Here is a 41,530-nt window from a genome sequence, read left to right as displayed (position 1 = left end):
CACCTATGTGACGCATGTAAACATTATTACTAGACGACGGCACGGCACCTACTGCACCAGTACAAGGATAACTATTATTCACTCCCCAACCAGAACAAACCGCATTAGTTAAATCCCTTACCCGTGGCATACGATAACCCAAACCACTACACCAAGATATTTGATTAGACTGAGTATCCCATTTATTACCACGATGGACGAACCACTGCCTCAACACAAATCCATAACGAACCTCATTACCACTACCATCCCTACCGACCAACTCAAATCTCTGTGGCAAAGATGGCAACGGAGTAAGCCGACTAGGACTACTTGAATTTATCTGAGAACTACTTGCCCTAGGACCCCTTAATGTTACCCGTGTTACATAACTAGATTTATCAGTAATCCAAGCATCGGCTTGTACTGTATTTCCTCGTGGGTCTATGAATGTACCAGAACGCGGCCTTGTCCAACTCACCTCTGCCCTTATACTACCAACTGTGTTAACTGTCCAACTCAACTGACTTGCATCGATTCCACCAACATCCAAATCAAAATACAATCCATCAGCACCTGTAGTTGGAAAGTTTAAGTCGTAAGACGATGGATTTGTAGACTGAACCAAAAAGCCCTTTTTGGGGTCCCATATGCTAGCTGGGCCGGCGAACTTGGAATCGTCAAGGATACGACTACCCCAAGGGGAAGAAACATTATCACCAGTACCACCGAAGTACAAATTCGGCCTGACCGAACAAATAACCGGCTGTGACGACAAAGTGATATAATAATTCGCCGTCCCTCCGTAAAATCGACCACCTCTTGGCACACCATAACGAGTCTCTAAAGTCCCCCCTGTACTACTTAAAGTTAACTTATAAGGCGCTTTACATAGACTTAATGTATCACTACGACTAACGATAGTGCCTTTTTTATCCTTTATTGTTAAATCTATACGCCCTGATGCAGTAACACCATTAGCACCCTGTCCATCCCCATCATCATCTCCCCACTTCCCTTGGCTAACCAAATTATTTATATCTATTGCATACTCACCATTTACCAATGGGACCGATGCGGGAACCACCGTGTGTATATCATTAAATGTATAATTACCACTAGGTAACCTTATCGGATTAGTAGCACTTGATGTGTTAGCTGACTGAGTGATACGTCTTCCATCTGGCAACTCGATTGCCAAAAAAGTATCCGTATTAGTTGCCTTTGTCTGTCCACCATCAAATGTTAAATATGGCGCACTACCTTCAATTGCTCTTGATGTCTGGGCCGTTAATGCCACAGAACCCTGTGTATATGACAATAACAACAATGCCACGAAGAACAATGCCGATTTAGATAACAATGAAGGTTTAAACAATAACCTCGGTTTGAATAGTAACGACGGCCCTAATAACCACTTGGATATCGACGATAATTTTACCGAACATGTGGCCGATGACCTGACCAAAGCAGTTTCCGACGATGTTTCCAAGGATGTTGCCGAAGTACCCGCCGAAAACATCGCCAGTAAAGACCTCGATGACGGCGTCCATTTCGCTACGCGAAATGACCTCGCTGATGAAAATAAGAACTGTGTCTGTTTTAGACTACGGTGAAATTGAAAAAGATTTTGGGCATAGGTTTGGCAGGCCAGATGCCAGATGCCAAGTATGATAGCGCATTTCGATCATCCTGTCAAGTAATTTTTTGTTTTATTTGAATTTTTTATAACTGACTGCTCGACTAATGAGCACTCCCTTGCTTTGAAAGCGATTAAATTATAACCGCTTGAGTGATAATGCGCTACCTTTTTTGTTAAAAATTTGTAAAGTTTTGTTAAAGGATGAGTTAGCTTATGTTGGCGGGCTTTGGGAGGAGGGGGTTGGGTGGTGGTTTTTGGCTAAAAACCAATAAATAAAAACTTTAATAAAATCAATACCTTTCCTGACCGATTTTTGTTAAAAAATCGTCCTTTATTTGCACCATCTTCCCCTTAAGCCGAAGGACTAAACTAAGGTGTGGTACAAACAGCAAGTTCTGTATAAGATTGGCTATGGTCATGGGCATAGACGTAGATTCTGCCATCGTACGCACTGGCTCGGCTGACAGGGCCTGATATGTCGCCAGCCCAATAGTAGCTGACAACGAAGCCCGCATCAACGTAATTGTACATGAGTCCCCACTCCGTGAAAAAACCTGCACCAATGTGACGCTGGTAATAATTACCACCTGAAGATGGCGTAGTACCATCTATACCATGTATACATGAGAACCAACTATTATCAACACCACACTTCGCGTTAGTCAAATCATTAACCTTAGGAAGTCGATAACCCAAACGATTACACCAAGATATTTGATTAGATAAAGTCTCCATTTTATTCCTTCTATTGATAAACCACTGCCTCAACACAAATCCGTACTTCACCTCATTACCACGATTATCCCTACCCACCAACTCAAAGGTCTGTGGTAAAGAGGGTACGGTTAGTGATCTAGGATTACTTGATTGTATTCGAGAGCTATCCGCCTTAGGACCAATGATCGTCACCCGCGTTATATTCTTGGATTTATCAGTAATCCAACTATCGGCTTCTATGGGATTTCCACCTGGGGGGATGAATGTGCCTGAATGTGGTCTTGTCCAATTCACTGTAGCTGTTATCCCACCATGAGAAGCAGAAGACCATGTCAACTGACCTCCATCTACTCCCGCTATATCTAAATCAAAATACAAACCATCAGCAGCCGTAGTAGGAAAATTACGACTATAAGATGACAAACTGGTTGATTGAACTAAAAAACCCTTTTTCCGGTTCCAAATGTTAGCCGGGCCAGCATAATGAAGGTCATCGCCATAAGAATAAGAGCCAAATTTCAAATCCGGCCTTGCGTAACAAACTTTAGGTTGTTGTGAATTCAGGTTGATATAATACACCGCTGAACTACCTCTAAAAATCCTACTATTCGGCACGCCATACTGTGTAGCTAAGCTGCCTCCAGTACTACTTAATGTTACTTTATAAGGTGCATTACATATATCTAATGTATCGCTACGACTTACTGTATGGCCATTCTTGTCAGTGAAACTTACCGATATACTTCCCGTCGCCGTTATGCCATTTGCACCCTGTCCATCTCCGTCATCATCTCCCCAATAATTATATCTAGTGACCAAATCACTTAAACTCACTGAATTCACTGATGATGGGATTAACATATCTATATCTCCCAAAGTACTTCCTGCATAAGGTAATCTTATTGGATTTGCTGCACTTGATGTATTAGTTGATGGCCTGATAACCCGACCATCCTGCAACTTAATAAACAATAAACTATCTGTGGAAGTCGCTTTAATTCGCCCCCCATCAAACGTTAAATACGGTGCACTACCTTCAATAACCTTTGATGTATAAGTCGATAACGCATGTGTACTAAACGAACACGGCAATAACAACACCCCCGCAAAGGCCAATGAAAACTTTGATAAGGGGGATAAAAGCTTGAATCTCGATGATAACCCAGACGATGGCGCCAAGCTAGATGGTTTTGATAACTTCGATAATAAGAATGAGGATGAAGTCTGTTTTAGACTACGGTGATATTGAAAAAGACTTAGGGCATAGGTTTGGTTCCATCCATGATAGCGCATTTCGATTGCCTTGTTAGGTAGTTTTTGTTTTATTGGTGTTTTTTATAATAGCCCGTTCACTTAACGAACACTTCTTTGCTTTAAAACCACTTAGACTATAGTCGGTTGAAAAATAATGTACTAGTTTTTTTATTAAAAATTTGTAAGGTTTTTTAAAGAGTTAAGGTTGAGATTTTTTTGTGTGTTTTAGGGGGGAATAGTTTTGGTAGTTTTTTACTAAAAACCACCAAGAAAAAACTTTAATAAAATCAACTACTTTCCTGACTAATTTTTATAGATATCATTCCTTTCTTTGAAGGATTACTTCCCTAATCGTCTATATAATCTTTCTGGGCGTCCAATTTTTCCGTGATTAAGTTCGACAGTTAATAATTTAATTTGGACACAATATTCTAAATATCGCCTAGCGGTTGTTTTGCTGATATTGGCTTTTTCTACAATTTCGTCAACGGTGAGTGCTTTATCGGTTTGCATAAAGAGATCTTTTACTTTTTGTAATGTGATTTCTTCAATACCTTTTGAGCGGCGATTCATGTTGACAAAGTCTTTGGTCTGTAAATTAAAAAGTTCGTCAATTTTGCGTTGATTGACGTGTTTTTGTATGCTTTGTCGATATAAAAAGAGTTCAAAACGCTCAAGCGAGTGCTTTAGCCGTTGGTAAGATACGGGTTTAATTAAATAATCAAATGCACCATAACGAATCGCTTTGCTACAAGTATCCATGTCGCTTGCTGCAGTAATAAAAATAACATAACTGTTTAGATGGTTATTGATTATGTATTCAAATAATTCTATTCCCTGTCCATCTGGTAAATAGTTATCAAGTAAAATTAAGGTTGGTTTTAGCTTTTCAACCATTATTTTGGCTTCTTCTAGATTTGATGCGATACCAATGACGTTGACTTTTGTGTCTTTTTGAATAAACTCTGCATTTAATTCGGCTAATATTGGCTCATCTTCTACAATCAGTACTTTGATGATGTTTTCTTGGAATTCGTTCATACAATTACCTTTCGATTATTTGGGAATAAATACAGAAAAAATCGTTCCATATGGGGTATTATCTTCAAATGTAATATAACCATTGGCCTTTTTTATATAGGTTGAAACAAGGTGTAAACCAATGCCATGTTCTTTCCCTTCTTGAGATGTAACGCCGGGTTCAAAAATGGAATCACGAATATTTTCATCAATACCACAACCTTGGTCACTGATCTCAAGTACAATTTCATCTGTTGCATCACTAAGATATAAATAAATTGTTTTATCGCCATGATCATTTTTTAAACTGGCATTAAAGGCATTATCAAGCAAATTACCTAAAATTGACATAAATTCTGTTTCGGTGATAAGTGAAGGTAATGCACTTAATTGGCATGCAGGATCAAATAGTAGATTTAAACCTATTTCATGTGATTTTGCATATTTACCAATTAACAATCCACATACAGCTGGTACCTTAAAATGTGCGGTAATAAAATCTAAATTACTTTGATTATCTGCAGAATGTAGCGCGATAAAAGATTGCGCTTCTTCATACCGTTTCATATAAATTAAACCAGATAACGTTGCCAACCAGTTTAAATGCTCGTGCCTTAATGCTCTTAAATTATCAACATATTGTGTCACTTGTGTTAATTGCATACTTAATATATTAATATCATCAAAGTTACGAAATGTAATGACCCAACCTTGAGTTTTATCATCAATGACCACACGAACTTTGCTAGCAATGACAATAATGTTGTTGAAATAACAAATATGATCATGTATGTCTTCAGTTTGGTTGTCATTTTTATAAATAAAATCGCTTGATTTAACAAATGTCCTTAAATCATGTTCATGTAATTCATCATCACTTATCTGAATATCTAACATTGTACGAGCAGATTGGTTAATATTGATAATTTTATAATTAAGATCAATTGCAATGACCCCTTCAAAAATCGATTCCATGATCGACTTTTGGCTTTTCACCAATAATGCAATTGCTTTAGGCTCTAAATTAAACATCTGTTTTTTAATTGCTTTTGAAAAGCAATATGAAAAGATAAATAACGCTAAAAACAATAAAGAACAAAAAAAGATAAATGGTATAAATTGCTTTATATGCAATGCATAAATACCATCAATCATGTAACCGACCGAGACTATGCCGATAATTTTACCATGATCGATAATTGGTGCTTTCCCCCTTAATGCTAAGCCAAGAGAGCCTTCACTAATAGAGATGCTACTATTACCGCTAAGAACCTCTTGGTTATCACCACCAACCATTGGCGAGTGTAACGGGCTATTAGCCGTATGAAATAAACGGTTGGCATTCGCATCGCCAATAACAATATAACTTGCGTCGCTTTGTTCAAATATCTCTGTGATTAAATTAGCAATTTTATTTGTATCTTTTTCTTTGACATATTCAATTAAACTTGGTAAAACAGATAACTCTTTTGCTTGAATTTGCGCCTTTTCGCCCAAACTTCTATATAAGTTCGTTTCGGTGGTGTTCCAAATATAGCTTTGTAACAGCGCAAGAACGATCAATGAAAAAAACAAAAGCGATAAAAAAAGTTTTGTTGTAAACGATACCTGTAATTTTTTTCGCATTCTACATTACTATTCAAATTAAATTGAAATAAGTGTAACACAGCATTAAAAAACATATAGCCTTTAAAACCATAAAAACCACAGTTAATTTATGATTTATATCACAAAAATTTCATTAATTTTCTGTAAAGATACGCACCATTAATTTCGAATAAATCAAATCATTTTGGAGAAAAAAATAATGGTGAATTTTAACTCATCTGAAAAGGACTATAATGGCAAAAAATCAATCAGTAAGCCCTTTGAACAAAAGCTAACTGGTTGGCCATATAATTGGTGGCGACTGATGGATAACTATAAAATCGGTGTTATCCCGCTTCCATTATTCATTATTGCTGGTATTCTTATTTTTGCTGAAGTGCTAATAACAGGTAAATTACCTAGTGAAATCGTTGTAATGATAGTAGCTTGTGGTTTCTTTGGTTTCTTATGTGGTGAAATTGGTAAACGCTTACCAATCATAGGTAAAATGGGCGCAGCAGCAATTTGTGCAACATTTATCCCGTCAGCACTTGTTTATTATGGTATTTTGCCTACACCAATTGTTGAAGCAACAACAAAATTCTATAAAGATACACATATTCTTTATTTATACATTTGTTGTATCATCGTTGGTAGTATCATGAACATGGATAAAAAAACACTTATCCAAGGATTCTTAAAAATTTTCGGACCAATGGTGTGCGGTGAAATCGTTGGTATGTTAGTTGGTGTTGGCGTTGGTTATTTACTAGGTTTAACGCCGTTTGATACATTCTTTTTCTTAGTTCTACCTATTATGGCTGGCGGTGTTGGTGAAGGTGCTATTCCACTTTCAATCGGTTATGCGGCAATTTTACATATGAATCAAGGTGAAGCGTTAGGTCGTGTGTTACCAATCGTTATGTTAGGTGGTTTAACTGGTATTATTTGTGGTGGTATTCTTAACCGTATTGGTAAAGCTTATCCACACTTAACAGGTAACGGTCGTTTATTACCAGCATCAGCGGATGATGAGGCGACAGATCAAAAAGCTACTAAAACTGAATCTGTCATTGATGTAACAACATTTGCATCAGGTGTATTATTAGCTGCGATTCTTTATATGATTGGTATGATCGGTCATAAAGCAACCGGTATTCCAGCTCCTGTGGGTATGCTATTTGCAGCAGTTTTTGTTAAACTAATTTCAGGTGTTTCACCTAAAGTATTAAGTGGTTCGCAAGTTGTTTATAAATTTTTCCAAACTTCTGTTACCTATCCAATTTTATTCGCAGTTGGTGTGGCAATCACGCCTTGGGATAAAATTATTTCTGCCTTTACGTTAACAAATTTGACTGTTATCGTTTGTACAGTGGTAAGTTTAGTAACAACTGGTTTCTTTGTTGCTAAAAGATTAGGTATGTATCCAGTTGATGCGGCGGTTATCTCTTGTTGTCAAAGTGGTCAAGGCGGAACAGGTGACGTTGCTATCTTGACTGCAGCTGAACGTATGGAATTAATGCCATTTGCACAAATTGCAACGCGTATTGGTGGTGCAATCAATGTTTCAGTATCATTACTTATTCTCGGCAATTTCTTAGTATAGACTTTACACATTAAAGAACAACCTTAGTTTATACTAAGGTTGTTCATTTTTATTTTATATTTACAATTACACAAACAGCTTTTAAGGAGTTTTCATGAAGCTTGTCAGTTATCTTGTCTCTGGTAGAGCAAGTTTTGGTCTTCTTACTCACAACGGTATTGTTGATTTAAGAAAAAAATTAGACGATAAATACGTTGACTTAAAATCGCTACTTGCCGATGACGAAGGACTAGCTATTGCTAAAACCTATCTTGATGCCGCAAGTGACATTAACGAGCAAGACATTACTTACTTACCTGTAATCCCAAATCCAAACAAAATTTTATGTGTTGGTATGAATTATGCTGAAAAACGAGCAGAATTTAATGAAACCAGTTCAGCACCAACTCTATTTGTTCGCTTTCCTGATTCTCAAACAGGAAATAAGACTAATATTATAAAACCAGCTATCACTAATGAATTAGATTATGAAGGCGAGTTAGCCATTATCATTGGTAAAGCGGGTTTTCGTATTAGCCAAGAAGAAGCTTTATCATATGTGGCAGGATATAGTTGCTATATGGATGGCTCAATCCGCGATTGGCAGTATACTTGGTTTACCGCAGGTAAAAACTGGCCAAATACAGGTGCATTTGGTCCATGTTTAACTACCGCGGATGAAATTCCAGATCCTAAAGTTTTAACATTAGCAACTTATTTAAACGGTCAAGAAATGCAACATGATTCAATCAAAAATCTAGTGCATACTGTTCCCGAATTAATTGCTTATATTAGTACCTTTACCCATTTGTCACCGGGCGATGTGATTTTGACCGGTTCACCTGGTGGTGTAGGTAAAAAACGTAATCCTCCCGTATTTATGAAAGATGGTGATACAATAGAAGTTGAAATTTCTGGCATTGGCCGTTTAACTAATTATGTGGTAGCTGAAAAAAGGTAAATTTATGTACGATTCAGTTGATTATACCGTTGTCGATATTTCTAAATCAGATCAAAACTGTCAAGAAATTAAGCAATTATTATCACAATATGATCTTGATTTAGATTCACAAGTTACCATTTTCATGGTAGCTAAAATGAGCAACAAAATTATTGCTTGTGCAGGAATTGATCGTAACATTATAAAATGTGTTGCTGTTGATTCTGAATATCGAGGTAATCAACTTAATCTAACATTAATGGATCACACCATAAAATATGCCAACGAAAATGGCTATTTTCATCTTTTTTTATATACAAAACCTGAAAATATAGATTTTTTTAAAGGATGTGGTTTTTATCCTCTTGTTGAAATAACAGATCTTGTTGTTCTAATGGAAAATAATCCTGTTGGCATAAAACACTACTGTAAACAACTGCACACACAGCAAAAAGACGGAAAAAAGATTGGTAGTATTGTGATGAATGCCAATCCTTTTACTAAAGGTCATCAATATCTTGTGCAATACGCTGCCAGTCAATGTGACTGGTTGCATGTTTTTGTCGTCAATGAAAATGCATCACTATTTTCATTCGATACACGCTTAAAGTTAGTTAAAGATGGCACGAAGCAGATAAACAATGTTACAGTGCATGCAAGTTCACCTTATATTATATCAAGAGCAACATTCCCTACTTATTTTCTAAAAGATAAGGCAAAAATAGATCGCGCTTATATGGGTATCGATCTCCTTATATTCCGAAATTATATTGCGCCAACGCTTAATATAACCCACAGATTCGTTGGAACTGAGCCTTATGATGAAGTTACTAAGGCTTATAATGAAGCAATGCGTTATTGGCTAGAGGATAATACTGTCAGCCATTATTCGCCTATTACCGTTGTTGAGGTTGAACGAAAAACTGAAGGTGATACTATCATATCAGCTTCACTGGTAAGAAAGTTATTGGCTTCCAAGCAATATGAAGAGATAAAAAAGTTAGTTCCATCAACAACATGGGATTACCTTTCAGCTAATTTAGATAAATTTAAAATTTAATACATTTTAAAAGGTAAAAAAATGAAAATACAAAAAGAAGCCATGGCAGGGACTCTCGAATCAAGCGATTTGTTAGTCAAAGTCATGCCTAATACCGGGGTTGAAATTGTTATTAATAGCGATGTTAATAAACAATTCGGCGATCAAATTCGCGCTGTAGTTGAGCAAACATTACAAGATCTGAACGTAACAGATGGCTTAATTATTATTGATGATAAAGGCGCTCTTGATTGCGCTATCAAAGCAAGAATTCAATGTGCAGTATTACGTGGCGCAGAAGAAGAAAACTTAGATTGGAGTAAATTACTATGAAAAAATTACGTCGAAGTATGTTATTTCTTCCAGGCGCAAACGCGGCAATGTTATCAACATCTTTTGTTTATAAGCCTGATTCAATTATGTTTGACCTTGAAGATGCAGTTTCAATTAAAGAAAAAGACTCCGCACGCTTGTTGGTAGCACAAACATTGCTCCTTCCTGTTTATAAAGAGCACGGAATTGAAACAGTAGTACGAATTAACGCCCTGAATACTCCATTTGGTTTAAAAGACCTTGAAGCAGTGGTAAGAGCTGGTGTTGATGTAGTACGTTTACCGATGACTAACAGTGCTGAAGATATTCATGAGCTAGAAGCACACGTTGCAAGAATTGAAAAAGAGTGTGGCCGTGAAGTGGGTAGCACTAAATTAATGGCCGCAATTGAATCCGCTCAAGGCGTTGTTAATGCCGTTTCTATTGCTCAATCTTCCCCACGTTTAATTGGTATTGCACTAGCTGCATTTGACTATCTTGTTGATATGCAAACTGAACGTGGCGATGGTACCGAGTTATTTTATGCTCGCTGCGCTGTTTTACATGCTGCGCGTGTAGCTGGCATTGATGCCTTCGATGTGGTGTATTCAAATGTTAATGATGATGAAGGCTTCTTAAAAGAAGTCAGCCTAATCAAAAAACTTGGTTATAACGGTAAATCACTTATCAATCCACGACAAATTGAACTGTTACACAATGCTTATGCGCCAACAGCCGCTGAAGTTGAAAATGCCCAAAAAGTGGTTGAAGCAGCTGAAGAAGGTGAAAGAAAAGGCCTTGGCGTGATTTCTCTAAATGGCAAAATGATTGATGCACCGATTATTGCTCGTGCTAGAAAAGTAATTGAGTTAGCAAAATATTCCGGTGTACGTAAAGAAATTTGATAGGATTAAAATGATGACTTCTATAAATAAAAAAATTGATGATTTGCTTAAACAGCATCCAGATCTCAAAAATATCACGCCATTTATTGACGCTAACGCTACAACTCCTTATTTAAAAGATGAGTCTAAATATACGCGTAAATTGTGTGACTCTATCGAACAAGCAATCCATAAATGTGAATTACGTGATGGTATGACTATTTCTTTCCATCATGCATTTCGTGAAGGCGATAAAGTTATCAACAAAGTAGTTGAAACGATTAGCAAATTAGGAATTAAAAACCTAACATTGGCATCAAGTTCCCTATTAAGTTGTAACTCAGCACTTATTCCTCATATTGAATCTGGTGTGATCACTAAAATCTATACATCAGGTTTACGTGGTAAATTGGCTGATGCGATTTCACACGGTTTAATGGATAATCCTGTTCATATCCATTCTCATGGTGGACGTGTAAAACTTATCCAAAGCGGTGAAATTAATATTGATATCGCATTTTTAGCGGTTTCAACTGCCGATGAGCAAGGTAACGCGAATGGTGTATCAGGTAAATCACAATGTGGTGCACTTGGTTATGCTATGGTTGATGCGCAATTTGCGAAGAAAGTAGTATTACTTACTGAAGATATCGTTGGTTACCCTAACCATCCAGCAAGTATCCGTCAAGATCAAGTCGACTATATTGTGAAAGTTGATGAGGTTGGCGATCCAACTAAAATTAGTGTCGGTGCTGCTCGTATTACTAGTAACCCTCGTGAACTGATGATTGCACGTTATGCAGCAGATGTTATTGAGTATTCTGGTTATTTTAAAGATGGTTTTTCTATTCAAACCGGTTCTGGTGCGTCATCAACTGCAGCAACGCGTTTCCTTGAAAATCGTATGCGCGCAAAAAATATTACGGCATCATTTGCATTAGGTGGTATTACCGCAAGTATTGTTGATCTTCATGAAAAAGGTTTGGTTAAACGCTTATTAGATACTCAAAGCTTTGATGGCACCGCCGGACAATCTTTAGGTAAAAATAAAGATCATATTGAAGTGTCAACCAATGTTTATGCAAACCCTGCATCAAAAGGTGCAAGTGTTGATGAACTTGATATCGTTATTTTAAGTGCCTTAGAAATTGACCTTGATTACAATGTGAATGTATTAACGGGTTCTGATGGCGTTATGCGTGGTGCATCTGGTGGTCACTGTGATACTGCCGCTGGTGCAAATTTAACCATTATTGTTGCTCCATTAATCCGTAGCCGAATCCCTACAGTGATTAAGAAAGTCACAACGGTTGTTACACCAGGTGAAAGTGTCGATGTTCTTGTTACTGACCATGGTATAGCAGTTAACCCTGCTCGTCCTGAAATTGCAGAGCGACTTAAAGCAGCTAATTTGCCAGTCATGAGCATTGAAGAACTATATCAACGTGCTGTTTCATTAACTGGAGAACCAAAACCAATCGAATTTAACGATAAAATCGTTGGTGTTGTCCATTTCCGTGACGGCTCAATCATTGATGTGGTTCGTCAAGTTAAAGACTAATTAACCACAAGTAGCGTGATATTATCAGATATCATGCTACTTATATCTATTACTATGAACAATATATCAATAAAATTCGACGATGGTACACCAATCACACTTGAACAGATGTTATTGGCTAAAGAAAGACGAGTGCAAAACCAACAAAATGCAATAAATCTTTACCATTATCCGCTTATTTCGCTAAGTTTAGTTATCCCCGGTCCAATAAAAAATAGTAGTGGTGCAAATCAGTTATTTAAAGAAGCAATCACCGCTATACACAAAGCCTTATCAAAAAATGCAATTCCATTAGTACATGAATCTCATTTTCATAATATCACTGGCTATGAAGCAATTATTTCAGCAAAATGCTCTGCCAATGCACTAAAACAATGCTGTATTGATATAGAAGATAACCATCCATTAGGTCGACTATGGGATATTGATGTGATTGATCCAATTACACAACAAAGTATTTCACGCGCTAAATTTGATCATCAATCAAGACAATGTTTAATCTGCCAAGATATCGCAAAAATATGTAGTCGAAGTAAAAAACATACTATCGATGAGATTTTTTCTGCCATTGAAAATAAGATGAAAGACTATTTTGGCGTATCAGTACGTTAAGTTATATCCAAAATATAACAAGAAGTAAGATTAATGAAATAATCATATTTCATTAATCCAAACAGCCAAGTATAGATGGGTCTTAAGTCTAAATTAGACTTGTTCCAATGCTTGTTCCAAATCTGAAAGTAAATCGGTAATATCTTCTAACCCAACAGAAATACGCAATAATTGATCTGAAACTCCCGCTGTTTTTCGTGCTTCAGCACTAATGCCTGAATGCGTCATTGTTGCAGGGTGGCACACAAGGCTTTCAACTCCGCCGAGAGATTGGGCTAAAGTGAAAATATTGAGCGCTTTTAAAAAAGCGGGCATGACATTAGCATCGCCGGCTAATTCAAAACTGAGTAATGAACCAAAACCTTTTTGTTGTTTTTTAGCTATATCATGTCCAAGATTTGAAAATAAAGATGGATGATAAACATTGGCGATCTTGGGGTGATTGACTAAAAACTCAACGACTTTTTGCGCATTATCTTGTTGTAACTTTACTCGAGCGGAAAGTGTACGTAATCCTCGTAACAAGAGATAACTATCAAATGATGAAGTCATTGTACCAATATTATTGGCCCACCATAATACATCTGTAAAAAGATTTTGATCTTTAAATACCAAAATACCTGCCAGTAAATCAGAATGACCATTTAAAAACTTGGTACAAGAGTGAGTAACAATATCAGCACCAAGTGCTAAAGGTTGTTGTAAAATAGGCGTCATAAAGGTGTTATCGACTAAAACTAACGCCCCAACTTTATGAGCTTGCGCTGCAATTTTCTCAATATCCACAACTCGCAATAAAGGGTTGCTTGGTGTTTCAATTAGTACCAGTTTTGGACGTAAACTAAGTGCTTCTTTTAATGCCTCAGGATCTGACTGATCTACAAATTTAGCTTTAAAATAGCCTCGCTGACTTAAACTATTAAAAAGGCGATAGCTACCTCCATAGCAATCATGCGGTGCAACGACTAAATCATTAGGCGTTAATAATGCAACACTGATTAAATGAATCGCTGACATACCACAATTTGTTAAAATAGCATCAGCACCACCTTCTAATTTTGCAATCGTTTGCTCAACCAGACGACGGCTAGGGTTTGCTTTTCGACCGTAATCAAACTCCCTTGGCTTAGCAAACTCTTCATAGCGATAACAAGTAGATGGTGTGATAACAGGCACGACACTTCCATATTGTTCATCGGTATTTAATCCACCACGAACCGCAATAGTTCCCTGACTTAAATTTTTAGTTTGAATAGTCATGATAATGCCCTCAAACAATACTTTTAATATAAGATTAGTCTTGTAAGCATAACACATTAAAAAAAGACGTCAACATGTCTAGACGTCTAACTGTCTTGGTGTATAGATTGCAGTAATATGAAAAAAACGATAAAATTACCCATATTATTTGTGATGTATTTTTTGGTGAACAATGATGGAATGGAATGGCGAATACATAAGCCCTTATGCAGAGCATGGTAAAAAAAGTGAGCAAGTAAAAAAAATTACAGTGTCAATTCCACTTAAAGTATTGAAAATTTTAACTGATGAGCGTACTCGCAGACAAGTGAATAATTTACGCCATGCCACAAATAGTGAATTATTGTGTGAGGCTTTTCTTCATGCTTATACGGGCCAACCTTTACCTTGTGATGAAGATTTGCAAAAAGACCGTGAAGATGGCATCCCAATGAAAACACAAAAAATGATGCGCAATTTAGGTATCGATCCTGATTTCATTGATGAGTAAAATTGTTGTTTTATCAATATTCACATTTTAAAAAAACAAAAAGGCGCATTAAGCGCCTTTTTAGTTATTGCTTATCGCAATATTATTTTTTACCACCAACCATAGCAAAACGTTGTTTAAATTTATCTACACGTCCGCCAGTTGCAACATCACGTTGTTTACCTGTATAAAATGGATGACACTCACCACATACGTCAAGATGAATATCATGACCAATAGTTGAATGAGTTTTAATCACGTTACCACAAGAGCAAGTTGCATTAATTGCAGTATATTCTGGATGGATACCTTCTTTCATAATAAACCTCTAAAGTTTGTTCGTATCGCTATATAAATGGCTAAAAGCAAAATCTATACACCATACGAGTGTTAAAAAACATGATAAGGTTGCGAATTATATGCCTTAAAGGTTAAATAATCAAGCCACAAAAAGACAAATTAAACGGGTAATTGCCCTATTGTTACTTGTAGTTCAACCTTTTCACCATTCCGCAATACAATAATGGGGACAATCGTACCCGGTTTCAACTCGGCAATTTGATCCATTGTTTCAACAATGGATTTAACTGGCTGATGATTTACCATAATCAAGATATCATTAGCTTGTATACCGGCTTGTAATGACGGTCCTTCAGCATTGGTTACTAAAATACCTAATACAATTGGCATATCACTTGGATTTTGAGTTGGCGCAAATTCTAATCCATCAATACCAATATAACCACGAATAATTTTGCCATCCCGAATCAATTTATTCATAATTTTAACAGCTAAAGCTGTAGGAATCGCAAATCCTATGCCTTCAGGAACTTCGTTACCTAGATTTTTTGCAAAGGTAAGAGTGTTAATCCCCATTAGTTCACCTTTGGTATTAACTAATGCTCCCCCTGAATTACCATGATTTATTGATGCGTCAGTTTGAATAAAATTTTGTCTTCTGTATGGACTCAACCCATCACGACCCGTTGCACTGATAATACCTTGTGTAATAGTTTGCCCTATATTGTAAGGATTCCCTATAGCTAAAACAACATCCCCAATCTTTGGTTCACGCCGAGGATTAATAGATATAGTTGGGATGTTAGTTGCTTCAATTTTTAACACAGCAATATCAACTAGCTTATCAGAACCAACCGAAAGCGCCTCAAAAATTCGCCCATCTTGCAACGCAACAATGATTTGTTCAGCACCATCAACAACATGATAATTAGTGATAATATAACCCTGCTCACTCATAATCACGCCGGATCCTAACGGTGTTATAGCACTATCTTGTGACTGCTTAGAAACAGAATTAATTGAGCGGCTATATATATTAACCACTGCTGGGGCTGCGATTTTAACGGCATCAGAGTAACTCAGCGGATCATCATTGAAAATAGATCTTGGAAAACTAGATTGTGTTCCATTACGCAACGATGGAAAAATAGTTAATAATACAAGGGCTAACACTGTACCAATCAATATTGGCCACAAAAATTTTTTAAGCATTAGTGTGATTATTCTGATAGAAAATGATTAGATATGATTTTATCATATCTAATCAAAGGTGAATATGTATGTTTTTCGACGATAAGACTATCGGCAAAATCGAGGCTTAATAAGCAATTAGCGTAAAATTAGATAAATTCGGCTATCACCCCTTATAATATTTAAAGCAATCACTGAAGGTTTACTATCAATCATTTTACGCAAGTCAGCAATGTTATTGACTCTTTCTTTGTTAACACCTGTAATAAGATCACCTTCTTGTAAGCTTAAGCGAGATGCTGGCGAATTTTTAGCAATGCTTTCAATTAATACCCCTTTTTGTCCTTTTACTTCGCCATTACTCAAGTTTGCACCATCAAGAGCGGCATGAAGTGATTTGGCTTCAGTAGACGATTCATCACTATTTTTCAATTTCACGCTAACGGTCATTTGTTTGCCATCTCTAATTAAACCTAACTGTACAGTTCGCCCTGCTCCAGTTGTTGCTATTTTTGCTCGTAATTCAGCAAAACTATCAATGGCCTTACCATCCATCGAAACAATAATATCGCCAGATTTAATTCCTGCAGCTTGTGCAGCTGAATTTTCAATAACCTCGCTAACAAAGGCACCTTTTTGAACATCAACATCAAACGCTTTTGCTATATCTGATGTCAACTCATTACCTTTGATACCAAGAACACCACGTTTTACTTCACCAAATTCAATCAGCTGTGAAGTTAAACTTTTTACCATATTACTAGGAATAGCAAATCCGATCCCAACATTACCACCACTTGGCGCAATAATCGCTGTATTAATTCCAACGAGTTCACCTTTTAAATTGACAAGTGCTCCACCAGAATTTCCTTGGTTAATTGATGCATCTGTTTGAATGAAATTTTCAAAACCATTCATATTAAGCCCACTGCGGGCCAAAGCTGAAATAATCCCCGAAGTAACAGTTTGACCGATACCAAATGGGTTACCAATAGCAACGGCATAATCTCCAACACGTAAATTATCAGAATCGGCCAATTTAATCGCTGTTAATTTTTTTGCGTCATCAACTTTAAGTAATGCAATATCACTTTGTGGATCTTTACCGATTAGTTTTGCTTTAAATTCATGCCCATCATTTAGAACAACTGTAATTTTATCCGCATTATCAATAACATGATTATTGGTAACAATATAACCCTTTTCGGAATCAATAATCACACCAGAGCCTTCACCTGTAAACGCTCTTGATTGGCTATCAGGATAACCAAAAAATCGTCTAAATTCTTCCGGCATATTATTTTGCATTTGTGCAGTACCCTCAACTTTAATACTAACAACTGAAGGCAAGACAGTTTCTAGCATAGGGGCTAAACTTGGTTGCTGTGCATTATTATCGGTTGGAATAGAAGGAAAAGAGGCATAAGCATTCGGAAGTACAGTTAAACTGACGCCTACACTTAATGCTAAAATGCTTAACAATTTTTTTTGTTTTTTTAATGAATCAATCATTTTATAACTCTCTCTTTTACAAAAAGTTAATATATATAAAAATACTTCGTTATTAATTAACGAAGAATAACAGTATAATAGTTAAGACTTATTTTCATCTGCTTTAAATAAACCAGAAGGATTATCAGAATAATCTCTAGGTTGCTTATCAAATGTAATTTCTTTTTTTTCGACTAAATTCTCGTTAGAATCAGAATCAAAATCCAAAGTTGGAACGTTCTCTCTATCCATAAATTGATTAGAATTTTCTGCCATATGTTGATAAAGGCGACGAAACTCTTTAGCCATATTATCCAATATCTCAGCACTGTGAGAAAAATGTTTAGCAATCATTTGTTTTTGCGCTATTAATTCATCTTTTGTTTGATCTAGTTCTTGTTTAACTTTGGCATATTTACGAGCCTTAGGGCTAATAACACTTATAAAAATAGAACCAATAATAAAACCAATTATTAATCCGATTACAAGATAAGTAAGCATATCTTTATCCATCATTCACTCCTTATATCCTTTAGATATATAATTTTATAAAATTGAAATCCAATTATCAGCATTTATTTTGCATGGTTAGCAAGTTTTATCAATTGTTTTTTTAACTTATCTGGTGCATTTTCCGCTAATGCATATAAAAACATTGCACTTTTTGGGGTCATAACACTCGAAAGTAAAGATAATTTAGATGCCTGACAATGGCACTGTGACAACTTGGTCGAAATATTTGGGTTAATCTTATATTGGATAGAAGATAAGGAAGGTAAAATATTTTTCCGTATCTCAGATATTAAATTGCTTTGTTCATATTTTAATCTAGTTAACCAGCTCGCAGAACTCACTTCAAGAACAAGCACACCTTGACGATAATTAGCAACCCGACATTGTTGTTTCAATAAAGACGGTAACAACTCATCGACAATATTGCTTAATTTACTTAATGCAAATGTTCTATCTTTTATCTCAGATAAACACGATTCTTGAGATAAAATTGATGATAACATTTTTGGCTCATTATAACGCATATTTTATATTTACTTCCTAATAAAAAATAAGTCAACTAATCCTGTATAAATTAACAACTCAATCTCAATAATTTACCTCATTTCATTAAAAATGTCCTGTTTAAAAAATATATTTACAGTTTGATAAAGATTTCTTTATTAAAAATAATAAAAATAAAAAAGATTAACTGCTACATTTTGCAGTTAATCTTTTTAAGAAAGGACAATCAAGCAATAATACTTATGATAAGTACAACAGTTAAGCCAACAATTGAATTAACTAATTCTAATAAGCCCCATGTTTTTAAAGTATCTTTAATCGATAAATCAAAGTAACCTTTAAATAACCAAAATGAAGCATCATTGATATGAGTTAACGTATTAGAGCCAGCTGCAGTTGCAAGCACGAGTAGTGCTGGATTAACTCCATTCATAACGCCTGTTGTTGGATCAATCACAGCAGCGCCAATGATTCCCGCTGCTGTCATTGCAGAAACAACACCTTGCCCTGTAGCTAAACGAATTAACACTGTAATTAACCATGCCATAATATATGGTGATACGCCCCCTGTTGACATTAATTGTCCAATAACATCGCCAATTCCAGTATCAATAATAATTTGTTTTAGTGCACCACCAGCCCCGATAATTAATACTACCATTGCAATACCTTTTACCGCATTATCAAAAGAATGCATAACCCATTCCATTGAGTGATTAAGTTTTTTTCCAAATAATATAAATGCGGCGATCATTGCAATAAACATGGCAATTTGAGATGAACCGATAAAATTAAGAACAGAATAAGTAGTTGTTCCTTTTTCTAACCATATATTTGCTATTGTCGTTGCAATCATAATGTAAGCTGGGATCAAGGGAACAGTAATTGATGTAAAAAAGGAAGGAAGATTATTTTCATCAACAGGATTTTCAGATTGTAAAAATTCAGGGGTTGGTCTTTCCAGATTACCTAAAAATTTAGGAAGAATCAGTCCAGCAAAAATGACAGAAGGAATCGCAACAATCAGCCCATAAATATAGACCATTCCCATATCAGCATTATATACATTCACTAGTGCAACAGGTCCTGGTTGTGGTGGAAATAAAGAGTGAGCTGTTGTTGCCGCTGCAACGCCAGGTATAGCTAATTTTAAAAATGGAATTTTAGCCTCTTTGGCTAATGCGATCACCAACGGTGCTAAAATTATGAATGCCGCTTCATAAAACATCGCTAAACCAAATATAAGCCCCATAATAATAATGGCTATTTTTACATATTTAATGCCTAATTTTTTCAATAGCGTTTGAGCAATCTGATGAGCTGCGCCAGAATCAACCATTAATTTACCAATCACTGCACCAAATACGACAATAATAGCTAATTCACCAAGTGTTCCGCCAAACCCTGATTTAATCGTTTTAAGAATGTTCAATAAATCCATCTTAGCCATCAAACCGACAAATACTGCAGCAGCTAATAATGCAACCATTGAGTTAATTTTAAAACGAATATTTAAAATCAACATTAATCCTATTCCAAGGATAACCCAAAGAATATTTAAAAATTCCATAAATAAAAACCCCTATTCTCAATTTTATTTTTATTGATTAAACATTAATTAGATAAAACATAATGATTAACTGTTTGTTTTGCACCATTCTGCATTAAAGAAAGATAATACTCAGTAACCTTTTCTTTAAATAATGAACTGGTCGGTAAATCAGAACCAAATATATCTTCCAATTTAAATAATTGATTAATTCTCTCAATTCCATCTGTACTAGAGTTCACTATTTGTTGTAATTGTTCGCTCATTGGATCACGTATATCTATTGGTTGATTGTTATCATCTATTCCACCAACATAGCGCATCCAGCCAGCAACACCCAGTGCAAGTAATGAGAAGTCTGATCCATTTTTAATATGCCAACGAATGGAATCCAACATTCTTTGAGGCAATTTTTGAGTACCATCCATCGCAATTTGCCATGTTTTATGTTTTAACGATGGGTTACTAAAACGTTCAATAAGTTTGTCTGCATATTCTTGCAAATTAACATGATCAGGGACGTGAAGTGTTGGTGCTTGTTGTTGCAACATCAATGCTAAAGTTGCTTTTTTATAATTAACATCATTCATGCAATCATTAATGTGCTCGTAACCGGCCAAATAACCTAAGTAGGCTAAAAAAGAATGGCTACCATTTAGCATACGAAGTTTCATCTCTTCATATGGAACAACATTATCAACAAATTCAGCACCAACTTCATTCCAATTAGGGCGGTTAGTCACAAAATTATCTTCTATAACCCACTGAATAAAAGGTTCACAAGCAATACCACATGGATCAAACATACCGCCTAATGTATCTTCAATTTCAGTTAATGTTTCGGATGTTGCGGCTGGAACAATACGGTCAACCATAGTACATGGGAATGTTGTATTAGACTCAATCCAATTTGCTAATTCTGGATCTCGAGCATTAGCTAGTCCTAATATTGCTTTTTTTAAGACTACCCCATTTTCAGGAATATTGTCGCATGATAAAGCAGTAAAAGATTTTACCCCTCGTTGCATTCTTCTATAAAGCGCTTCGACAATAACACCTGGGGCAGAAATAGGCTTGGTTGGATTCGCTAAGTCAGCTTTAATTAATGTATTATTCAAATCTAATCCAACTCCACCAGGTAACATGCAATATCCTTTTTCTGTTACTGTTAATGAAACAATTTCAACAATTGGATCAGCCATTTTTTCTAAAATTGCATCTATTCCATCTGTTGGTGCTAACAATGATTCTTTCACGCTACCAATAATAAATGCTTCTTTTGATGTCGCACCTTTTTCTAACACAGTATACAAATGGTCTTGTTTACGAATTTCATTAATTAATTCTTCACCACCAACAATATTAACTTCACAAATACCCCAGTCACAGTTTCCCTTATTAAGTAAACGATCGGTAAATAACGCTTGATGAGCGCGGTGAAAAGCTCCGAATCCCAAATGAACAATTCGTGAGGTTATTTTTTGTCGGTCATATAAAGGTCTATGTTGGATTGATTTAGGAAGATTTAATAAATTTAACATTCTATTCACCGTAATTATCTGTTTAATCATCTTATTGGTTAGACATATTTTCATTTGTCGGCAAACTTTTCACCCCAATTTTTCCTTTTTTGTGATACAAATCACGTTTTTTGGTTTATTTTATATGTGATACTCAAAAAAAATCTATAATACAAAACCATATTGGCATTCCAATTATGAAATTAAATGAATTTATCCCATAATTGACTTATAGTACTTGTAATAATTAGCGTATAATTATCCTAATTAGACCAAAATTAGAATGAGGATTATAAATAATGCTAACGGTTAATCGGCTATACCAAAAAATTGGTAATGAACTGAAATCATTATTAAAAAGTGGCACCTATAAAATTGGTGAGCGGTTACCGCCAGAAAGAGATATTGCAGAAGCATTTAGTGTAAGTAGAACTGTTGTCCGTGAAGCTCTAATCATGCTGGAGCTCGAAAATTTAGTCACAGTCAAAAAAGGTTCTGGCGTATATGTAATTGGTTTACCAAATGAAATATTATCAGAAACAGATAAAAAAATTGAAGAAGAAGATTTTGGTCCTTTTGAATTATTACAAGCTAGACAATTAATTGAAAGTAATATCGCGGCTTTTGCCGCTTCACAAATTGTAAAATCAGATATTATTGAATTAAGAGCTATCTTAGAGCAAGAGCGACAAATTTTAGAACAGGGGATTTTAGACGATTACAGTGCAGATGAAATGTTTCATATTGCAATAGCAAGAGCGACCAAAAACTCAATACTTGAAAATTTGCTAGATGATTTATGGCAAAAACGTTCTGCTAGCAAAATGTGGAATCAATTACACTGTAGAATTACCGATCATAGTTATCGAAAAAAATGGCTTTATGATCACGAAAAAATTCTACAAGCATTACAAGTGAAGGATGCAATGGCTGCACGCCACGCTATGTGGCAACATTTAGAAAATGTTAAGCAAACATTAATGACAGTTTCTGATAGTGAAGATCCAAATTTTGATGGTTATTTATTTGATTCTATTCCTGTTAACATTGTTAACCAATAGGCAACATAAAACTGGCGCCATTTATAGATCTTTTAATTTCAGAAATAAAATAAATTAAAATTTTTTAAGGAGAATTTAAATGGAACAAACAATGCGTTGGTTTGGTCCTAGCGATCCAGTATCATTAGATGATATTAAGCAAGCTGGGGCAACAGGAATTGTTACAGCTTTGCACCATATTCCAAATGGCGAAGTATGGACAATAGACGAAATTCAAAAAAGAAAAAAAATCATCGAAGAAAAAGGTTTAACTTGGTCCGTTGTTGAAAGTATTCCTGTGCACGAAGAAATTAAAACCCACTCCGGTAATGTTAAACAATATATCGCAAATTATCAGCAGTCAATTAGAAATTTAGCTGCTTGTGGAATTGACACTGTTTGTTATAACTTTATGCCCGTATTAGATTGGACTCGTACAGATCTTTCTTATGAATTACCTGATGGTTCAAAGGCATTACGGTTTGATCAAGTTGCCTTTGCCGCATTCGATATTTATCTATTAAAACGACCTAATGCAGAAAAAGATTATTCACAACAAGATGCCATTTTAGCAAAAACATATTTTGAGCAAATGACACAAGCAGATAAAGATAAACTTGTTGCAAATATCATTGCAGGTTTGCCCGGAGCAGAAGAAGGTTATTCACTTGATCAATTTCGTGCTCATCTCGCAACTTATGATAATATTGATAAAGAAAAATTACGTGAAAACTATGCCTATTTTTTAAAAGCTATTGTCCCTGTTGCTGAGGAAGTTGGCGTTGTTTTGACTGTTCATCCTGATGATCCTCCGCGCCCAATTTTAGGCTTACCTCGTATTGTTTCAACCATTGAAGATATGCAATGGATTAAAGATACCGTTGATAGCATTCATAATGGTTTTTGTTTTTGTACTGGCTCTTATGGTGTTCGTAGCGATAATGATTTAGCAATCATGGCTGAAAAATTTGCCGACCGTGTCCACTTTATTCACTTGAGAGCAACTGTGCGAGAAGATAACCCATTATCCTTTCACGAAGGGGACCATTTAGCTGGTGATGTCGATATGTATGCAGTAATTAAAGCATTAATCACTGAAGAAGAACGACGCAAAAAAGCAGGAGTTAAACGCTCTATACCTGTTCGACCAGATCATGGACATCAAATGTTAGATGATCTTAGAAAGAAAACCAATCCCGGTTATTCTGCAATTGGTCGTTTAAGAGGTTTAGCTGAAATTCGCGGGGTTGAATATGCAATAAAGCGTGCTTTTTTTCAATAAGTAAAACTAAATTAATTGTAATAAATACATTCCCAAATCCTAACAATTTCAATGCCCTTTTAAGGGCATTTTTTCTTTAATATTATAAAAGTAGTTAACATGATTAACATTTTTGTAAATATTGCCCAGTAATACATAAAATGCTATTAAATTATAATCACTTTGACATTTCTAATTTCTGGGAGTTATATATAAGTTAGTGTATACATCTAAATAGTTCAACAATAAAAACAGTGGAGAGTGTAATATGGGTATCTTAAATAACATTTTTTCTAAAGTATTTCCTAGCGCTCAAGCAGCAGTAGATCATGCAGTTGATGTGGTGAAAGATAAAGTTGAAAATATAACTGGATCAGCCAAAAATACAGTATCCAATGGTTCAGAACAAATTAAAGAAAAGGTAGAACAAAGCGTATCTGCAGCTAATGTTGATGTCACCTCTATCCTTGATAATTTAGCTAAAAAGCATCCAGAAGTACTCAATTGGAAAACATCTATCGTTGATCTATTGAAACTATTAGGTATGGACAGTAGTTTAGATGCGCGTAAAAAATTAGCACAAGAACTAAATTATACTGGCAGCACTGATGACACAGCAGCAATGAATACATGGCTAATTAAAGAAGTCATGAAGAAAATAGCTGAAAAAGGTGGAAATGTCACTCATCTATTTTCTTAACCTAACAGGTTAAGGTAATTATAATCCACCCAATTTTCGGGTGGATTTTTTATACAAATCACTACGTTTTTTATTAGTATTTTTGATTCACTAAATAAACTAAGCTTTAAAAGAGTGTAACTGATTCATTGCAGCTTCGACACTTTGCGATAATAAAATATCAGTACAACGCACTGATTCATTAATAACTTGATCAATCAAATCTTGTTCAGATCTAGAGGGTTTGTTAAGAACATAGCCAACAACTTTATTTTTATCACCAGGATGACCAATACCAATCCTTAACCGATAAAAATTTAAATTATTACCTAATTTGCTAGCAATATCTTTTAACCCATTATGCCCACCATGACTACCACCAAACTTAAGTTTAGCTATACCGGGATTCAAGTCCAGTTCATCATGAGCAATTAATATTTCTTCTGGCTTTATTTGGTAAAATGTTGCTATAGCTTGCACCGCTTTACCACTTAAATTCATAAATGTAGTTGGAACTAATAAACGCACATCATGACCGGCAATGTTGATTCGTGATGTGTAACCAAAAAATTTTGGTTCATTTTTTAATGATTGATTATAACGCTGAGCCAGTTGATCAACAAACCATGCACCTGCGTTGTGCCTTGTTGCTGCATATTCATTTCCAGGATTGGCAAGCCCTACTATCAGTTTTATCGTTGTCATAATATTTTTATTGGCACTGATTTTATTGTGAAAAATGCCCCAAAAGGGGCATTTAACTCAATGATAAAATAAATTATTGATGGAACATAGCTGAAATCGATTCTTCATTACTGATTCGACGAATTGCTTCAGCAAGCATACCTGACAAAGTTAATTGGCGAACATTTTTCAATGCTTTTACTTCAGTCGTTAATGGAATTGTGTCACACACAACAATTTCATCAATAGCGCAGTTTTTTATATTACTTACTGCTTTACCGGAAAAAATTGGATGCGTTGCATAAGCAAACACTCTTTTTGCACCTCGTGCTTTTAAGGCATCAGCAGCTTTACAAAGTGTTCCTGCTGTATCAATCATATCATCAACTAAAATACAATCTCTATCAGCAACATCTCCAATGATATTCATCACTTCAGCTTCATTTGCACGTTGACGGCGTTTATCAATAATAGCCATATCAGTATCATTAAGTAGTTTAGCTATCGCGCGAGCACGCACCACACCACCAATATCTGGAGATACCACAATCGGACGTTCAAAATCACGTTGCAACATATCTTCTAAAATTACTGGGCTAGCGAATACATTATCAACAGGCACATCAAAAAAACCTTGGATTTGTTCAGCATGAAGATCAACGGTTAATACCCTATCAACACCAACTGTTGATAAAAAATCAGCGACAACTTTAGCGGTAATAGGTACACGAGCCGAACGAACTCGACGATCTTGTCTTGCATAACCAAAATAAGGAATAACCGCAGTAATACGACCTGCAGATGCACGACGCATTGCATCGATCATGACCAGCAATTCCATTAAATTATCATTGGTTGGAGCACAAGTTGATTGAATAATAAAAACATCTTCACCACGGACATTTTCATTGATTTGGACATTAACTTCACCATCACTAAAACGGCTTACAACAATGTCACCAAGAGAAGTATAAAGACGATTAGCTATACGCTTTGCTAGTTCGGGTGTGGCATTACCAGCAAAAAGCTTCATATCAGGCACGAGAAATCCTCAAGCATGTTATCATGATTACTTAATACGTAATCGGTTAAATCGGAGTGACAATTATATAATCATTTACAGATTATGCTCAACCACATTATAAAAATTTATTAAAAATATTTTGTATATATAGTAATAATAAATAAAAAAATAAGTAGATAATATGTTTTTTGAAGTGAATTAAAAATCGGTTAAACTATTACTTATTATTAGTCATAGTGCATAATAAATTTCAACAATTCTTAAACAAAAAGACAACGTAATGAATGAACAATTAATTACCAATCAGATTGAAGATATAAAATCCAAAAGAGCTATTCGCAGCTTTGTTTTAAGGCAAGGTCGCTTAACCAAAGGTCAACAGCAAGCTTTAGTCAACTTATGGCCAGTGTATGGTATTGACTACAATGCAAACTCAACGGTGAGTTTCGATACAGACAAACCATTAGTATTAGAAATCGGTTTTGGCATGGGCGCTTCATTAGTTGAAATGGCAAAACATACTCAAAATAAAAATTTTCTAGGTATTGAGGTACACAAACCAGGTGTAGGCGCTTGTTTAATGGCGATTGAAGAAAACCAAATAACTAACTTAAAAGTCATGTGCCACGATGCAGTTGAAGTGCTAGTTAATATGATTGCAAATCATTCGTTGGACAAAGTGCAAATTTTTTTCCCTGATCCATGGCATAAAGCAAGACATAATAAACGTAGAATTATTCAACCAGAATTTGTACAGTTAATTCGTCAAAAATTAAAATCCAGCGGCATTTTGCATCTCGCAACAGATTGGCAACACTATGCAGAACATATGCTTGAAGTATTGACCCAAGCTGAAGGGTTCGAAAATTTATCCCCAACGGGTGATTACATCCCTAGACCAGATGATAGACCAATTACTAAATTTGAAAAACGTGGAAAAAACCTTGGTCATGGTGTTTGGGATTTACAATTTATAAAAAAATAATGATGGATCTCAAAATGAAAAACAACCATTATCGATTAGATAAAGTCGTTATACTTAGCCGCCATGGTATTCGTACACCTTTACAAAATACACTTGAATTTCTTGAGCAAGCAACACCTTTTAAATGGCCTACATGGCAACACCCTTATGGCTATTTAACAACACGAGGGGGAGCTTTAGAAGTTTATTTTGGCCACTATCTATCACAATGGCTTGAGAACCACGGCATTAAACCTTCGGTAACTATGCCAGAGGTATTTGTTTATGCTAATAGCTTACAAAGAACGGTGGCAACCGCACAATTTATTATAGCTGGTGCTTATGCTGGTTATGATGTTGCGGTTAACCACAAATATCCAATCGAAAAAATGGATCCTATTTTTGATCCAAGCCTAAGGGATGATTCACCAGAACTAAAACAAGCGGTATTAAGTGATATTGAAGAAACAAATAAAGCAGAAGCCATCTTTAAAAATTTAGCACCTGCTTATGAAATTTTATCAGATATTTTAGATTATCGTCACTCAACACTATATGCTCAATATCAATGCCCGCTAGCTGATATCCCGATTGAGCTTCATTTTAAGAAAAATGAAGAACCAGCACTGCTTGGTGCATTAGCCATAGGTGCATCTGCGGTTGATGCATTTTTATTACAATATTATTCCGCATTCCCTCAAGAACAAATTGCATGGGGCAGGATAAACGACTTAGCACAGTGGCAACAAATAGTTGAAATTCGGAATCAATACGTTAATTTAATATGCCATACTAAAACATTAGCCAAAAATTCTGCTACACTCATCATCAACACCATAAGCGATCTTATGCAACAACAAAATAAAGTCAATCTACTTGTGGGACACGACAGTACAATTGCATCGTTGTTAGGAGCATTAAATTTTGAATCTTACCAACTTCCAAAGCAATTTGAAACCACACCAATTGGCGGAAAACTGGCTTTACAGCGTTTTCAACACTCATCCACGGGCGAATATTTCTTTAAAGCCGAATATATTTATCAAAGCTTTGAGCAACTTTATAACGGACAAGCACTTGATGCCAATAACCCACCTGAGCATTTTCAACTTAAATTGAAAGATGCACCATTAAACAGTGATGGGTTTTATACTTGGAAAGATTTTGAAAAACGGCTTAACATTTACCAAGAAAAGTGAATACAACTCGTAAAAAGTTATTCTTTAGCTATTTTATTTACGTCCATATTTTTAAGTCTAATGTATGTTAAAATAGATTTTTGAAGGAGCATATCTAGTTCTTGGCTTGATCGTATTTAATTTTACGCTGATTTATTTCTTCATATTATCAACGCGTAAGCCATAGGAAAGATAGAGATATCAAAACAGTGAATATACTGAAAATTAACAGAAGATCACTATAATTATTATAATTAGATGTAGGTTTATTATGAAAATATTAGTAACTGGTGGCTGTGGATATATAGGAAGTCACACCTGTGTACAATTAATTCAATCAGGTTATACCCCAATAGTGATTGATAATTTATTCAATAGCAAAGTGTCAGTATTAGATAGAATACAGAAAATTACCGGGAAAAAAGTTGATTTTTATCAAGGTGATGTTTGTGATGCACAATTATTAAAGAAAATATTTGCAGAACATAGCATTAGTGCAGTTATTCATTTCGCAGGACTCAAAGCGGTAGGTGAATCAGTACATAAACCCCTTGAATATTATGAAAATAATGTTTATGGCAGTATTGTACTTATGAAAGCAATGCGCGATGCAGGGGTTAAACAGTTAGTATTTAGCTCATCAGCAACAGTTTATGGTGAACTAGCACCTGTCCCTTATGTTGAAACCTTACCGCAAGGTCTACCAACTAGTCCATATGGTAAAAGTAAGTTAATGGTCGAGCAATGTATCATGGATTTGGCTGTTGCGGAACCTGATTGGTCATTAACGTTACTTCGTTATTTTAATCCTGTTGGTGCTCATCCAAGTGGTTTAATGGGCGAAGATCCGCTCGGAATTCCCAACAATCTTATGCCATATATTACACAAGTTGCTGTCGGCAAACGGGAATCATTAGCCGTTTTTGGTAAAGACTATCCAACGACAGATGGCACATGTGTTCGTGATTTTATACATGTTGTTGATTTAGCAGATGGACATATTGCCGCACTTAAAGCTGATCATAATAAAACTGGCGTACATATTTATAACTTAGGTTCCGGTGTTGGCTACAGTGTGTTACAAGTCATCAATGCTTTTGAAAAAGCCTCAGGAAAACCACTTAATTGGCATTTTGCACCAAGACGCGCTGGCGATTTACCCGCATTTTGGGCTGATGCAAAAAAAGCGGAACAAAAATTAGGGTGGAAAACAAAATTAACACTTGATGACATGGTAAAAGACTCGTGGAATTGGCAATCAAAAAACCCACAAGGTTATCCTGATTAACTGATACCAATCAATAACCTCAACACCAAAAAAGTAAAATGGTTAAGTTTAACCTCGTTATCCCCATTAACTAACCAATGGGGATAGTTTATTCATATTGAGGCAAAATAACTTGGGTAAGGTAAAAAAAGAAATGTTTATATTTACCAACAATTTTACTGTCTTAATAAAGATTATTTAAATACAATAACATATATAGCTAAATAGCTTACTCACAATCTAAACAAATATATAACAACCAAACTACTTACCAATTTATTATAAATTAAGTCATTTAACTCACTCACTACCGTATATCAATAAAACCTAGTTTTTTATATTTATATAACCAGTATAATTGAACCAAAGAATTTTGTAGCGTTAAACTAACAATCCAAAGAAAAATTAGGTATGATACAGCCATCATACCTAATGGATAATATGAAATATGAAAAGCAAAGCCTTGACAGCTATTTTTCCGGGCACTTTTGATCCCATTACTAATGGTCATATCGATCTTGTTACTCGTGCGTCGTTATTGTTTCCTCGATTAATCGTTGCTATTGCACAAAACCCTAACAAAAAAACACTGTTTACATTAGAAGAGCGCGTCAACTTAGCTTCAACTGCTGTTGAACATCTACTCAATGTTGAAGTTATCGGTTTTAACAATTTAATGGCCAACTTTGCGCAAACGCACAATGCCACTGTTATCGTTCGTGGAGTACGCACCACACATGATTTTGAATATGAAAGACAACTTGCTGAAATGAATCGTGCGTTAAAATCTGATTTAGACACCATCTTTTTGATGCCATCTATTGCAATGGGGTTTATTTCATCAACAATCGTAAAAGACGTCGCCTATCATGGTGGTGATATTACAAATTTAGTACCACTGCATGTCAAAACAGAATTATTAAAACGCTTAACATAAATAAACGTCTATGGTTAATTTTTACACTCCACAGAAAAAAAAGTACATACCACAAAAATTGACAGTAACAGTCTCATCCTTAGATGCTTTTGGACAAGGCGTTGCCAATCATAAGGGTAAAACCATTTTTGTTAAATCTGCCTTGCCTGATGAAACCGTTGATATTGAACTAACTGAAAATAAAAAAAATTACGCTAAAGCCAGAGTCATTCGATATCATAATCAAAGCAAAGAGCGTGTAAAACCACAATGCGAATACTATGAAAAATGCGGTGGTTGTGAATTACAACATATGGCGCCTCATCTACAACAACAAGCAAAGTATGATTCATTAATCAAACTGTTACAAAAAGAAACAGGACAACCCTTAGCCAATATTCTTCAACATTCACCCCAAATTATTGCCGATCAACCTTACCACTATCGTCGAAGAGCAAGACTTTCGATCAATATTATTAAAGGTGAATTAGTTATTGGATTTCGCCAAGCCGAATCAAATCAGATAACTAATATTAAGCATTGCCCAGTATTAGTTGTTGAATTAGATTCCTTGCTAGCGCCTTTACAAAACGTACTAAATCGCATAAAACAAAAAAAAGCACTTGGCCATATTGAATTAATTTCAGTTGATAGTGGTATTATTATCGTTTTAAGACATACCATTCCCTTAACTGAGCATGATGTTAAATTGTTAAAAACATTCGCTGAAGATAACAATATTTCACTTTATTTTCACGGAAAAGATTTAGTGCATATTGCCGGTAGCACTGAACATTTTTATTTGCTTAATCATTTAAAATTAACGTTTAGCCCTCTCGATTTTATTCAAGTAAATTGTAAGATTAACCAAAAAATGATAGCGCAAACGCTTAATTGGCTAGCATTAAAGTCAACTGACCAAGTTTTAGATCTCTTTTGTGGCATGGGTAATTTTTCATTACCTATGGCAACATTATGCAAAAGTGTAACAGGTGTAGAAGGGATTGATGCACTGGTTGAAAAAGCAAAATTTAACACTATATTAAATAATAATGAGATTTGTGCTGAAACCAATTTTTTAACTAGCAACTTAGACGATAACCAACAATTTTCAATATGGAGCCAATCGCGATTTAATAAAGTACTATTAGATCCAGCAAGAGCTGGTGCATTAAATGCAACAATAGAAATAGTAAAATTAGCTCCGTCAAAAATCGTTTATATATCGTGTAATCCTGCAACTCTAGCTCGAGATAGCAAACAACTTATCAAAGCTGGATATCAAATTAATAAAGTTGCTATTTTAGATATGTTTCCACAAACTAAACACATTGAATCAATGTTGTTGTTAACGAAATCAGGAACATAAATTATGGTATCGATTAGAGGCGCACACCAACATAGTGAAAAGCATTATTCTCTTACCCAATTTGATGTTGAACGATGGATAAAACAAGAATTATTATTAACCAACCCTGCATCTTATAAAAAATTTAGAGAAGTTTTAGATTTTTGTTTTGAAAACAGCGCTGGCGCACCAGAACAGATCCATTGTTTCCAAAATGCAATAGAAATGGTCGAGATTTTATCGACACTTAATATGGATATCAATAGTTTATGCGCTGCTTTGTTGCTTCCTTTTGTTGATACAAAAATAATTCGTCGAGAAGATATTCCTGAAGATTTCGATCGTGAAATTTCTCATATCATTTCTAGCATTGTCAGAATGAAAGAAATTCGCCAATTACGAGCGATCCGTAACGGCAGTGCTACTACCGAACAAATTGATAGTATTCGTCGCATGTTACTGGCAATGGTCAATGACTTCCGAAGTGTAGTCATTAAATTGGCAGAACGCATTACCTATTTGCGCAATTTAATCAATGCCCCCCAAGAAGAACAAGTGCTTGCTGCTAAAGAATGTTTTAATATTTATGCACCTTTAGCCAATCGCTTAGGAATAGGCCAATTAAAATGGGAATTGGAAGATTTTTGCTTCCGCTATCTACATCCTGATGAATACCGCTTTATTGCTAAAAAATTACAAGAAAAGCGATTAGATCGTGAATTATATATCAACCAATTTGTTAGCCATTTGCAAGAGCTAATGGACCAAGATCATGTTCGTGCAGAGGTTTATGGTCGTCCTAAACATATTTACAGCATATGGCGAAAAATGGAACGTAAACACCTTGAGTTTGAAGAGCTATATGATATCCGAGCTGTACGTATTATTAGTGATAGTATTGAAGATTGTTATAATGCATTAGGCATTGTTCACAGCCATTACAAACATATCGCCAAAGAATTTGACGATTATGTTGCTAATCCTAAACCAAATGGTTACCAATCTATCCATACTGTTGTTTATGGCCCACAAGATAAAACCATCGAAATTCAAATCCGAACTGAACAAATGCACAATGATGCTGAACTCGGTGTTGCCGCTCATTGGAAGTATAAAGAAGGCAGTACCGACAAAATGACCGCTTACGATCAGCGAATATCTTGGTTACGCAAATTATTAACATGGCAACAAGAAATGTCCGAAAGCGGCGAAATTCAAGAAGCAGTTCGTAGCCAGATTTTTGATGACCGAGTTTATGTTTTTACACCAAAAGGCGATGTTGTTGATTTACCCGCAGGATCGACGCCTCTTGATTTTGCTTATCATATCCATAGTGATGTTGGGCATCGTTGTATTGGCGCTAAAATAAGCGGGCGAATTGTACCATTTACCTACCATTTAAAAATGGGCGATCAAGTTGAAGTCATTACCCAAAAACAACCTAATCCAAGTCGCGATTGGTTAAATCCTAATACAGGATTTGTTAACAGTAGCCGTGCAAGAGCAAAAATTCAAGCTTGGTTTAAAAAACAAGATCGACATAAAAATATCGCCGCCGGACAACAAATTTTAGAACACGAGCTGGAACCTTTAAATATTAGTATAAAAAGCGTTGAAAAAATCTTAATTAATAAATATAACGCCCATTCGTTTGACGAGGTACTAGCTGGTATTGGGAGTGGTGATGTAAGGATTAATCAATTAGTTAATTTCATCAATGCACAATTTAATAAACCAACAGCAGAAGAAGAAGATGAAGCAGTATTAAAGCAGATTGCCCAAAAATCAAATATACAAACCAAAAACACTAATAAAACCAGCAATAAAAAAGGCTGTGAAATTATTATTGAAGGTGTTGGAAACTTAATGTACACCATTGCAAACTGCTGCCGCCCTATTCCTGGCGATCCCATTACTGGTTTTGTTACCCAAGGACGAGGTATCTCAATTCATCGCTCTGATTGTGAACAATTACAAGAACTTAAAAATCACGCTCCTGAACGAATTACTCATGCTATTTGGAACAATAGTACCAACTCAAGCTACACCATGGTTGTACAAATTGTTGCCAATGATCGAAGTGGTTTATTGCGAGATATTACTACAATTTTGGCTAATGAAAAGGTTAATGTCCTTGGTCTAATTAGTCGCTCTGATATGAAGCAACAGTTAGCGACTATTGAGGTCGATATGGAAATTTTTGATCAGGACTCGTTAAATCGAGTGCTCAATAAAATAAAACAACTACCTGATGTTATTGAAGCTAAACGTTTTTAAGGTTAATTAACGTATTAAATTGCTACTTTTTAATTTTAGTGGCTAATTTAATCCAAAAAATTAGCCTTTATGGCTTTCTTTCTAAAACTTCAAATTGGTATAAATAACCATTTTTATCGTCAGGTTGATGGCTTTCTTGATGAATGACTTGCCATTGCTCAGACAAATAATCAGGAAAATAAGTATCACCTTGTAGTTCTGCATCTATATGAGTCAAATAAAGCCGATCAACTAAAGGTAACGCCTGTTGATAAATATTACCACCACCAATAATAAACGCTTCATCAACATGCCGTGTTTGAGCTAACAATATAGCTGCCTCGATCGATTGTACCCAACTTACATGTGGAATTGTGTGAGATCCTATTGCTGCTTGTCTTGAAATAATAATATTGTGACGGTTAGGTAATGGGCGCCCAATAGACTCAAATGTCTTTCGTCCCATAATAACAGGTTTATTAATCGTGTTTTTTTTAAACCAAGCTAAATCCGCAGGTAAATGCCAAGGCATTTGGTTATTTAAACCAATAACACGATTATGCGCCATCGCCACAATAATACTTAAAACCATTTTTGTTCCTTTATACATTTATTTATACATAACCTAAAGATTTAATACGGTTATTTACATTTTCAGGAAACACCGTCTGACTCCAAAGTCGTTCACTTAAAGAAAGTAACGACTCTTTTTGACCTGCAACAATCCAATTAGCTAGCGCTGTCGCCACATCAGGATAAATTATTGTTTTTGGAGAAGGTAAATCAAGCCAATACTTAAGTTTTATACAGTTTAAATTTTCCATAACCGTTGCCATATCAAGAGATTGCAGACATTGTGCATTATAAATTTGCTCAAACTGCCCTGAAACAGGCTTAGTCAAAATCTTTTTACCTAGTGCTAAGGCTTCTGAAATTAAGGCAAAACCTGTATTTGAAATAATACCAGAGCAACTAATTAAAGAGTGGGTAAAACTATCTCGCCCAAGCGGTTGCAAAGATACATTGCTATATTTAGAAGACTGTTTAATATCAGGATGGAAACAAATAAAATCTTGATTCTGAAATTGTTTTAACATAGCAATGATTTCATCTAGGCCTTCAAACGGCAAATAAACCACAACATTACCATCTTCTGTTGGCGTAGTTTGGAATGAATCAACCATTGGTGGTAGTAATTTATGCCCAAAATGGAACCAATGTAAACCAATTGGCTTTGTAACAGGTGCATAATATTTCATAATGACATTAGCCATCATTCCATATTCTTTAGGTTTAAGATATTGACACACCGCCTGATTGCTTATCCCTAAACACTCTCGATGCTGATGATGCGCTGCCCAAGCGCTTACTGGTTCAAAATCACTAATAATGCAATCATACTTTGATAAATCAAGCTCACGTACATCTTTAATTAGCCGAAATGCTCGTATTCGTTGTACAGTCTTACGAAAATTAATTTTACCATTAAGCGTTGCAAAAGAGACTCCACGATAAGTTTTATAGTCTCCAAAAGCTTGCATATCAAAATAGTCTTTAGGGTCTCGTCCACTAAAAATATAATCAACATCAGCACCAGCTATTTTCAGAGCTTTAGCTAATGTTCTACAACGACTGACATGGCCATTACCAGTTCCTTGAACACCAAAGAGAATTTTCATATCTTTATGATTCGTCAATTTAAGTTATACAAATATAATAGCAGAACAGCTCATTATTATGTCAATTATTTTGTATGACTAAATAAAGTTATTACATTAATCAATTATCATTATTTAACAAATCAATTTAGCCTTAAACTAACACAAAATAACGTGAGTTTGTTTTTCTAATTCAGCGACTTGAATGGGATCTGCCATATCATTAGTAATGATCGCTGTTATTTCACACCAATCACAAATCTTATATAAACTTTTACGACTGAATTTAGTATAGTTCGACTAAAGGCATTGTATTTAGGCAAATGGAAAATGCTGACTTAATGGTAACTTGCCATTTAATCTTTAATTTGGCGTTATCAACTAGTAATCAACATTTATCGATACTTAGAAAACTATTTACTTTATTTCAGAACGAAACTTTTATTACCCAGTGTCAGCATTTAAGTTGTCAACAAGCCGAAGAATTGATTGCTCAGCAATTAAATACGAAATGAATTTAAATCTTGGTAAAGTTTTATTGGAAAATAAATAACAATAATTTGCTAATAAAAATAAAATGTTAAGTTAACTAATGGCATATTTTTATCTCGGCAATAGTTCAGGCTATTGCCCTTATTAAGGAAAAAAAATGCAATCACAATTAATCATTGACGAATTAAATCGTTCGGTTAAAACATTAACGGAACAAAATATTACGAACTTGATACAAAAAATACAACAACATAATCGTATTTTTGTTTATGGTACAGGGCGATCAGGCCTTATGCTAAAAGCTTTAGCAATGAGGCTTATGCAACTTGGGCTAAATGCCTTTGTCGTAGGCGAAACGACAACACCATCCACAAAACAGGGCGATTTATTAATTGTAGCATCGGCGTCGGGAGAAACAAACACTGTCAATATGATAGCAGAATCTGCACTAAAGCAAGCTATTGATCTTGCTATTATCTGTGCATCACCTAATTCTACACTAGCAAAAATTCAGACTCCTGATATTATTTTGCAATCTGGCAATAAATATTCCACATCACAAATAAGCCAACAACCACTAGGGAGTCTTTTTGAACAAATGTTACTTGTCATCTTTGACACAGTCATTCTTACCATGAGCAATCAACAAAAAGACAGTAATGATGATATGGCACATCGCCATGCAAGTTTAGAATAATGCCTAACTGATTTGATTTAAAGCCACTTATTTTTCAAAAAAAGTGGCATTTACAAAAAAATCAAATAATTATAACCGTACTAGTTTAATGTCCATATTACTTAATATCCCTCTAAAAAGCTTATTTTATTCATATGTAAATTAAAAATAATAAAAAATTACCATTTGTAATAATTGTTTTTCATTTGAGTAAAAAATGCTAACATAACACCGTTATGACAATGATCAACTATTGGCAAAAACTCAGCAAACGCTTAATTATTAAAACAGCTTTATCACACTTATTATTAGGTGCAATTGCTGCTGGATTCAGTTTATATCAACAAGAAGCGCTACCTTTAGAAGCTTCTGTTTCGCAAATTGGGATTATTGCAATTTCATCCATTGTACAAGATCACCAAGAAGTAGATCGAAAAAAATCACAAACGCTACCGCATTCACAAAAACAATGCATTGCAGCGCTCTTTATCGCACCTAATGATATTGAACTTTCATCTAGCAAAGTGATTCGACTATCTCCAGATAATGGCATAAGGGCTGGTCCCAAAGCTACCGCTTAATGCATTTATAACTCAAATAAAACTAATTTTTATATAAGGTTAATTCCTTATATCCGCATTGAAAAGAAGAGAAAAGTTATGTTATTAAAATTATTAACAAAAGTATTTGGTAGCCGTAATGAACGCGTTTTAAAAAGCATGCGCAAGCGAGTTGAAAACATTAATGCACTCGAACCGACCATGGAAGCATTAACCGATGATGAACTAAAAGCAAAAACCACCGAATTTAAACAAAAAATTGCTGCTGGAACCCAATTAGATGATATATTGGAAGAAGCTTTCGCGGTAGTACGTGAAGCGAGTAAGCGTGTATTTGGCATGCGTCATTTTGATGTACAGTTAATTGGTGGTATGGTACTCAATGAACGTTGCATTGCCGAAATGCGTACCGGTGAAGGTAAAACCTTAACAGCAACATTACCAGCCTACTTAAACGCATTAACCGGTAAAGGCGTGCACATTATTACAGTTAATGATTACTTAGCACAGCGAGATGCTGAAAATAACCGCCCTTTATTTGAATTTTTAGGCTTAACCGTTGGGATCAACCTACCAAATATGCCCGCACATATAAAACGCGAGGCTTACAATGCTGATATCACCTACGGTACGAATAATGAATATGGCTTCGATTATCTACGCGATAATATGGTATTTAACAAAGATGCCCGAGTACAACGTCCATTGCATTACGCTTTAGTCGACGAAGTCGACTCAATTTTAATTGATGAAGCAAGAACACCGCTGATTATTTCAGGTCAAGCCGAAGATAGTTCTGACAGATATATTAGTGTTGATAAGATTATTCCTTATTTAACCAGTCAAGAAAAAGAAGACTCTGAACAATTCCAAGGGGATGGAGACTTCTCCATTGATGAAAAATCACGCCAAGTTAATTTAACTGAACGTGGATTAGTAAAAGTTGAAGAATTACTTATTAAACAAGGCATCATGAAAGGTGATGAATCACTTTACGCACCGAGCAATATCGTATTAATGCATCACGTTAACGCCGCATTGCGAGCTCACCACCTCTTCCATCGTGACGTTGATTATATTGTTAAAGATAATGAAATTATCATCGTTGACGAACATACTGGTAGAACAATGGACGGGCGACGTTGGTCTGATGGTTTACACCAAGCAGTTGAGGCAAAAGAGCACGTTAAAATCCAAAATGAAAACCAAACGCTTGCATCAATCACTTTCCAAAACTATTTCCGTTTATACGAAAAGCTAGCAGGTATGACGGGTACTGCCGACACAGAAGCATTTGAATTTAATCAAATTTATGGTTTAGATACGATTGTTATTCCAACTAATCGTCCAATGCAACGAAAAGATCAATCTGACCTTGTCTATATGACCGAAAAAGAAAAGATTAACGCAATTGTGGCGGATGTACAAGAATGTGTAAAACGCGGTCAACCAGTTTTAGTTGGGACAGCATCAATTGAAAAATCAGAGCTTGTTTCGCAAGCATTTAAAAAAGCAGGTATTAAACACAATGTTTTAAACGCCAAATTCCATGCTCAAGAAGCCGAAATTATTGCTAATGCTGGTAGCAAAGGCGCTGTGACTATTGCTACTAATATGGCGGGGCGTGGTACCGATATAATGCTAGGTGGAAACTGGCAAAGCGAAATAGCAAAAATAGAAAACCCAACTCCAGAAGATATCGAAAAAGCAAAACAAGCTTGGCAAGCAAAACACGAAGAAGTGATTGCATTGGGAGGGCTGTACATTTTAGGTACAGAGCGTCATGAATCACGTCGTATCGACAACCAGTTACGTGGTCGTGCAGGTCGTCAAGGTGACCCAGGTGCTTCACGTTTTTACCTATCACTTGAAGATCCATTGATGCGAATCTTCGCCTCTGAACGTGTAGGTAACATGATGCGTAAACTGGGCATGAAAGAAGGTGAAGCCATTGAACACCCATGGGTAACTAAAGCCATTGCCAACGCTCAAAAGAAAGTGGAAAGCCGCAATTTCGATATACGTAAACAACTTCTAGAATATGATGATGTTGCTAACGATCAACGTAAAGTTATTTATCGTGAACGAAACGGCTTACTGGATAATACCGACATAAAAGATACTATTGATTCAATCCGAAGCGATGTATTTAATACACTAATTGACCAATATATTCCACCACAATCAATTGAAGAAATGTGGGATATTCCGGGACTGGAATCGGCGCTAAAAACAGACTTTGACTTAGATTTACCAATAGCAAAATGGTTAGATGAAGAACAAAATCTACATGAAGAAACACTGCGCGAACGTATTTTACAAATGGCACAAGACAGATATTTAGAAAAAGAAAATACTGCTGGTGCTGAAGCATTTAGACACTTTGAAAAAAGTGTCATGCTACAAACACTTGATACGCTTTGGAAAGAACATTTAGCTTCAATGGATTATTTACGTCAGGGTATTCACCTACGTGGTTACGCGCAAAAAGATCCAAAACAAGAATATAAGCGAGAATCATTTAATATGTTTGCCAGCATGTTAGAATCATTAAAATATGATGTTATTGGTATTCTAAGCCGTGTACAAATTCGCTCGCAAGAAGAAGTAGACGAAGCCGAACGCCAACGCCTTGCCGAAATGGAAAAATTAATGGCTAAGCAGCAAGCTAATCATGAATCACTAGCCGGTATGAGTGGTGAAAGTGAAGCGCAGCCAACTGGTGCACCACAACCAATGGTACGCTCACAATCCAAAGTAGGACGCAACGATCCATGTCCTTGTGGTTCAGGTAAAAAATATAAACATTGTCATGGTGCTGTTAATTAAGACAAAAATTTAGTATTATCAAATAAATTGATGTTTAAATCACCGCTTAAAGTCGGTGATTTAATAAAAAGGGAAAGCTTCTACTTTCCCTAAATTTACAGATAAACAGACAGGATTATGAAAAAACATACTGAAATTGCTGTAGGTATTATTCGTTCACAAAATTGTCAAATTTTTATCACCCAACGCGGCGAAGATTCCCATCTTGCCGGTTTTTGGGAGTTTCCGGGTGGGAAAATTGAGAACGGTGAAACCCCATATCAAACCTTACTACGCGAAATTGCCGAAGAAGTCGACATTCACATCCATCAAGCCCAATTCTTAAAAGTCTTTAAACACAGTTATGAAGATCGCGACATCACCATCCATGCTTATTTAGTCGAAGAATGGGATGGCGTTCCTTTTGCTAAAGAAGGACAACCAAGTCGTTGGGTTGACCAAGAAGATCTCAATGCTGACGAATTCCCAGACGCCAATAGGCCAATTATTGAGATGCTAAAGAACTTAGATAAGCAAATTTAGTGCTTTTGTTTTTTTATAAAAAACAAATAAAATCAATATCTTTTCTAACCACTTTTTGGAGCTAAATGGTTGATATTAGGGTGTTCTATTTGTGGTTTTACGGGTTTGTTAGCTGCCAGTATCTTGCCTAGTTCGTATAAGAGGTTGATTTTCTTGAGAACACCTAGATTACACCATGAAGTGCAATTTTTCTTAGCTCCTTTGAATAAAAGGAGGCAGGGCTTTTAAACTTATGCCGTTTTCTTGG

The 41,530-nt window shown here is 35.5% G+C and carries 36 protein-coding genes and 3 pseudogenes; 22 read left to right on the top strand and 17 right to left on the bottom strand.

Features of this window, described 5'->3' with window-relative positions; genetic code table 11:
* The 4 genes and pseudogenes from GQ598_RS07625 to GQ598_RS07610 all read right to left on the bottom strand — a co-directional run.
* Positions 1-1,501, bottom strand: a pseudogene (locus tag GQ598_RS07625) (hypothetical protein); the annotation flags it as partial.
* A 489-nt stretch (positions 1,502-1,990) separates the two neighbouring features.
* The gene (locus tag GQ598_RS07620; RefSeq protein ID WP_160403397.1) at positions 1,991-3,631 is read right to left on the bottom strand and encodes a hypothetical protein; all 1,641 of its coding nucleotides are present in this window, start codon (positions 3,629-3,631) and stop codon (positions 1,991-1,993) included.
* Between the two features lie 300 nt (positions 3,632-3,931).
* On the bottom strand, positions 3,932-4,633 hold the full coding sequence (locus GQ598_RS07615) for a response regulator (protein ID WP_160403395.1): 702 nt from the start codon (positions 4,631-4,633) through the stop codon (positions 3,932-3,934).
* A 15-nt stretch (positions 4,634-4,648) separates the two neighbouring features.
* Entirely contained in the window at positions 4,649-6,238 is a 1,590-nt protein-coding gene (locus GQ598_RS07610) for a sensor histidine kinase (protein ID WP_160403393.1), read from the bottom strand.
* 181 nt (positions 6,239-6,419) lie between these two features.
* Between GQ598_RS07610 and GQ598_RS07605 the strand changes: the two genes are divergently transcribed.
* From GQ598_RS07605 to citX, 7 genes are all read left to right on the top strand, one after another.
* A complete protein-coding gene (locus tag GQ598_RS07605; RefSeq protein WP_160403391.1) occupies positions 6,420-7,805 on the top strand; it encodes a 2-hydroxycarboxylate transporter family protein in 1,386 nt (461 codons plus the stop codon).
* A gap of 94 nt (positions 7,806-7,899) precedes the next feature.
* Positions 7,900-8,745, top strand: coding sequence for a fumarylacetoacetate hydrolase family protein (locus GQ598_RS07600; protein WP_160403389.1), 846 nt, complete (start codon positions 7,900-7,902; stop codon positions 8,743-8,745).
* A 4-nt stretch (positions 8,746-8,749) separates the two neighbouring features.
* The gene (gene citC, locus GQ598_RS07595) at positions 8,750-9,784 is read left to right on the top strand and encodes a [citrate (pro-3S)-lyase] ligase (RefSeq protein ID WP_160403387.1); all 1,035 of its coding nucleotides are present in this window, start codon (positions 8,750-8,752) and stop codon (positions 9,782-9,784) included.
* Between the two features lie 21 nt (positions 9,785-9,805).
* Entirely contained in the window at positions 9,806-10,096 is a 291-nt protein-coding gene (gene citD / locus GQ598_RS07590) for a citrate lyase acyl carrier protein (RefSeq protein ID WP_091346340.1), read from the top strand.
* The gene (gene citE, locus GQ598_RS07585) at positions 10,093-10,980 is read left to right on the top strand and encodes a citrate (pro-3S)-lyase subunit beta (protein ID WP_091346342.1); all 888 of its coding nucleotides are present in this window, start codon (positions 10,093-10,095) and stop codon (positions 10,978-10,980) included. Before citD ends, citE begins: the two co-directional genes overlap by 4 nt.
* 10 nt (positions 10,981-10,990) lie before the next feature.
* A complete protein-coding gene (gene citF, locus GQ598_RS07580; protein ID WP_237410337.1) occupies positions 10,991-12,520 on the top strand; it encodes a citrate lyase subunit alpha in 1,530 nt (509 codons plus the stop codon).
* Positions 12,521-12,574: 54 nt separating this feature from the next.
* Positions 12,575-13,132, top strand: a complete 558-nt coding sequence (citX, locus tag GQ598_RS07575) for a citrate lyase holo-[acyl-carrier protein] synthase (protein WP_160403385.1) — start codon at positions 12,575-12,577, stop codon at positions 13,130-13,132.
* A gap of 93 nt (positions 13,133-13,225) precedes the next feature.
* On the opposite strand, the gene metB is transcribed toward citX, so the two are convergent.
* Complete coding sequence (gene metB, locus GQ598_RS07570; RefSeq protein WP_160403383.1) at positions 13,226-14,392, bottom strand: cystathionine gamma-synthase; 1,167 nt, start codon at positions 14,390-14,392, stop codon at positions 13,226-13,228.
* Between the two features lie 172 nt (positions 14,393-14,564).
* Here metB and metJ point away from each other — a divergent pair, with 172 nt between their 5' ends.
* Entirely contained in the window at positions 14,565-14,882 is a 318-nt protein-coding gene (gene metJ / locus GQ598_RS07565; RefSeq protein WP_091346351.1) for a met regulon transcriptional regulator MetJ, read from the top strand.
* A gap of 82 nt (positions 14,883-14,964) precedes the next feature.
* Here metJ and rpmE read toward each other — a convergent pair whose 3' ends face one another.
* The 7 genes from rpmE to GQ598_RS07530 all read right to left on the bottom strand — a co-directional run bounded on the left by rpmE (position 14,965) and on the right by GQ598_RS07530 (position 21,950).
* Positions 14,965-15,180: a 50S ribosomal protein L31 gene (gene rpmE, locus GQ598_RS07560; RefSeq protein WP_065636780.1), complete on the bottom strand. Its 216-nt coding sequence runs from the start codon at positions 15,178-15,180 to the stop codon at positions 14,965-14,967.
* A gap of 140 nt (positions 15,181-15,320) precedes the next feature.
* Positions 15,321-16,373 carry an outer membrane-stress sensor serine endopeptidase DegS gene (degS, locus tag GQ598_RS07555; protein ID WP_160403381.1) on the bottom strand — a complete coding sequence of 351 codons (1,053 nt, stop codon included), beginning with the start codon at positions 16,371-16,373 and terminating at the stop codon, positions 15,321-15,323.
* Positions 16,374-16,490: 117 nt separating this feature from the next.
* The gene (locus GQ598_RS07550; protein ID WP_160403380.1) at positions 16,491-17,864 is read right to left on the bottom strand and encodes a Do family serine endopeptidase; all 1,374 of its coding nucleotides are present in this window, start codon (positions 17,862-17,864) and stop codon (positions 16,491-16,493) included.
* An 81-nt stretch (positions 17,865-17,945) separates the two neighbouring features.
* A complete protein-coding gene (locus tag GQ598_RS07545) occupies positions 17,946-18,359 on the bottom strand; it encodes a YhcB family protein (protein ID WP_091346357.1) in 414 nt (137 codons plus the stop codon).
* A 59-nt stretch (positions 18,360-18,418) separates the two neighbouring features.
* Positions 18,419-18,859, bottom strand: a complete 441-nt coding sequence (locus GQ598_RS07540) for a DUF721 domain-containing protein (RefSeq protein WP_202112714.1) — start codon at positions 18,857-18,859, stop codon at positions 18,419-18,421.
* 227 nt (positions 18,860-19,086) lie between these two features.
* On the bottom strand, positions 19,087-20,430 hold the full coding sequence (gene gntP / locus GQ598_RS07535) for a gluconate permease GntP (RefSeq protein WP_160403376.1): 1,344 nt from the start codon (positions 20,428-20,430) through the stop codon (positions 19,087-19,089).
* Between the two features lie 44 nt (positions 20,431-20,474).
* Complete coding sequence (locus GQ598_RS07530; RefSeq protein WP_160403374.1) at positions 20,475-21,950, bottom strand: mannitol dehydrogenase family protein; 1,476 nt, start codon at positions 21,948-21,950, stop codon at positions 20,475-20,477.
* 278 nt (positions 21,951-22,228) lie between these two features.
* On the opposite strand from GQ598_RS07530, the gene GQ598_RS07525 reads away from it, so the two are divergent.
* The 3 genes from GQ598_RS07525 (at position 22,229) to GQ598_RS07515 (ending at position 24,930) form a co-directional block, all read left to right on the top strand.
* Complete coding sequence (locus tag GQ598_RS07525) at positions 22,229-22,990, top strand: GntR family transcriptional regulator (protein ID WP_160403371.1); 762 nt, start codon at positions 22,229-22,231, stop codon at positions 22,988-22,990.
* A gap of 79 nt (positions 22,991-23,069) precedes the next feature.
* Complete coding sequence (uxuA, locus tag GQ598_RS07520) at positions 23,070-24,251, top strand: mannonate dehydratase (protein WP_160403369.1); 1,182 nt, start codon at positions 23,070-23,072, stop codon at positions 24,249-24,251.
* Between the two features lie 247 nt (positions 24,252-24,498).
* A complete protein-coding gene (locus GQ598_RS07515) occupies positions 24,499-24,930 on the top strand; it encodes a DUF3597 domain-containing protein (protein ID WP_160403368.1) in 432 nt (143 codons plus the stop codon).
* Positions 24,931-25,029: 99 nt separating this feature from the next.
* Here the strand turns inward: GQ598_RS07515 and pth are convergent, their stop codons facing one another.
* Positions 25,030-25,614 (bottom strand): aminoacyl-tRNA hydrolase, encoded by a 585-nt coding sequence (gene pth, locus GQ598_RS07510; RefSeq protein WP_160403366.1) that lies wholly within the window; start codon positions 25,612-25,614, stop codon positions 25,030-25,032.
* Between the two features lie 73 nt (positions 25,615-25,687).
* Positions 25,688-26,635, bottom strand: a complete 948-nt coding sequence (locus GQ598_RS07505; protein WP_160403364.1) for a ribose-phosphate pyrophosphokinase — start codon at positions 26,633-26,635, stop codon at positions 25,688-25,690.
* Between the two features lie 262 nt (positions 26,636-26,897).
* On the opposite strand from GQ598_RS07505, the gene trmB reads away from it, so the two are divergent.
* The 6 genes from trmB (at position 26,898) to relA (ending at position 34,567) form a co-directional block, all read left to right on the top strand.
* Positions 26,898-27,602, top strand: a complete 705-nt coding sequence (trmB, locus tag GQ598_RS07500) for a tRNA (guanosine(46)-N7)-methyltransferase TrmB (protein WP_160403362.1) — start codon at positions 26,898-26,900, stop codon at positions 27,600-27,602.
* Positions 27,603-27,616: 14 nt separating this feature from the next.
* Entirely contained in the window at positions 27,617-28,780 is a 1,164-nt protein-coding gene (locus GQ598_RS07495) for a histidine-type phosphatase (protein WP_160403360.1), read from the top strand.
* A gap of 250 nt (positions 28,781-29,030) precedes the next feature.
* Entirely contained in the window at positions 29,031-30,047 is a 1,017-nt protein-coding gene (galE, locus tag GQ598_RS07490) for a UDP-glucose 4-epimerase GalE (RefSeq protein ID WP_160403358.1), read from the top strand.
* Positions 30,048-30,474: 427 nt separating this feature from the next.
* Positions 30,475-30,963 carry a pantetheine-phosphate adenylyltransferase gene (coaD, locus tag GQ598_RS07485; RefSeq protein ID WP_091346382.1) on the top strand — a complete coding sequence of 163 codons (489 nt, stop codon included), beginning with the start codon at positions 30,475-30,477 and terminating at the stop codon, positions 30,961-30,963.
* A 10-nt stretch (positions 30,964-30,973) separates the two neighbouring features.
* Entirely contained in the window at positions 30,974-32,311 is a 1,338-nt protein-coding gene (rlmD, locus tag GQ598_RS07480) for a 23S rRNA (uracil(1939)-C(5))-methyltransferase RlmD (RefSeq protein WP_160403356.1), read from the top strand.
* Positions 32,312-32,314: 3 nt separating this feature from the next.
* Positions 32,315-34,567: a GTP diphosphokinase gene (gene relA / locus GQ598_RS07475; protein WP_160403354.1), complete on the top strand. Its 2,253-nt coding sequence runs from the start codon at positions 32,315-32,317 to the stop codon at positions 34,565-34,567.
* 67 nt (positions 34,568-34,634) lie between these two features.
* Here relA and folA read toward each other — a convergent pair whose 3' ends face one another.
* From folA to GQ598_RS11370, 3 genes and pseudogenes are all read right to left on the bottom strand, one after another.
* On the bottom strand, positions 34,635-35,138 hold the full coding sequence (folA, locus tag GQ598_RS07470) for a type 3 dihydrofolate reductase (RefSeq protein ID WP_160403352.1): 504 nt from the start codon (positions 35,136-35,138) through the stop codon (positions 34,635-34,637).
* A gap of 22 nt (positions 35,139-35,160) precedes the next feature.
* A complete protein-coding gene (locus GQ598_RS07465) occupies positions 35,161-36,225 on the bottom strand; it encodes an MJ1255/VC2487 family glycosyltransferase (RefSeq protein WP_160403350.1) in 1,065 nt (354 codons plus the stop codon).
* A 138-nt stretch (positions 36,226-36,363) separates the two neighbouring features.
* Positions 36,364-36,501, bottom strand: a pseudogene (locus GQ598_RS11370) (DeoR/GlpR transcriptional regulator); the annotation flags it as partial.
* Positions 36,502-36,506: 5 nt separating this feature from the next.
* Here GQ598_RS11370 and GQ598_RS11365 point away from each other — a divergent pair.
* The 5 genes and pseudogenes from GQ598_RS11365 to mutT all read left to right on the top strand — a co-directional run.
* Positions 36,507-36,651 (top strand): annotated as a pseudogene (locus GQ598_RS11365) (PTS sugar transporter subunit IIA); the annotation flags it as partial.
* A 202-nt stretch (positions 36,652-36,853) separates the two neighbouring features.
* Positions 36,854-37,393, top strand: a complete 540-nt coding sequence (hxlB, locus tag GQ598_RS07455) for a 6-phospho-3-hexuloisomerase (RefSeq protein ID WP_160403348.1) — start codon at positions 36,854-36,856, stop codon at positions 37,391-37,393.
* Positions 37,394-37,608: 215 nt separating this feature from the next.
* Positions 37,609-37,953 (top strand): hypothetical protein, encoded by a 345-nt coding sequence (locus GQ598_RS07450; RefSeq protein ID WP_160403347.1) that lies wholly within the window; start codon positions 37,609-37,611, stop codon positions 37,951-37,953.
* A gap of 78 nt (positions 37,954-38,031) precedes the next feature.
* Complete coding sequence (secA, locus tag GQ598_RS07445) at positions 38,032-40,761, top strand: preprotein translocase subunit SecA (RefSeq protein ID WP_160403345.1); 2,730 nt, start codon at positions 38,032-38,034, stop codon at positions 40,759-40,761.
* Between the two features lie 117 nt (positions 40,762-40,878).
* Complete coding sequence (mutT, locus tag GQ598_RS07440; RefSeq protein WP_091346400.1) at positions 40,879-41,283, top strand: 8-oxo-dGTP diphosphatase MutT; 405 nt, start codon at positions 40,879-40,881, stop codon at positions 41,281-41,283.
* Positions 41,284-41,530: the final 247 nt, after the last annotated feature.

Source organism: Gilliamella sp. Pas-s95, from assembly GCF_009795795.1.
GTDB lineage: Bacteria > Pseudomonadota > Gammaproteobacteria > Enterobacterales > Orbaceae > Gilliamella > Gilliamella bombicola.
The sequence above is the reverse complement of the archived record's forward strand: the minus strand, read 5'-3'. Positions and strand labels throughout refer to the sequence as shown.

Coding starts and splice junctions, on each gene's coding strand:
- GQ598_RS07620 (WP_160403397.1), bottom strand. CDS start 3,631: ATGCGCTATCATGGATGGAACCAAACCTATGCCCTAAGTCTTTTTCAA.
- GQ598_RS07615 (WP_160403395.1), bottom strand. CDS start 4,633: ATGAACGAATTCCAAGAAAACATCATCAAAGTACTGATTGTAGAAGAT.
- GQ598_RS07610 (WP_160403393.1), bottom strand. CDS start 6,238: ATGCGAAAAAAATTACAGGTATCGTTTACAACAAAACTTTTTTTATCG.
- GQ598_RS07605 (WP_160403391.1), top strand. CDS start 6,420: ATGGTGAATTTTAACTCATCTGAAAAGGACTATAATGGCAAAAAATCA.
- GQ598_RS07600 (WP_160403389.1), top strand. CDS start 7,900: ATGAAGCTTGTCAGTTATCTTGTCTCTGGTAGAGCAAGTTTTGGTCTT.
- citC (WP_160403387.1), top strand. CDS start 8,750: ATGTACGATTCAGTTGATTATACCGTTGTCGATATTTCTAAATCAGAT.
- citD (WP_091346340.1), top strand. CDS start 9,806: ATGAAAATACAAAAAGAAGCCATGGCAGGGACTCTCGAATCAAGCGAT.
- citE (WP_091346342.1), top strand. CDS start 10,093: ATGAAAAAATTACGTCGAAGTATGTTATTTCTTCCAGGCGCAAACGCG.
- citF (WP_237410337.1), top strand. CDS start 10,991: ATGATGACTTCTATAAATAAAAAAATTGATGATTTGCTTAAACAGCAT.
- citX (WP_160403385.1), top strand. CDS start 12,575: ATGAACAATATATCAATAAAATTCGACGATGGTACACCAATCACACTT.
- metB (WP_160403383.1), bottom strand. CDS start 14,392: ATGACTATTCAAACTAAAAATTTAAGTCAGGGAACTATTGCGGTTCGT.
- metJ (WP_091346351.1), top strand. CDS start 14,565: ATGATGGAATGGAATGGCGAATACATAAGCCCTTATGCAGAGCATGGT.
- rpmE (WP_065636780.1), bottom strand. CDS start 15,180: ATGAAAGAAGGTATCCATCCAGAATATACTGCAATTAATGCAACTTGC.
- degS (WP_160403381.1), bottom strand. CDS start 16,373: ATGCTTAAAAAATTTTTGTGGCCAATATTGATTGGTACAGTGTTAGCC.
- GQ598_RS07550 (WP_160403380.1), bottom strand. CDS start 17,864: ATGATTGATTCATTAAAAAAACAAAAAAAATTGTTAAGCATTTTAGCA.
- GQ598_RS07545 (WP_091346357.1), bottom strand. CDS start 18,359: ATGATGGATAAAGATATGCTTACTTATCTTGTAATCGGATTAATAATT.
- GQ598_RS07540 (WP_202112714.1), bottom strand. CDS start 18,859: ATGTTATCATCAATTTTATCTCAAGAATCGTGTTTATCTGAGATAAAA.
- gntP (WP_160403376.1), bottom strand. CDS start 20,430: ATGGAATTTTTAAATATTCTTTGGGTTATCCTTGGAATAGGATTAATG.
- GQ598_RS07530 (WP_160403374.1), bottom strand. CDS start 21,950: ATGTTAAATTTATTAAATCTTCCTAAATCAATCCAACATAGACCTTTA.
- GQ598_RS07525 (WP_160403371.1), top strand. CDS start 22,229: ATGCTAACGGTTAATCGGCTATACCAAAAAATTGGTAATGAACTGAAA.
- uxuA (WP_160403369.1), top strand. CDS start 23,070: ATGGAACAAACAATGCGTTGGTTTGGTCCTAGCGATCCAGTATCATTA.
- GQ598_RS07515 (WP_160403368.1), top strand. CDS start 24,499: ATGGGTATCTTAAATAACATTTTTTCTAAAGTATTTCCTAGCGCTCAA.
- pth (WP_160403366.1), bottom strand. CDS start 25,614: ATGACAACGATAAAACTGATAGTAGGGCTTGCCAATCCTGGAAATGAA.
- trmB (WP_160403362.1), top strand. CDS start 26,898: ATGAATGAACAATTAATTACCAATCAGATTGAAGATATAAAATCCAAA.
- GQ598_RS07495 (WP_160403360.1), top strand. CDS start 27,617: ATGAAAAACAACCATTATCGATTAGATAAAGTCGTTATACTTAGCCGC.
- galE (WP_160403358.1), top strand. CDS start 29,031: ATGAAAATATTAGTAACTGGTGGCTGTGGATATATAGGAAGTCACACC.
- coaD (WP_091346382.1), top strand. CDS start 30,475: ATGAAAAGCAAAGCCTTGACAGCTATTTTTCCGGGCACTTTTGATCCC.
- rlmD (WP_160403356.1), top strand. CDS start 30,974: ATGGTTAATTTTTACACTCCACAGAAAAAAAAGTACATACCACAAAAA.
- relA (WP_160403354.1), top strand. CDS start 32,315: ATGGTATCGATTAGAGGCGCACACCAACATAGTGAAAAGCATTATTCT.
- folA (WP_160403352.1), bottom strand. CDS start 35,138: ATGGTTTTAAGTATTATTGTGGCGATGGCGCATAATCGTGTTATTGGT.
- GQ598_RS07465 (WP_160403350.1), bottom strand. CDS start 36,225: ATGAAAATTCTCTTTGGTGTTCAAGGAACTGGTAATGGCCATGTCAGT.
- hxlB (WP_160403348.1), top strand. CDS start 36,854: ATGCAATCACAATTAATCATTGACGAATTAAATCGTTCGGTTAAAACA.
- GQ598_RS07450 (WP_160403347.1), top strand. CDS start 37,609: ATGACAATGATCAACTATTGGCAAAAACTCAGCAAACGCTTAATTATT.
- secA (WP_160403345.1), top strand. CDS start 38,032: ATGTTATTAAAATTATTAACAAAAGTATTTGGTAGCCGTAATGAACGC.
- mutT (WP_091346400.1), top strand. CDS start 40,879: ATGAAAAAACATACTGAAATTGCTGTAGGTATTATTCGTTCACAAAAT.